At 59.3% G+C, this 53,556-nt stretch carries 49 protein-coding genes and 1 tRNA gene (1 of these 50 only partly in view); 21 read left to right on the top strand and 29 right to left on the bottom strand.

The window, feature by feature from the left end:
- Nucleotides 1-52 precede the first annotated feature (52 nt).
- Together ACM6G4_RS22505 and arcD (ACM6G4_RS22500) are read right to left on the bottom strand one after the other, a co-directional pair.
- Nucleotides 53-916, bottom strand: coding sequence for a DNA-3-methyladenine glycosylase family protein (locus ACM6G4_RS22505; protein ID WP_414914652.1), 864 nt, complete (start codon nt 914-916; stop codon nt 53-55).
- A complete protein-coding gene (gene arcD / locus ACM6G4_RS22500) occupies nt 913-2,340 on the bottom strand; it encodes an arginine-ornithine antiporter (RefSeq protein ID WP_414914651.1) in 1,428 nt (475 codons plus the stop codon). The genes ACM6G4_RS22505 and arcD (ACM6G4_RS22500) overlap by 4 nt, the downstream gene beginning before the upstream one ends.
- 440 nt (nt 2,341-2,780) lie before the next feature.
- Here arcD (ACM6G4_RS22500) and arcD (ACM6G4_RS22495) point away from each other — a divergent pair, with 440 nt between their 5' ends.
- The 12 genes from arcD (ACM6G4_RS22495) to ACM6G4_RS22440 all read left to right on the top strand — a co-directional run bounded on the left by arcD (ACM6G4_RS22495) (nt 2,781) and on the right by ACM6G4_RS22440 (nt 17,427).
- Nucleotides 2,781-4,208 (top strand): arginine-ornithine antiporter, encoded by a 1,428-nt coding sequence (arcD, locus tag ACM6G4_RS22495; RefSeq protein WP_056725997.1) that lies wholly within the window; start codon nt 2,781-2,783, stop codon nt 4,206-4,208.
- A 51-nt stretch (nt 4,209-4,259) separates the two neighbouring features.
- Nucleotides 4,260-5,516: an arginine deiminase gene (gene arcA, locus ACM6G4_RS22490; protein ID WP_056725998.1), complete on the top strand. Its 1,257-nt coding sequence runs from the start codon at nt 4,260-4,262 to the stop codon at nt 5,514-5,516.
- Between the two features lie 81 nt (nt 5,517-5,597).
- Nucleotides 5,598-6,608 carry an ornithine carbamoyltransferase gene (locus tag ACM6G4_RS22485; protein WP_056726000.1) on the top strand — a complete coding sequence of 337 codons (1,011 nt, stop codon included), beginning with the start codon at nt 5,598-5,600 and terminating at the stop codon, nt 6,606-6,608.
- A gap of 136 nt (nt 6,609-6,744) precedes the next feature.
- Nucleotides 6,745-7,674, top strand: coding sequence for a carbamate kinase (gene arcC / locus ACM6G4_RS22480; protein WP_046042230.1), 930 nt, complete (start codon nt 6,745-6,747; stop codon nt 7,672-7,674).
- Between the two features lie 63 nt (nt 7,675-7,737).
- On the top strand, nt 7,738-8,100 hold the full coding sequence (locus ACM6G4_RS22475) for a DUF5064 family protein (RefSeq protein WP_056726002.1): 363 nt from the start codon (nt 7,738-7,740) through the stop codon (nt 8,098-8,100).
- Between the two features lie 174 nt (nt 8,101-8,274).
- Nucleotides 8,275-9,783, top strand: coding sequence for a sigma-54-dependent transcriptional regulator (locus ACM6G4_RS22470; RefSeq protein WP_056726005.1), 1,509 nt, complete (start codon nt 8,275-8,277; stop codon nt 9,781-9,783).
- 456 nt (nt 9,784-10,239) lie between these two features.
- On the top strand, nt 10,240-10,623 hold the full coding sequence (gcvH, locus tag ACM6G4_RS22465) for a glycine cleavage system protein GcvH (protein WP_008047373.1): 384 nt from the start codon (nt 10,240-10,242) through the stop codon (nt 10,621-10,623).
- An 11-nt stretch (nt 10,624-10,634) separates the two neighbouring features.
- The gene (gcvP, locus tag ACM6G4_RS22460) at nt 10,635-13,502 is read left to right on the top strand and encodes an aminomethyl-transferring glycine dehydrogenase (RefSeq protein ID WP_409078379.1); all 2,868 of its coding nucleotides are present in this window, start codon (nt 10,635-10,637) and stop codon (nt 13,500-13,502) included.
- Nucleotides 13,503-13,689: 187 nt separating this feature from the next.
- Nucleotides 13,690-15,066, top strand: a complete 1,377-nt coding sequence (locus ACM6G4_RS22455) for an L-serine ammonia-lyase (RefSeq protein ID WP_414914650.1) — start codon at nt 13,690-13,692, stop codon at nt 15,064-15,066.
- 36 nt (nt 15,067-15,102) lie between these two features.
- Nucleotides 15,103-16,227 (top strand): glycine cleavage system aminomethyltransferase GcvT, encoded by a 1,125-nt coding sequence (gcvT, locus tag ACM6G4_RS22450; RefSeq protein ID WP_414914649.1) that lies wholly within the window; start codon nt 15,103-15,105, stop codon nt 16,225-16,227.
- A gap of 403 nt (nt 16,228-16,630) precedes the next feature.
- Nucleotides 16,631-16,843, top strand: coding sequence for a cold-shock protein (locus tag ACM6G4_RS22445; RefSeq protein WP_007977299.1), 213 nt, complete (start codon nt 16,631-16,633; stop codon nt 16,841-16,843).
- A 95-nt stretch (nt 16,844-16,938) separates the two neighbouring features.
- Entirely contained in the window at nt 16,939-17,427 is a 489-nt protein-coding gene (locus ACM6G4_RS22440) for an RDD family protein (RefSeq protein ID WP_414914648.1), read from the top strand.
- Between the two features lie 97 nt (nt 17,428-17,524).
- Here the strand turns inward: ACM6G4_RS22440 and nadA are convergent, their stop codons facing one another.
- The 18 genes from nadA to ACM6G4_RS22350 all read right to left on the bottom strand — a co-directional run bounded on the left by nadA (nt 17,525) and on the right by ACM6G4_RS22350 (nt 31,959).
- Nucleotides 17,525-18,583 (bottom strand): quinolinate synthase NadA, encoded by a 1,059-nt coding sequence (nadA, locus tag ACM6G4_RS22435; protein ID WP_056726017.1) that lies wholly within the window; start codon nt 18,581-18,583, stop codon nt 17,525-17,527.
- A 270-nt stretch (nt 18,584-18,853) separates the two neighbouring features.
- A tRNA-Lys gene (locus tag ACM6G4_RS22430) sits at nt 18,854-18,929 on the bottom strand.
- Between the two features lie 63 nt (nt 18,930-18,992).
- Nucleotides 18,993-19,685 (bottom strand): 7-cyano-7-deazaguanine synthase QueC, encoded by a 693-nt coding sequence (gene queC / locus ACM6G4_RS22425; RefSeq protein ID WP_056726031.1) that lies wholly within the window; start codon nt 19,683-19,685, stop codon nt 18,993-18,995.
- 1 nt (nt 19,686) lies between these two features.
- Nucleotides 19,687-20,334, bottom strand: coding sequence for a 7-carboxy-7-deazaguanine synthase QueE (queE, locus tag ACM6G4_RS22420; protein ID WP_150754451.1), 648 nt, complete (start codon nt 20,332-20,334; stop codon nt 19,687-19,689).
- 166 nt (nt 20,335-20,500) lie between these two features.
- The gene (gene ybgF, locus ACM6G4_RS22415) at nt 20,501-21,340 is read right to left on the bottom strand and encodes a tol-pal system protein YbgF (protein WP_414914647.1); all 840 of its coding nucleotides are present in this window, start codon (nt 21,338-21,340) and stop codon (nt 20,501-20,503) included.
- 6 nt (nt 21,341-21,346) lie between these two features.
- Nucleotides 21,347-21,844 (bottom strand): peptidoglycan-associated lipoprotein Pal, encoded by a 498-nt coding sequence (pal, locus tag ACM6G4_RS22410; protein ID WP_003178634.1) that lies wholly within the window; start codon nt 21,842-21,844, stop codon nt 21,347-21,349.
- Nucleotides 21,845-21,896: 52 nt separating this feature from the next.
- Nucleotides 21,897-23,177, bottom strand: a complete 1,281-nt coding sequence (tolB, locus tag ACM6G4_RS22405) for a Tol-Pal system beta propeller repeat protein TolB (protein ID WP_167362903.1) — start codon at nt 23,175-23,177, stop codon at nt 21,897-21,899.
- A 17-nt stretch (nt 23,178-23,194) separates the two neighbouring features.
- Nucleotides 23,195-24,274 carry a cell envelope integrity protein TolA gene (gene tolA / locus ACM6G4_RS22400; RefSeq protein WP_056726036.1) on the bottom strand — a complete coding sequence of 360 codons (1,080 nt, stop codon included), beginning with the start codon at nt 24,272-24,274 and terminating at the stop codon, nt 23,195-23,197.
- A complete protein-coding gene (gene tolR / locus ACM6G4_RS22395) occupies nt 24,274-24,726 on the bottom strand; it encodes a protein TolR (protein ID WP_162135951.1) in 453 nt (150 codons plus the stop codon). The genes tolA and tolR overlap by 1 nt, the downstream gene beginning before the upstream one ends.
- A 23-nt stretch (nt 24,727-24,749) precedes the next feature.
- Nucleotides 24,750-25,445 (bottom strand): protein TolQ, encoded by a 696-nt coding sequence (tolQ, locus tag ACM6G4_RS22390; RefSeq protein ID WP_007897030.1) that lies wholly within the window; start codon nt 25,443-25,445, stop codon nt 24,750-24,752.
- The gene (ybgC, locus tag ACM6G4_RS22385) at nt 25,435-25,902 is read right to left on the bottom strand and encodes a tol-pal system-associated acyl-CoA thioesterase (RefSeq protein WP_056726038.1); all 468 of its coding nucleotides are present in this window, start codon (nt 25,900-25,902) and stop codon (nt 25,435-25,437) included. Before ybgC ends, tolQ begins: the two co-directional genes overlap by 11 nt.
- Nucleotides 25,903-26,029: 127 nt before the next feature.
- Nucleotides 26,030-27,091 carry a Holliday junction branch migration DNA helicase RuvB gene (gene ruvB, locus ACM6G4_RS22380; RefSeq protein WP_056726040.1) on the bottom strand — a complete coding sequence of 354 codons (1,062 nt, stop codon included), beginning with the start codon at nt 27,089-27,091 and terminating at the stop codon, nt 26,030-26,032.
- Nucleotides 27,092-27,700, bottom strand: a complete 609-nt coding sequence (gene ruvA / locus ACM6G4_RS22375; RefSeq protein WP_008052450.1) for a Holliday junction branch migration protein RuvA — start codon at nt 27,698-27,700, stop codon at nt 27,092-27,094.
- Nucleotides 27,701-27,814: 114 nt separating this feature from the next.
- Nucleotides 27,815-28,339: a crossover junction endodeoxyribonuclease RuvC gene (gene ruvC, locus ACM6G4_RS22370; RefSeq protein WP_046042207.1), complete on the bottom strand. Its 525-nt coding sequence runs from the start codon at nt 28,337-28,339 to the stop codon at nt 27,815-27,817.
- Between the two features lie 154 nt (nt 28,340-28,493).
- Entirely contained in the window at nt 28,494-29,240 is a 747-nt protein-coding gene (locus tag ACM6G4_RS22365) for a YebC/PmpR family DNA-binding transcriptional regulator (RefSeq protein ID WP_056726044.1), read from the bottom strand.
- Nucleotides 29,241-29,368: 128 nt separating this feature from the next.
- Entirely contained in the window at nt 29,369-31,144 is a 1,776-nt protein-coding gene (gene aspS / locus ACM6G4_RS22360) for an aspartate--tRNA ligase (RefSeq protein ID WP_007977331.1), read from the bottom strand.
- Nucleotides 31,145-31,265: 121 nt separating this feature from the next.
- Entirely contained in the window at nt 31,266-31,487 is a 222-nt protein-coding gene (locus ACM6G4_RS22355) for an FmdB family zinc ribbon protein (RefSeq protein ID WP_056726046.1), read from the bottom strand.
- 136 nt (nt 31,488-31,623) lie between these two features.
- Nucleotides 31,624-31,959: a ribbon-helix-helix domain-containing protein gene (locus ACM6G4_RS22350; protein WP_082562985.1), complete on the bottom strand. Its 336-nt coding sequence runs from the start codon at nt 31,957-31,959 to the stop codon at nt 31,624-31,626.
- 538 nt (nt 31,960-32,497) lie between these two features.
- On the opposite strand from ACM6G4_RS22350, the gene ACM6G4_RS22345 reads away from it, so the two are divergent.
- The gene (locus tag ACM6G4_RS22345) at nt 32,498-33,100 is read left to right on the top strand and encodes a cold-shock protein (RefSeq protein WP_056726050.1); all 603 of its coding nucleotides are present in this window, start codon (nt 32,498-32,500) and stop codon (nt 33,098-33,100) included.
- A 64-nt stretch (nt 33,101-33,164) separates the two neighbouring features.
- Here the strand turns inward: ACM6G4_RS22345 and ACM6G4_RS22340 are convergent, their stop codons facing one another.
- Both ACM6G4_RS22340 and ACM6G4_RS22335 read right to left on the bottom strand, forming a co-directional pair.
- Entirely contained in the window at nt 33,165-33,371 is a 207-nt protein-coding gene (locus ACM6G4_RS22340) for a SlyX family protein (RefSeq protein ID WP_008052459.1), read from the bottom strand.
- A gap of 3 nt (nt 33,372-33,374) precedes the next feature.
- Nucleotides 33,375-33,800, bottom strand: a complete 426-nt coding sequence (locus ACM6G4_RS22335) for an HIT domain-containing protein (protein ID WP_056726053.1) — start codon at nt 33,798-33,800, stop codon at nt 33,375-33,377.
- A 909-nt stretch (nt 33,801-34,709) separates the two neighbouring features.
- On the opposite strand from ACM6G4_RS22335, the gene ACM6G4_RS22330 reads away from it, so the two are divergent.
- Nucleotides 34,710-36,038: an OprD family porin gene (locus tag ACM6G4_RS22330; RefSeq protein ID WP_414914646.1), complete on the top strand. Its 1,329-nt coding sequence runs from the start codon at nt 34,710-34,712 to the stop codon at nt 36,036-36,038.
- Nucleotides 36,039-36,178: 140 nt separating this feature from the next.
- On the opposite strand, the gene ACM6G4_RS22325 is transcribed toward ACM6G4_RS22330, so the two are convergent.
- Together ACM6G4_RS22325 and ACM6G4_RS22320 are read right to left on the bottom strand one after the other, a co-directional pair.
- Nucleotides 36,179-37,021: a mechanosensitive ion channel family protein gene (locus ACM6G4_RS22325; RefSeq protein ID WP_056726058.1), complete on the bottom strand. Its 843-nt coding sequence runs from the start codon at nt 37,019-37,021 to the stop codon at nt 36,179-36,181.
- A gap of 136 nt (nt 37,022-37,157) precedes the next feature.
- Nucleotides 37,158-37,643 carry a YajQ family cyclic di-GMP-binding protein gene (locus ACM6G4_RS22320; RefSeq protein WP_053155306.1) on the bottom strand — a complete coding sequence of 162 codons (486 nt, stop codon included), beginning with the start codon at nt 37,641-37,643 and terminating at the stop codon, nt 37,158-37,160.
- 135 nt (nt 37,644-37,778) lie between these two features.
- Between ACM6G4_RS22320 and ACM6G4_RS22315 the strand changes: the two genes are divergently transcribed.
- Genes ACM6G4_RS22315 through ACM6G4_RS22305 form a run of 3 tightly spaced genes read left to right on the top strand, consistent with a single transcriptional unit; the run spans nt 37,779 to nt 41,362 of the window.
- A complete protein-coding gene (locus ACM6G4_RS22315) occupies nt 37,779-38,696 on the top strand; it encodes a putative 2-dehydropantoate 2-reductase (RefSeq protein ID WP_414914645.1) in 918 nt (305 codons plus the stop codon).
- A gap of 45 nt (nt 38,697-38,741) precedes the next feature.
- Nucleotides 38,742-40,778 (top strand): HAMP domain-containing sensor histidine kinase, encoded by a 2,037-nt coding sequence (locus ACM6G4_RS22310; protein WP_056726062.1) that lies wholly within the window; start codon nt 38,742-38,744, stop codon nt 40,776-40,778.
- Between the two features lie 2 nt (nt 40,779-40,780).
- Nucleotides 40,781-41,362, top strand: a complete 582-nt coding sequence (locus tag ACM6G4_RS22305) for a cob(I)yrinic acid a,c-diamide adenosyltransferase (RefSeq protein WP_056726064.1) — start codon at nt 40,781-40,783, stop codon at nt 41,360-41,362.
- A 106-nt stretch (nt 41,363-41,468) separates the two neighbouring features.
- Here the strand turns inward: ACM6G4_RS22305 and ACM6G4_RS22300 are convergent, their stop codons facing one another.
- The 4 genes from ACM6G4_RS22300 to secA all read right to left on the bottom strand — a co-directional run bounded on the left by ACM6G4_RS22300 (nt 41,469) and on the right by secA (nt 47,298).
- Entirely contained in the window at nt 41,469-42,416 is a 948-nt protein-coding gene (locus ACM6G4_RS22300) for a Nudix family hydrolase (protein ID WP_223541139.1), read from the bottom strand.
- A gap of 2 nt (nt 42,417-42,418) precedes the next feature.
- Complete coding sequence (locus ACM6G4_RS22295) at nt 42,419-43,045, bottom strand: glutathione S-transferase family protein (RefSeq protein ID WP_223541140.1); 627 nt, start codon at nt 43,043-43,045, stop codon at nt 42,419-42,421.
- A gap of 179 nt (nt 43,046-43,224) precedes the next feature.
- The gene (argJ, locus tag ACM6G4_RS22290) at nt 43,225-44,442 is read right to left on the bottom strand and encodes a bifunctional glutamate N-acetyltransferase/amino-acid acetyltransferase ArgJ (RefSeq protein ID WP_414914644.1); all 1,218 of its coding nucleotides are present in this window, start codon (nt 44,440-44,442) and stop codon (nt 43,225-43,227) included.
- 120 nt (nt 44,443-44,562) lie between these two features.
- Nucleotides 44,563-47,298, bottom strand: a complete 2,736-nt coding sequence (secA, locus tag ACM6G4_RS22285; RefSeq protein ID WP_056726070.1) for a preprotein translocase subunit SecA — start codon at nt 47,296-47,298, stop codon at nt 44,563-44,565.
- A 307-nt stretch (nt 47,299-47,605) separates the two neighbouring features.
- Here secA and ACM6G4_RS22280 point away from each other — a divergent pair, with 307 nt between their 5' ends.
- Complete coding sequence (locus ACM6G4_RS22280) at nt 47,606-48,061, top strand: DUF721 domain-containing protein (protein ID WP_414914643.1); 456 nt, start codon at nt 47,606-47,608, stop codon at nt 48,059-48,061.
- A 93-nt stretch (nt 48,062-48,154) separates the two neighbouring features.
- On the opposite strand, the gene ACM6G4_RS22275 is transcribed toward ACM6G4_RS22280, so the two are convergent.
- Complete coding sequence (locus ACM6G4_RS22275; RefSeq protein ID WP_056726327.1) at nt 48,155-49,633, bottom strand: helicase HerA-like domain-containing protein; 1,479 nt, start codon at nt 49,631-49,633, stop codon at nt 48,155-48,157.
- 188 nt (nt 49,634-49,821) lie between these two features.
- On the opposite strand from ACM6G4_RS22275, the gene ACM6G4_RS22270 reads away from it, so the two are divergent.
- The 3 genes from ACM6G4_RS22270 to ACM6G4_RS22260 form a co-directional block, all read left to right on the top strand.
- The gene (locus ACM6G4_RS22270) at nt 49,822-51,711 is read left to right on the top strand and encodes a methyl-accepting chemotaxis protein (RefSeq protein ID WP_414914642.1); all 1,890 of its coding nucleotides are present in this window, start codon (nt 49,822-49,824) and stop codon (nt 51,709-51,711) included.
- Between the two features lie 243 nt (nt 51,712-51,954).
- Nucleotides 51,955-53,067, top strand: a complete 1,113-nt coding sequence (locus ACM6G4_RS22265; RefSeq protein WP_414914641.1) for a glycosyltransferase family 4 protein — start codon at nt 51,955-51,957, stop codon at nt 53,065-53,067.
- A protein-coding gene (locus tag ACM6G4_RS22260; RefSeq protein ID WP_414914640.1) for a DUF2334 domain-containing protein crosses the window boundary here: on the top strand, nt 53,060-53,556 show its 5' portion. Its footprint extends 280 nt past the window's final position; only the first 497 of its 777 coding nucleotides appear in the window; the start codon lies at nt 53,060-53,062; its stop codon lies beyond the right edge, outside the window. Before ACM6G4_RS22265 ends, ACM6G4_RS22260 begins: the two co-directional genes overlap by 8 nt.

Genomic DNA, 53,556 nt, shown 5'->3' with positions numbered 1-53,556 from the left:
GGCGGCGTTCCGACGATGGCGCCAGAAACAGCAACACAAAAACCAGATCAGCTCAGTCCACCCGACTCAAGGAAGTCCACAACACCTGCGCCGCATACCCTCGATAAGGCCGCCACCCTTCAGCCCGCAACAGCAACTGCTTCGCTGTCACCGGCCCACCCTCCAGTGCCGCCATCGCATTGATCAGCCCCACATCACCATTGGGAAACCCGTCCATCTCCCGCAACTGACGCAAGGCAATGTATTGCGCCGTCCAGTCACCAATCCCGTGCAAGGCCAGCAACCGCGCTATGCCCCCTTCCCGGCCGGGCTCAAACAATCGCGGATCATCGAGCAATGCCTGAGCCACCCCCGACAAGGTCCGGCCTCGGCTTTTCGGCATGCCCAGCGTCGCCAGATCTGCGTCTGCCAAAACCCTGGCCTGGGGAAAAACATGGGTCACTCCCGGCAATGCTGAATTTAACGGTGTGCCGTACCGCGCTACCAGTTTGCCCGCCAACCGGATCGCCGCCACCACCGTAATCTGCTGCCCCAGTACCGCGCGGATCGCCAGTTCCAGCCCATCCCACGCTCCCGGTACGCGCAGGCCCGGGCGTTCGGCAATCAACCGCGCCATCAGCGGATCAACCGCCAGGTGCCGGTGAATCGTGGACAGCTCGGCATCCAGGTCGAACATTCGCCGCACTCGCGCAACGATCTCGGGCACGGCACCAGCATCCGGAAAGTCCAGGGTCAGCTCAAGCGCATCGGATGCGGCAGGCTGGATCGAAAACGTACCGTGTACGCCATGCAAGTCGATGCTGCGCGAGTACACACCCTCGACCACCCTTTCCAGACCCACGATCGCCCGCGCCGACAAGAACCCCAGCAACGCCGGCCAGTCAAAGGGCGGCTGGTATTCCAGCAACACCCTCACAGGCTGAGCACCCCGCTGTACAATCCATAAGCCGCCAACCCCGCCCCCCCGATGACACAGGTGAAAATGCCTTTCTCGACCACCGTGAACAGCGGCTTGCCCTGCTCGTTACGAGCCTTGGCGAACAGGATCACACCCGGCGCATACAGCAACGCCGACAGCAGCAAATACTTCAGGCCGCCGGCATACAGCAGCCACACCGCGTAGCCCAGGGCGATGCCACCGATCAGCAGGTCCTTGATCCGTTCGGCGGGTGCCTGTTGGTAGGTTTCACCCCGTGCGCACAACAACACCGCATAGGCCGCCGACCACAGGTACGGCACCAGAATCATCGAGGACGCCAGATAAATCAGGCTGGTGTAGGTGCCGGCGGAAAACAGCGTGATCAGCAGGAACAACTGGATCATCGAGTTGGTCAGCCACATCGCATTGACCGGCACACGGTTGGCGTTTTCCTTGGTCAGGAATGCCGGCATGGTCTTGTCTTTCGCCGTGGCGAACAGGATTTCGGCGCACAGCAGCGCCCAGGACAACAAGGCCCCCAATAGCGAAATCGCCAGGCCAACGCTGATCAGCAACGCCCCCCAAGGGCCGACGATATGTTCAAGCACCGCCGCCAGCGAGGGGTTCTGCAGTTTCGCCAGTTGCGGCTGGGTCATGATCCCCAGCGACAGCACGTTCACCAGCACCAGCAGCGCCAATACCCCAATGAACCCGATCACCGTCGCGCGGCCCACGTCGGAGCGTTTCTCTGCCCGGGCCGAATAGACACTGGCGCCCTCGATACCGATGAACACGAACACGGTGACCAGCATCATGTGTCGAACCTGATCCATCACACTGCCGAATTCCGGGTTGTTGCGTCCCCAGATATCGAGGGTAAAGATGTCCGCCTTGAACGCCACGGCGGCGATCACAATGAACATGATCAGCGGCACGATCTTCGCCACCGTGGTCACCTGGTTGATGAACGCCGCCTCCTTGATCCCGCGCATCACCACAAAATGCACGGTCCAGAGCAGCACCGAAGCGCAGACGATGGCGATCGGCGTGTTGCCTTCACCAAAGACCGGAACGAAATAACCGAGGGTGCTGAACAGCAGCACGAAGTAGCCGACGTTGCCCAGCCAGGCGCTGATCCAGTAGCCCCAGGCCGAAGAAAAGCCCATGTAGTCGCCAAACCCGGCCTTGGCATAGGCGTACACCCCGGAGTCCAGTTCCGGCTTGCGATTGGCCAGGGTCTGGAACACGAACGCAAGGGTCAGCATGCCAACGGCGGTGATTGCCCAACCGATCAGGATCGCCCCGGCATCGGCCCTGGCCGCCATGTTTTGCGGCAGGGAAAAAATCCCGCCACCGATCATCGAACCCACCACCAACGCGATCAAGGCGCTCAGGCGAAGCTTGTTCGGTGATTGCGCCATCGTTGCATCTCCATTTTTCTGAGGGGCGACAACTGCCGCGAGATCGTCACATAACGGGCGTCAATTAAACTGTTGAAGAGTAATAACGTTTATTGGATAACGCCAACATAGGTCTTTTACTTGCACAAAACGGCTATTAGAGGCGCCGATATAATCATTTGTTGTATAGGTTTTTCCAATACATCAATTTTGTACAAAAAACCCGCGAGGAAAAGTTGCGATTTTTGAAAAACCAACTAGCGTCATAATTCGAAACAAATTCTAAAAGTACTTAAATAATCCACAAAAGGCTCTAGAACAAGCATTACAGACAGCCGCCCTGCAAATGATGGCACTTCGCTAAAAACTGGAAAAGCTCTCATTTTGTGATCTAAGTCAGCTGATTTGATATTCAACGGAATTAGTCTGTTGTTTCTCTTCTCCTGCATTGGAGTCATGCAATGTCTGAAGCTCCCGGAAAACTCAAACTCGGCGCGCTGGTCGCGTTAGTCGTGGGTTCGATGATTGGTGGCGGGATCTTTTCCCTGCCACAAAACATGGCCGCCAGCGCGGATGTCGGCGCCATTCTGATCGGTTGGGCGATCACTGCCGTTGGCATGCTCACCCTGGCGTTCGTGTTCCAGACCCTGGCCAATCGCAAACCCGATCTTGATGGCGGGGTCTACGCCTACGCCAAGGCCGGTTTCGGCGACTACATGGGCTTCTCGTCCGCCTGGGGGTACTGGATCAGTGCCTGGCTGGGCAACGTCGGTTACTTCGTCTTGTTGTTCAGCACGCTCGGCTATTTCTTTCCGCTATTTGGGGAGGGGAATACCCCTGCTGCCGTGATCGGTGCCTCGGTGCTGCTCTGGGCCGTGCATTTCCTCGTACTGCGAGGAATAAAGGAAGCAGCGTTCATCAACCTGGTGACCACCGTCGCCAAGATCGTGCCGCTGCTACTGTTCATGCTGATCGCCTTGTTCGCCTTCAAACTGGACATCTTCACCGCTGACATCTGGGGCCTGAAGAACCCGGACCTGGGCAGCGTGATGGACCAGGTGCGCAAGATGATGCTGGTCACCGTGTGGGTGTTCATCGGCATCGAAGGCGCGAGCATCTTTTCGGCCCGGGCGGAAAAACGCAGTGACGTGGGTAAAGCCACCGTGATCGGCTTCGTCACCGTGCTGCTGTTTTTGGTCCTGGTGAATGTGCTGTCGCTGGGGATCATGACCCAGCCGGAACTGGCCAAACTGCAGAACCCGTCAATGGCCGCCGTGCTGGAACACGTGGTCGGTCACTGGGGCGCGGTGCTGATCAGTGTCGGTTTGATCATCTCGTTGCTGGGGGCGCTGCTGTCGTGGGTGCTGCTGTGCGCGGAGATCATGTTCGCCGCCGCCAAGGACCACACCATGCCGGCGTTTTTGCGCAAGGAAAACGCCAACCATGTACCGGTCAATGCCCTGTGGCTGACCAACGCCATGGTCCAGGTTTTCCTGATCATCACGCTGTTCTCGGCCAGCACTTACCTGTCGCTGATCTACCTCGCCACCTCGATGATCCTGGTGCCGTACCTGTGGTCGGCGGCCTATGCGTTGCTGTTGGCGGTGCGTGGCGAAAGCTACGAAGGCGCGGCGGGCGAGCGGCAGAAGGATCTAATCATCGGTGCCGTGGCCCTGATCTACGCGATCTGGCTGCTGTACGCCGGCGGCACCAAATACCTGTTGCTGTCCGCCCTGCTCTACGCCCCCGGCGTGATCCTTTTTGCAAAGGCCAAGCTGGAAATCAACAAACCGGTTTTCACCAACGTCGAGAAGCTGATTTTCGCTGCGGTGGTCGTCGGCGCCGTGGTGGCGGCCTACGGCCTCTATGACGGCTTCCTGACCCTTTAACTCCTGTTTCTAGAAGCACAACCCTGTTTTGTCATCTGGAGGATCACTGTAATGACCACGGAAAAAGTTAAGTACGGCGTCCATTCCGAAGCCGGCAAACTGCGCAAAGTCATGGTTTGCTCCCCAGGCCTGGCCCATCAGCGGCTGACCCCGAACAACTGCGATGAACTGCTGTTCGACGATGTGCTGTGGGTGGCCCAGGCCAAGCGCGACCACTTCGACTTCGTTACCAAGATGCGCGAACGCAACGTCGATGTACTGGAAATGCACAACCTGCTGACCGACATCGTCGCCATTCCCGAAGCCCTGGACTGGATTCTGGAACGCAAGATCACCGCCAACTCGGTGGGCCTGGGCCTGATCAACGAAACCGCTTCGTGGCTGCGCAGCCTGGAGCCACGTCACATCGCCGAGTTCCTGATCGGCGGCGTATCGGGTGACGATTTGCCCACCAGTTTCGGCGGCAAGGCCATCGAGATGTTCCGCGACTTCCTCGGCCACTCCAGCTTCATCCTGCCGCCGCTGCCCAACACCCAGTTCACCCGCGATACCACCTGCTGGATCTACGGCGGCGTCACCCTCAACCCGATGTACTGGCCGGCGCGCCGTCAGGAAACCCTGCTGACCACCGCCATCTACAAGTTCCACCCCGAGTTCACCAACGCCGACTTCCAGATCTGGTACGGCGACCCGGACAAAGACCACGGCAACTCCACCCTTGAGGGTGGCGACGTGATGCCGATCGGCAACGGCGTGGTGTTGATCGGCATGGGAGAGCGTTCGTCGCGCCAGGCCATTGCCCAACTGGCGGTGAACCTGTTCAAAAACAAGGCGGTCGAGAAAGTGATCGTTGCCGGCCTGCCGAAATCCCGCGCGGCGATGCACCTGGACACCGTGTTCAGCTTCTGCGATCGCGACCTCGTCACGATCTTCCCGGAAGTGGTGAACCAGATTGTCGCCTTCACCCTGCGTCCCGATGAAAGCAAGGCCGGTGGCATCGACATCCGCCGAGAAGAAACCAACTTCCTCGACACCGTGGCCCAGGCCCTGAACCTCAAGGCGTTGCGCGTGGTGGAAACCGGCGGCAACAGTTTCGCCGCCGAACGCGAGCAATGGGACGACGGCAACAACGTAGTGGCCGTGGAACCGGGCGTGGTCATCGGCTACGACCGCAATACCTACACCAACACCCTGATGCGCAAGGCCGGTGTGGAAGTGATCACCATCAGCGCCGGCGAACTCGGCCGGGGACGGGGCGGCGGCCATTGCATGACCTGCCCGATCATCCGCGACCCGATTGACTACTAACCTATTACCTTGGCCCGCGCGGCCCTCTACCCAAGGGCATGCGCAGGCCAAGGGGATAACCGACACCTTAGGAGATCCAAAATGGCGTTCAATATCCATAACCGCAATCTGCTGAGCCTGGAACACCACACCCCTCGCGAATTGCGTTACCTGCTCGACCTGTCCCGCGACCTCAAGCGTGCCAAGTACACCGGCACCGAACAGCAGCATCTCAAGGGCAACAACATCGCGCTGATCTTCGAAAAAACCTCGACCCGCACCCGCTGCGCGTTCGAAGTTGCAGCCTATGACCAGGGCGCCAACGTCACCTACATCGACCCGAACTCCTCGCAGATCGGCCACAAGGAAAGCATGAAGGACACCGCCCGCGTACTCGGGCGCATGTACGACGCTATCGAGTACCGTGGCTTCAAACAGGAAATCGTCGAGGAGCTGGCCAAGTTCGCCGGCGTACCGGTGTTCAACGGCCTGACCGACGAGTATCACCCGACACAAATGATCGCCGACGTGCTGACCATGCGCGAGCACGCCGACAAGCCGATCCACGAGATCAGCTACGTCTACCTGGGCGACGCGCGCAACAACATGGGCAACTCCCTGCTGCTGATCGGCGCCAAGCTCGGCATGGACGTGCGCATCTGCGCGCCAAAAGCCCTGTGGCCGGCGGACGACCTGGTGGCTCGCTGCAAACAGTACGCCGAAGAAAGCGGCGCGCGCATCACCCTCACCGAAGACCCGAAAGCCGCGGTCAAGGGCGTGGACTTCATCCACACCGACGTCTGGGTGTCGATGGGCGAGCCGGTCGAAGCCTGGGCCGAGCGCATCCAGCAACTGCTGCCGTATCAGGTCAACGCCGAACTGATGAAAGCCACCGGCAATCCGCGCACCAAGTTCATGCACTGCCTGCCGGCGTTCCACAACAGCGACACCAAGATCGGCAAGCAGATTGCCGAGCAGTACCCGTTCCTGAACAACGGCATCGAAGTGACCGATGACGTGTTCGAGTCGCCGGCCTGCATCGCCTTCGAGCAAGCGGAAAACCGCATGCACACCATCAAGGCGATTCTGGTGTCGACGCTGGCGGATCTATAACGGCTGATCATGTCCTCTTGATCGCTCACTGACCCGTAGGAGCTGCCGAAGGCTGCGATCTTTTGATCTTTGAAGATCAGTAGCAAGATCAAAAGATCGCAGCCTTCGGCAGCTCCTACTCTAGAAGGACTGCACCATGCGTATCGTCGTTGCTCTGGGCGGTAATGCCCTGCTCCGCCGGGGCGAACCCATGACCGCTGACAACCAGCGCGCCAACATCCGGATCGCCACCGAACAGATCGCCAAGATCCATCCCGGCAACCAATTGGTCATCGCCCACGGCAATGGCCCTCAGGTCGGCCTGCTGTCTTTGCAGGCGGCGGCCTACACCTCGGTTTCGCCCTACCCGCTGGACGTGCTCGGTGCCGAAACCGAAGGCATGATCGGCTACATCATCGAACAGGAACTGGGCAACCTGCTGGACTTCGAAGTGCCCTTCGCGACCTTGCTGACCCAGGTCGAAGTCGATGCCAATGACCCGGCCTTCAAGAACCCCACCAAACCCATCGGCCCTGTCTATACCAAGGATGAGGCCGAAGCACTGGCCGCCGAGAAAGGCTGGGCCATTGCCCCGGACGGCGACAAATACCGTCGCGTGGTCGCCAGCCCGAAACCGAAGCGCATCTTCGAAATCCGCCCGATCAAATGGCTGCTGGAAAAAAGCAGCATCGTGATCTGCGCCGGCGGTGGCGGCATTCCGACCATGTATACCTCGCCCGGCAAACTCGAGGGCGTCGAAGCGGTCATCGACAAGGATCTGTGCTCGGCGCTGCTGGCCGAACAGCTTGAAGCCGATCTGCTGGTGATCGCCACCGACGTCAACGCCGCCTTCATCGACTTTGGCAAACCCACGCAGAAAGCCATCGCCCAGGCCCACCCCGACGAAATGGAAAAACTCGGCTTCGCCGCCGGCTCCATGGGACCGAAGGTGCAGGCAGCCTGCGAATTCGCACGCCATACTGGGAAAGTCGCAGTGATCGGTTCGCTCGCGGACATCGAAGCGATCGTCCAGGGCAAGGCCGGCACGCGCATCAGTACGGCGACACCGGGCATCAGCTATCAGTAAACGAAACTGCGGGGCAGGCCTGAGGCTTGCCCTGATTCAAGATCTTTTGAAGGAGAGTCAACAATGGCAACGTTCGAGCCGGGTCACCTGCACATCGAGCGACACGCGCTGAACAAGGATGACGTCAGCTACAACATCTGCATCGACTATGAAATCGCCCAGGATCCCAAGGAAGGCAAGGGGATGCAGTTCAAGATGCACGGCAACATCCAGGGCAAGGACATGAGCGAGACGTTCTTCCTGCCCAAGGACATGGCCTACAACTTCGCCAGCAACGTCACCAAGATTGCCGAGAAGCATGGCATCCCGAAAACCCATAGCAACATCGGTTCGATCCACAAACATTACGACGCAATGTTCGAAGACGTGCGGGTGCAGTTGAACATGAAATCGGGCGACCCGGTCAAACCCGAGCACCTGGAATAACGTTTGGAAGATCAAAAGATCGCAGCCTTCGGCAGCTCCTACAGGGGAATGCGTTCGGCGTAGGAGCTGCCGAAGGCTGCGATCTTTTCAAGCCATACCCCATCGACATTTCACCTGCCCCCTCCTCCAAGGCATACTTGCCACCCTTCGCACTGCAGACCCCAAGACCGCCCCATGCGTATCCACGTCAGCTTCATCGACCGCGTCGGTATCACCCAGGAAGTCCTGGCCCTGCTCGGCGGGCGCAATCTGAACCTGGATGCGGTGGAAATGGTCCCGCCCAATGTCTATATCGACGCCCCGACCCTGAGCCCGCAAGTCCTCGAGGAACTGCGCGATGCCCTGTTCAGCGTGCGTGGCGTGCAAGCGGTGACGGTGGTCGACATCCTGCCCGGCCAGCGCCGGCACTTGCAGCTCGACGCCTTGCTGGCAGCCATGACCGACCCGGTGCTGGCACTGGACAGCGACGGCAAGGTGCTGCTGGCCAACCCGGCCCTGATCGCCCTGTACGGTCGCGAACCGGACGGTGAAAGCGTGGGCGACCTGTTTGCCGACCCGGCGTTGCTCGACGCCCTGCTCGAACACGGCTTTCGCCTGCCGCTGCGGGAAATTACCGTCAACGGCCAGACCCTGTTGCTCGACGCCACGCCGATCACCGACGCCGGCGCCCTGCTGACCCTGTACCAACCGAACCGCATCGGCGAACGCCTTTCCGCGCTGCACCATGACCACGCCGAAGGTTTCGATGCCTTGCTCGGCGAGTCCCCGGTGATCCGCACCCTCAAGGCGCGCGCCCAGCGGGTGGCGGCCCTCGATGCACCGCTGCTGATCCAGGGCGAAACCGGCACCGGCAAGGAGCTGGTGGCCCGCGCCTGCCACGCCATCAGCGCCCGGCACAGCTCCCCCTTTCTGGCGTTGAACTGCGCGGCATTGCCAGAGAACCTCGCCGAAAGTGAACTGTTTGGCTACGCCCCCGGCGCCTTCACCGGCGCACAACGGGGTGGTAAGCCGGGGCTGATGGAACTGGCCAACCAGGGCACGGTGTTTCTCGACGAGATCGGCGAGATGTCGCCGTACTTGCAGGCCAAATTGCTGCGTTTCCTCAACGACGGCAGTTTTCGCCGGGTCGGCGGCGACCGTGAGGTCAAGGTCAACGTACGGATCCTCAGCGCCACCCACCGCGACCTGGAGAAGATGGTCAGCGAAGGGCTGTTCCGCGAAGACCTGTTCTACCGCCTCAACGTCCTCAACGTCGAAGTGCCGCCCCTGCGCGAGCGCGGCCAGGACATCCTGCTGCTGGCCCGCTACTTCATGCAGCAGGCCTGTGCGCAGATCCAGCGCCCGACCTGTCGCCTGGCGCCGGGCACTTACCCGGCGCTGCTGGGCAACCGCTGGCCGGGCAACGTGCGGCAATTGCAGAATGTGATCTTCCGCGCCGCGGCGATTTGCGAAAGCAGCCTGGTGGACATCGGCGACCTCGACATCGCCGGCACCTCGGTGGCCCGCCAGGGCGACCATGACGTCGACAGCCTGGAACAGGCCATGGACGAGTTCGAGAAAACCCTGCTGGAAAAACTCTACGCCAGCTATCCCTCGACCCGGCAACTCGCGACCCGCCTGCAAACTTCCCACACGGCGATTGCCCATCGGTTGCGCAAGTACGGGATTCCCAACAAGACTTGAAGCCTTGCGTCGACAGATGGTGGGCTGTGTACACCAACCTGTGTAGGAGCTGCCGCAGGCTGCGATCTTTTGACTTTGATCTTATGGTGCCTGCGACAAGATCGCAGCCTGCGGCAGCTCCTACGGAACGGATTGTCACTTCGAAAACTTCTTCACCTGTTTAAAAACGACCTCCACCTGTACTGAAAGCGCTACAGCGGAACGATATCGCTACACCCCTCTCCGATCACGGCTGTGCAAGGCTTTGATCCACCTCGGCTTTTATCATTGACATATGCCGTATCGATTTCGCTACAACGATTGATTTTCAGCCTTTGTCGAAACCACCTAAATCATTGATCAATAACAATAAAAACAACGTTGGCCGCGTTCTTGCTATGTACTCCCGCATAAACCGGGCATTGCCCAAGCATTCAATCGCGTCCACCAGACGAGTCTGGCCCCTTAGGAGTTTCCATGAGCGAGTTGCGTTTTACTGAAGATCACGAATGGCTGCGCACCGAAGCTGACGGCAGCGTCACGGTCGGCATCACCGCTTTCGCACAGAATGCCCTGGGCGACGTGGTTTTCGTTCAACTGCCTGAGCTGCAGTCCTACGACAAAGGCGCCGAAGCCGCCACCGTGGAATCGGTAAAGGCTGCCAGCGGCGTGTACATGCCGCTGGACGGCGAAGTGCTGGAAGTGAACCCGGCGCTGGACAGCAGCCCTGAACTGGTCAACGAAGATCCGCTGGGTGAAGGCTGGTTCTTCCGCTTCCAGCCAAGCGACGCCTCGGCAGTCGCCCAACTGCTGGATCAGGACGCCTACGACCGTCTTATCAAAGCCCAAGCCGAAGCCTGAGGAGCACTGACATGACCCAGATTAATCCTGCCGTTGTAAACATAAGTACCGCCAACGAATTCATCGCACGTCACATCGGCCCGCGCGCCGGTGACGAGCAAGCCATGCTCAACAGCCTCGGTTTCGACTCCCTGGAAGCCCTGAGCGCCAGCGTGATTCCCGACAGCATCAAGGGCACCAGTGTCCTCGGCCTGGAAGACGGCTTGAGCGAAGCCGATGCCCTGGCCTTGATCAAGTCCATCGCGACTAAAAACCAGTTGTTCAAGACCTTCATCGGCCAGGGTTACTACGGCACCCACACGCCGTCGCCGATCCTGCGCAACTTGCTGGAAAACCCGGCCTGGTACACCGCCTACACCCCGTATCAGCCAGAAATCTCCCAAGGCCGTCTCGAAGCGCTGCTGAACTTCCAGACGCTGATCAGCGACCTCACCGGCCTGCCGATCGCCAACGCCTCGTTGCTGGACGAAGCCACCGCCGCGGCCGAAGCCATGACCTTCTGCAAGCGCCTGAGCAAGAACAAGGGCAGCCACGCATTCTTCGCCTCCGTGCATTGCCACCCGCAAACCCTCGACGTACTGCGCACCCGTGCCGAGCCTTTGGGCATCGACGTGGTGGTTGGCGACGAGCGCGAACTGACTGACGTAACGCCATTCTTCGGCGCGCTGCTGCAATACCCGGCGAGCAACGGTGACGTGTTCGATTACCGCGAGCTGACCGAACGCTTCCACGCCGCCAACGCCCTCGTTGCCGTGGCTGCCGACCTGCTGGCCCTGACCGTGCTGACCGCACCGGGCGAATTCGGCGCCGATGTGGCTATCGGCAGCGCACAGCGCTTCGGCGTGCCACTGGGCTTCGGTGGCCCGCACGCGGCTTACTTCTCCACCAAGGACGCATTCAAGCGTGACATGCCGGGCCGACTTGTCGGTGTTTCCGTAGACCGTTTCGGCAACCCGGCCCTGCGCCTGGCCATGCAGACCCGCGAGCAACACATCCGTCGCGAGAAAGCCACGTCGAACATCTGCACCGCGCAAGTGCTGTTGGCCAACATCGCCAGCATGTACGCCGTGTACCACGGTCCGAAAGGCCTGACGCAGATCGCCAACCGCGTACATCACCTGACCGCAATCCTGGCCAAAGGCTTGAGCGCACTGGGCCTGAGCGTCGAGCAAGCGAGCTTCTTCGACACCCTGACCGTGAAGACCGGCGCGCAAACCACCGCCCTGCACGACAAGGCACACGCCCAGCGCATCAACCTGCGCGTGGTCGATGGCGAACGCCTGGGCCTGTCCCTGGACGAAACCACCACCCAGGCCGACGTTGAAACCCTGTGGAGCCTGCTGTCCGACGGCAAGGCCCTGCCGGACTTCGCCGCCCTCGCCGCCTCGGTCACCAGCACCATTCCGGCAGCGCTGGTGCGTCAGTCGCCGATCCTCAGCCACCCGGTGTTCAACCGCTATCACTCGGAAACCGAGCTGATGCGCTACCTGCGCAAACTGGCGGACAAGGACCTGGCGCTGGACCGCACCATGATCCCGCTGGGTTCGTGCACCATGAAACTCAACGCTGCCAGCGAAATGATCCCGGTAACCTGGGCCGAGTTCGGCGCCCTGCACCCGTTCGCCCCGGCCGAGCAAAGCGCCGGCTACCAGCAACTGACCGACGAACTGGAAGCAATGCTTTGCGCTGCAACCGGCTACGACTCGGTATCCTTGCAACCGAACGCCGGCTCCCAGGGTGAATACGCCGGTCTGCTGGCGATCCGTGCCTACCACCAGAGCCGTGGCGAAGACCGTCGCGACATCTGCCTGATCCCGTCGTCGGCCCACGGCACCAACCCGGCCACCGCACAGATGGCCGGCATGCGTGTCGTCGTCACCGCCTGCGATGCCCGTGGCAACGTCGACATCGAAGACCTGCGCGCCAAGGCGATCGAGCACCGCGAACATCTCGCCGCACTGATGATCACCTACCCGTCGACCCACGGCGTGTTCGAAGAAGGCATCCGCGAAATCTGTGGCATCGTTCATGACAACGGCGGCCAGGTGTACATCGACGGCGCCAACATGAACGCCATGGTCGGCCTCTGCGCCCCGGGTAAGTTCGGCGGCGACGTTTCGCACCTGAACCTGCACAAGACCTTCTGCATCCCCCACGGCGGTGGCGGCCCGGGCGTCGGCCCGATCGGTGTGAAATCGCACCTGGCGCCATTCCTGCCAGGCCACGCCCAGATGGAGCGCAAGGAAGGCGCCGTTTGCGCGGCACCGTTCGGCAGCGCGAGCATTCTGCCGATCACCTGGATGTACATTCGTATGATGGGTGGCGCGGGCCTCAAGCGTGCTTCGCAGCTGGCGATCCTCAATGCCAACTACATCTCCCGTCGCCTCGAAGAGCACTACCCGGTTCTGTACACCGGCAGCAATGGCCTGGTGGCGCACGAGTGCATCCTCGACCTGCGTCCACTGAAAGACAGCAGCGGCATCAGCGTCGATGACGTCGCCAAGCGCCTGATCGACTTCGGCTTCCACGCACCGACCATGTCGTTCCCGGTGGCCGGCACGTTGATGATCGAACCGACCGAAAGTGAATCCAAGGAAGAACTGGACCGCTTCTGCGACGCCATGATCCGCATCCGCGAAGAAATCCGCGCAGTGGAAAACGGCACCCTGGACAAGGACGACAACCCGCTGAAAAACGCGCCGCACACCGCCAAGGAGCTGGTGGGCGAGTGGTCGCACCCGTACAGCCGTGAGCAAGCGGTGTACCCGGTTGCGTCGCTGATCGAAGGCAAGTACTGGCCGCCGGTCGGTCGCGTCGACAACGTGTTTGGCGACCGCAACCTGGTCTGCGCTTGCCCGTCGATCGAAAGCTACGCTTAAACGAATGAGTGGGGCGGATTGATCCGCCCCACTCAAGAACACCGCAAACCTCCTGTAGGAGCTGCCGCAGGCTGCGATCTTTTGATCTTGATCTTGAAAAAACAGGATCAAAAGATCGCAGCCTGCGGCAGCTCCTACGCAAAGCATCTCCCGTGATACGCCTATAACAAGAAACCGGAGAACCACCATGTCGTTAAGCGTGTTCGACCTGTTCAAGATTGGCATCGGCCCCTCCAGCTCCCACACCGTCGGCCCGATGCGCGCCGCTGCGCGTTTCGTCGAAGGCTTGCGCCGTGAAGGGCTGCTGACGGCCACCACCTGTGTCAAAGTCGAGCTGTACGGCTCGCTCGGTGCCACCGGCAAAGGCCACGGCAGTGACAAGGCTGTGCTGCTGGGCCTGGAAGGCGAACACCCGGACACCGTGGATACAGAAACCGTCGCTGCGCGCCTGCAAGAGATTCGCAGCAACGGCCGCTTGAACCTGCTCGGTGAACACAGCATTGCGTTCAACGAGAAAGAACACCTGGCGATGATTCGCAAACCGTTGCCCTATCACCCCAACGGCATGATTTTTCGCGCCTTCGACGCAGCGGGCCTGCAGATCCGCAGCCGCGAGTACTACTCGGTCGGCGGCGGTTTTGTGGTCGATGAGGACGCCGCCGGCGCCGACCGCATCGTCGAAGACGCCACCCCCCTGACCTTTCCGTTCAAGAGTGCCAAGGATCTTCTCGGTCATTGCGTCAAATACGGGCTGTCGATCAGCCAGGTGATGCTGACCAACGAAAGCGCCTGGCGCCCGGAAGCGGAAACCCGCGCCGGCCTGCTGAAAATCTGGCAAGTGATGCAGGACTGCGTCGCCGCCGGATGCCGCAATGAAGGCATCCTGCCCGGCGGTTTGAAGGTCAAGCGCCGGGCCGCCGCGCTGCATCGGCAGTTGTGCAAGAACCCGGAATCGTCGTTGCGCGACCCGCTGTCGGTGCTCGATTGGGTCAACCTCTACGCCTTGGCGGTCAACGAGGAGAACGCCAACGGCGGGCGCGTCGTAACGGCGCCCACCAACGGTGCGGCGGGGATCATTCCAGCGGTATTGCACTACTACATGCGCTTTATCCCCGGCGCCAATGACGACGGCGTGGTGCGATTCCTGCTGACCGCCGCAGCCATCGGCATTCTGTATAAGGAAAACGCCTCCATCTCCGGCGCCGAAGTCGGCTGTCAGGGTGAAGTCGGCGTCGCCTGCTCGATGGCCGCCGGTGCCTTGTGCGAAGTGCTTGGCGGCACTGTGCAACAAGTGGAAAACGCCGCGGAAATCGGCATGGAACACAACCTCGGACTGACCTGCGACCCGATTGGCGGGCTGGTGCAAGTGCCTTGCATCGAGCGCAACGCCATGGGTTCGGTCAAGGCCATCAATGCCGTGCGCATGGCTCTGCGCGGCGACGGACAACACTTCGTCTCCCTCGACAAGGTCATCCGCACCATGCGCCAGACCGGCGCCGACATGAAAAGCAAATACAAGGAAACCGCCCGTGGCGGTTTGGCGGTCAACATTATCGAGTGCTGATGCGCGCTCATCTGCACCCTTCTTCAGGAGCTGAATATGTCCACCGAACAACTGTTGAAAACTCCGTTGCACGCACTGCACATTGAACTCGGCGCCCGCATGGTGCCCTTCGCCGGCTACGACATGCCCGTGCAGTACCCGCTGGGCGTGATGAAAGAACACCAGCACACCCGCGACCAGGCCGGGCTGTTCGATGTCTCGCACATGGGCCAGATCCGCCTGACCGGCGACAATGCCGCCAAAGCCCTGGAAAGCCTGGTGCCGGTGGACATCATCGACCTGCCAGTGGGCATGCAGCGTTACGCCATGTTCACTAACGAGACCGGCGGCATCCTCGACGACCTGATGGTCGCCAACCTGGGTAACGACGAACTGTTCCTGGTGGTCAACGCCGCCTGCAAGGATCAGGACCTGGCCCACCTTCGCAAGCACATCGGCGACCAGTGCAGCATCGAGCCGCTGTTCGAAGAGCGTGCCCTGCTCGCCCTGCAAGGCCCGGCGGCAGTCACTGTACTGGCGCGTCTGGCGCCGGAAGTGGCAAAGATGACCTTCATGCAGTTCGCCCGCGTGAAGCTGCTGGGCGTGGACTGCTTTGTCAGCCGTTCGGGTTACACCGGTGAAGACGGCTATGAAATTTCCGTACCCGCCGCCAACGCCGAAGCCCTGGCTCGTGCCCTGCTGGCCGAACCGGAAGTGGCCGCCATCGGCCTTGGCGCTCGTGACTCCCTGCGCCTGGAAGCCGGCCTGTGCCTGTACGGCCATGACATGAACACCGACACCACCCCGATCGAGGCAAGCCTGCTGTGGGCGATCTCCAAGCCACGTCGCGCTGATGGCGCACGGGCCGGCGGCTTCCCTGGCGCCGAAACCGTATTTGCCCAGCAACAGGCAGGCGTGAACCGCAAACGTGTAGGTCTGCTACCACAGGAACGTACACCCGTGCGTGAAGGCGCCGAGATCGTCAACGAAGCCGGCGACATCATCGGCAGCGTCTGCAGCGGTGGTTTCGGGCCGACCCTGGGTGGGCCGCTGGCCATGGGTTATGTCGACAGTGCCTACATCGCACTGGACACACCGGTCTGGGCAATCGTTCGTGGGAAAAAGGTGCCTTTGCTTGTAAGCAAAATGCCATTTGTTCCACAACGCTACTATCGTGGTTGATTGACTGTTCCTATAAGTAACGCGGTTGCGTTAACTGTGCACTAATGTGTAACGCAACCGCCATAAAATAGTGCAATGTTTGGCTCTAAGCTTCGATTATGAACTTTGCTTATAACGATCGAAAACAATTGAACGAGGTTAGAGAATAAGGCCCCACTAGTGGACTGACTTTGCCAGCAACCTGAGGAAATCCGGGGCCTTCACGGGGCTTGTTTTTTCTCCCGTAGTTGGCGTAGAGTTTGTTCACTGTGTTTGCATGGGTCGCTTGGAATCGTGACCTGGGCAGTAGCCTACAAGTTAGCTACATCCCGTTCGACGTCTTCTTACTCTCCTGCAACCAGCCCCAGTACTCTTTCATGAGAAGGAGACTGTCATTAATTTTTTGCGTCAAAGGAAATAAGAAATGTCCCAACGTCAGAGCGGTACCGTCAAGTGGTTTAACGACGAGAAAGGTTTTGGTTTTATCACTCCTGAAAGCGGTCCGGATCTGTTCGTGCATTTCCGCGCCATCCAGGGCAACGGCTTCAAAAGCCTGAAAGAAGGCCAGAAAGTGACTTTCATCGCTGTGCAGGGCCAGAAAGGCATGCAGGCTGACGAAGTACAAGCAGAAGCCTAATCTTCTGTAACGAAAAAGCCCCTGATGCTGACATCAGGGGCTTTTTTGTGTGCATAAATCCGTAAAATGGCTTCTTTTTTTGCCGAGAGCCTGCCATGTCGAAACACCTGCTTACCCCCCAGGGCGAGTTCCCCGCCGCTGGCCTGGGTCGTCGCCTGGCAGCCATGTTCTATGATTTCCTGCTGTGCACAGCCCTGCTGATCGTCACCAGCGGCATCTACAAGATGATCCAGATGGCGATCATCGGCGAAGAAAGGATGCGCATCCTGACCGAAGCCGGCGCCTTGGACGGCGACCCCCTGCTCTCCACAGTCCTGTTGTTTGTATTGTTCGGCTTCTTCGCCAAATTCTGGACCTGGTCCGGTCAGACCCTGGGCATGCAGGTCTGGTGCATCCGCGTGCAGAATGCCGATGGCTCGTCCATCAGCCTTTTGCAGGCGCTGCTGCGCTTTTTGGTGTCGATTGCTTCACTGCTGTGTGTTGGCCTGGGATTCTTCTGGTCGCTGTTCGACAAGCAGAAACGCAGCTGGCATGACATCTACTCCAATACCCGGCTCGTACGTATTCCAAAGAAACAAAAGTAACGCCCATAAAAAAGATCGCAGCCTGCGGCAGCTCCTACAAGGGAATGCAAAACCCTGTAGGAGCTGCCGAAGGCTGCGATCTTTTGCTTTCTGGCCTTTAAGCGTTACCGGCCAGCTTCATCCGTGCCGCCTGGGTGAAATCAAGCATGCGCTTGAGCGGGCGAATAGCTTGCGGAATCAGCGCCGGGTCGACAAAGATCTCGTTCGACCCTTCCTTCAACGCCCTGAGCGTGCGCTCAAGGGTGTTCATGGCCATCCACGGGCAATGCGCACAACTGCGGCATGCGGCGCCGTTACCCGCCGTTGGGGCCTCGATAAAGACCTTGTCCGGGCACAGCTGCTGCATCTTGTAGAAGATGCCACGGTCGGTCGCGACGATGAGTGTCTTGTTCGGCAGGCTCTGTGCCGCCGCGATCAACTGACTGGTGGAACCCACGGCGTCCGCCAATTCGATCACCGAGGTCGGCGACTCCGGGTGCACCAGAATCGCAGCATCCGGGTACAGCGCCTTCATGTCTTCAAGCTGCTTGGATTTGAACTCTTCGTGAACGATGCAGGCACCGTCCCATAGCAGCATGTCGGCACCGGTCTGGCGCTGGATGTAGGTCCCCAGGTGCTTGTCCGGGCCCCAGATGATGGTCTCGCCGTTGTCCATCAGGCTTTCGACGATTTCCAGCGCACAGCTTGAAGTCACCACCCAATCCGCTCGGGCCTTTACCGCAGCGGAAGTGTTGGCGTACACCACCACCGTGCGCTCCGGGTGTTGATCGCAGAACGCGGAAAATTCGTCCACCGGGCAACCCAGGTCGAGCGAACAGGTCGCTTCAAGCGTCGGCATCAGCACGCGTTTTTCCGGGTTGAGGATCTTGGCGGTTTCACCCATGAACTTCACGCCGGCGACGACCACGGTCTTGGCCGGATGGGCATTGCCGAAACGGGCCATTTCAAGCGAGTCGGAGACACAACCGCCCGTCTCTTCGGCCAGCGCCTGAATGACAGGGTCACAATAGAAGTGGGCCACCAGCACCGCGTCCTGAGCCTTGAGCTCGGCAGCGATGGCGGCACGGTAATAAGCCTCTTCATCGGCGGTCAGCGGCTTGGGCTGTTTGGCGTCGAGGTGGGCTTGAACCAGAAGGCGTTCGGAAATTTGCGTCATGTTCGCAAGACCTGCAGGCGCATTCGCGCGAAAGTCGAGTATACACCCGGCTCCGTACCCTTCAGGGTACCGCCGGGAAAGTGAGTATTCATCAGGCACGGACAGCGTTGAAGCTGCGCAAGGCTACAGAATATCCGACGGATGCAAAAGGTGATTCTGACCTGCGTGATGGGTAGCAGCCTGCAACGAAGCGGACAGGAATCGCAGGCAAAAAAAAACCCGGAAATCCTCACTTGCGTGGGCCTTCCGGATTTTCTAAACCGCCAAAAATGGTGGGTCGTGTGGGATTCGAACCTACGACCAATTGGTTAAAAGCCAACTGCTCTACCAACTGAGCTAACGACCCGCTGTGTGGTGGCGCGTATAATACTGATTTTTAAGGACTATTCAACACCTATTTTGAAATAAATCAAAAATAAGGGGTTGGATCGCTGATTCCGGCCGCCGCAAAGCCTTCTGCACGCAGTCGGCAGCTGTCGCACTTGCCACATGCACGACCGTTATCGTCGGCCTGATAGCAGGAAACGGTCAGTCCGTAGTTCACGCCAAGCTTCACGCCGGCCTGGACGATCTGCGCCTTGCTGAGGTTTTGCAGCGGTGCCTGGATGCGGAAGCCATTGCCTTCCACGCCGGCTTTGGTTGCCAGGTTGGCCATGCGCTCGAACGACTCGATGAACTCGGGACGGCAGTCTGGGTAACCGGAGTAATCCACCGCATTGACGCCGATGAAGATGTCCCGTGCGCCGAGCACTTCTGCCCAGCCCAGGGCCAGGGACAGGAACACCGTGTTACGCGCAGGCACGTAAGTCACCGGAATGCCCTCACCCAACTCTTCCGGAATATCGATGCTGCGGTCAGTCAGCGCCGAGCCACCCATGCCGTTCAGGTTCAGGCCGATCACCTTGTGCTCGACCACACCCAAGTCCCGTGCCACACGCTCGGCGGCGTACAGTTCGGCGTGAGAGCGCTGACCGTAGTCGAAGCTCATGGTGTAGCAGCTATAGCCTTCGGCACGAGCCATGGCCACGACGGTCGCCGAATCCAGGCCACCGGACAGCAGGATGACCGCACGTTTTTCAGCAGTATTGAGTTGTTCAGTCATTTCAGCGCCCCGGCTCGTCATTCCATAGATATTTATGCAGCTGCAGTTGCAAACGCACTGGCAGGTTGTCCGCCACCACCCAATCCGCCAGATCCCGGGCATTGAGATCATGGTGACTTGGGGAGAACAGGACTTCACCGGCACGCAGGTTGAGACCGTACTGGATCAGCTTGGAAACGGACCAGTCATAGTCCTCTCGCGAGCAGATGACAAACTTCACCTGATCGTTGGGCGTGAGCAGCTCAATGTTTTCATAGCGATTGCGGTGTGCTTCCTTCGAACCCGGGGTTTTCAGGTCGACAACGCGACTGACCCGGGAATCTACTGCCGAGATATCGATGGAGCCACTGGTTTCCAGTGACACTTCGTAACCGGCGTCACACAAGCGCTTGAGCAAGGGAATGGCGTTTGGCTGTGCCAGGGGCTCGCCGCCCGTGACGCAGACATAACGCGGGCGAAACCCTGCAACCTGCTCGAGGATGTCGTCGAGGGTGCGAATGGTTCCGCCGGTGAACGCGTAGGCGCTGTCGCAGTATTGGCAACGCAGGGGGCAACCGGTCAGGCGCACAAAAACAGTGGGCAGGCCGGCAGTCCGCGTTTCACCCTGCAACGAGTAGAAAACTTCGGTGATTCTCAATGTGTCTTGCATAGTCGCCACGGGCGTAACAGCTAAACAGGCTGTCCGCCTCCGTCAGGCACTTGAAGGAACCCCGGCAAAGCGCAGGCCCCTAAAAGCGTGTTTCATAAAAAGGGCGTGAATTCTAACGAAAAAACCCGCGACAAGCGCGGGTTTCTTTGAAACGGGTCAAGCAGGCTTACATTTTTTGCAGATCGCGCTGGGCCAGCTGAGCGGCGGAAGTGCCCGGATATTGGGACACCACCTGCTGCAGAATGCCTTTGACCCGGTCGGTATGACCCAGGCGACGCTCTACATCAGCAAGCTTGTACAGCGAGTCCGGCACTTTGGCGTGCTTGGGATACAGCTGCGAAACCTTGGCAAATGCCTGACCCGCGCCATGCAGATCGCCTTTGGCCAGGTTCACTTCGCCCAACCAGTATTGGGCGTTGCCCGCGTACTGGCTGTTCGGGTATTTGCGCAGGAAAGCGGCAAAAGCCTGGCTGGCCTTGTCGAAATCCTTCGCCTTGATCAGGTCGAAGGCCGCATCGTAATAGAGCTTTTCCTTCGCCGGATCCGCCGGCTCGCTACCCGCGGCAGGTGCTTGAGCGGCGGCTGCGCCTGCTGCCGCACCTGCTGCTGCACCAGCGGCATTCATATCACCACCGGTGGAAGAATTTTCAGGAGTCGCGGCTGGTGCAACGCCGGTTCCTATGCGCCGATCAAGATCCTGGTATCGCTCCAGGTTTTCCTGCTTCATGCGCGCTACATCATTTTGCAGAACCTCGATCGCACCTTGCTGGCGCTCGATCTGTTGCTGCATTGATTGCAGTTGGTTGAACAGCTCGCCCTGTGCCGAGACAGGGGCCGAAACCCCTCCCCCGGCATAGGCGCCGTTCGTACCGTAACCTGCAGGCGGATAACTGCTCCCGCTAGTGTTATAGCCGGAGTCATTATCGACCACAGGAACCGCAGCCCACACCGCTAGCGGCGCGAGGCTGAGAGCCAGGACAGTTACAGCACGACGGCACGTTCGCATGACGAATTACTTACGCAGTTCGACGCGACGGTTTTGAGCCCAGGACTGCTCGTCGTTGCCGGTAGCAACTGGACGCTCTTCGCCGTAGGAAACCAGTTCCAGCTGAGCTGGGGAAACACCTTGCAGTACCAGGTAGCGCTGAACGGCTTTCGCACGACGCTCGCCCAGTGCCATGTTGTACTCACGAGTACCACGTTCGTCGGTGTTGCCTTCCAGAACAACGCGAGCGCCGTTTGCTTTCAGGTCTTTGGCGTGAACGTCCAGAGCGCGCATGGCTTCTGGCTTCAGGTCCGAACTGTCGTATTCGAAGTAGAAAGTGGTGATAGCGCGCAGTGCAGCTTCTTCGCTCAGGGAGCCGTCAACTGCACCAGTGTTTGCGCCGTAACCAGCGTTTGGATCTACCGCGCCTTCACCGGCATTGTCGCCGCCTTTGGACGAGCAACCTACAGCTACAGCCATGGCCAGTGCCAGCGCAGCAAATTTACCAAACTTCAGCATTTCCATCGTGAAACTCCTAATGAACCCCAGTGTGTTAAGTACAACGTATAGCGCCGCGTCAGTTCAGGTAAGGGGACCAGGAAGGTTCTCTGACTTCGCCTTGTGCGGTAGGAAGCGGGAGCCTTACGCGTCCATTGATGGACACGAGCATCAAGACTCCCCGGCCCTGCTGGCGGGTGGCGTAGATTACCATGGTGCCGTTGGGCGCGACAGTAGGCGACTCGTCCAGAGTGCTATCAGTGAGGATTTTTACACTACCTCGCTGCAAATCCTGGGCTGCCACCTTGAAATTGGTGAAACCATCCTGACGGTGAATCATGACAAGCGTCTTTTCATCGGCTGACAGTTTAGGGTTGGCATTGTAGTTACCGACGAAAGTCACGCGTTCGGCACCGCCACCACCGGCACTGGTCTTGTAGATCTGCGGTTTGCCGCCGCGGTCGGACGTGAAGTAGATAGTCGAGCCATCCTTGCCCCAGAACGGTTCGGTGTTGATGCCGGGACCGTTGGTAACGCGGCTGATCTGACGCGAACCCAGGTTCATCACATAGATGTCCGGGTTGCCGTCTTTGGACAGCACGAATGCCAGGCGATTGCCATCCGGCGACCAGGCTGGCGCACCGTTCAGGCCTTCGAAGTTGGTGATCTGCTCACGACGACCGGTGTCGATGTTCTGCATGAAGATGCGTGGGCGCTTCTGCTCGAAGGAGACATAAGCGATGCGCTTGCCATCCGGTGCGAAACGCGGCGACAGGATCGGCTCGCGCGACTGCAGCAGGGTCACGGCGCGAGCACCGTCATAGTCCGAACGTTGCAGAGTGTAGCGAGTGTTGTTCTCGGAGAAACGCTCGGCCGTTACGTACAGCAGGCGAGTCGAGAAGGCACCCTTGATACCCGTGAGTTTTTCGAACGACTGGTCGGAGATGTAGTGCGCCATGTCGCGCAGCTGATCGACGCCGCCGGACACGCTGCCGGTCAGCACTTGCTGCTCGGTGGCCACGTTGAACAGTGCGTATTGCACCTGCAGGCGACCGCCCGCCGGCACAATGCTGCCGACCATGACGTACTGGGCACCCAGGGCCTTGAAGTCACGGAAGATGATTTCGCTGGCCTGGCTCGGCTGGCTGATCATGTTCTGCTTTGGAAGCGGCGAGTAGTAACCCGAGTTGCGCAGGTCATTACCGATGATTTCCGCCATGTCGTCCGGCAGCACGCTACCGCCCTGGAAGCCGAACGGCACGACTGCGATCGGGGTCGCCCGATCGCTGCCGCTGGTAACCAGAATGTTTTTCTCATCTGCCATCGCCATCCCTGCCATGCAGCAGATAACGACCAGCATTCCTCGAAGAAGGTTTCTCACAAGGCTAGATCCTCAGGTGTGAATGTCATCTTGAATGAACGATACGGAGCGAAATCACTCGGCTTCATTCCCTGCATTTCTGTCAAACGTCCAATATTCTTCACTGCTGCAACAGCCGATGCGTCAAACGGACCGTCGCCACTGGACTTGGAGACGCTGACCGAAGTCACCGTACCGTCCGGCAACATGCCGATTTGCAACACGACCGTCATGCCTTTGCGTGCCGAAGGTGGACGAGCCCAGCCTTCCGCTGCACGCGCACGAATCAGGTCATCGAAACTGCCGGCGACTTCGTCGCCCTGCTCATCGGCCAAGGCCTGCTGACGCTGCGGCGTGTCGGAAAGCAAATCTGCCAGGGCCTGGGCCTTTTTGTCTTCGGCGGATTTACGCGCCGCATCCTGCGATTTCTTCTTCGCAGCATCGGCGGCAGCTTTCTTCTTCGCTTCCTCGGCGACTTTCTTCTTCGCCTCTTCAGCTTCAGCTTTCTTCTTGGCGTCTTCCGCGGCTTTCTTCTTCGCGTCTTCGACGATCTTTTTCTTGGCTTCTTCAGCGGCCGCTTTCTTGGCCTCTTCTTCCGCGGCTTTCTTGGCTTCTTCTTCGGCTTTCTTCTTGGCTATATCAGCCAATTGTTTCTCTTCTGCCTTCTTGGCTTCCGCGGTTTTCTTCGCATCGTCGGCTTTCTTGGCTTCGTCAGCCTTTTTCGCCTCGTCCGCTTTCTTCGCCTCGTCGGCCTTCTTGGCTTCTTCGGCCTTTTGAGCCGCCTCTTCTTTCTTTTGTTCCGCAGCCTTCACCGCTTCCTGCTCGACCTTTTTCTGTTCCATCTGCTCGACTTCGGTCTGACGCGCAGCGGATTTCTGCGCTTCACCGGCAATCTTCTGATTGGTCTGGGTGGTCGCCCGACTTTTCGATTTCAGCTGGTACAAGGTCGCCTGGACAATCGGCTTGGCAGGCGGCAGTTCCGGGGTAAAGGCAAAACTGACGAACAGCATGCCGAACACCAGCACGTGCAAGCCAATCGCCCAGACACTAGGCCAGAAGTAGCTTTCCGAGGCGGACGGCTCTCGCTGTTGCTGCATCAGGGCGCCTCGGTAATCAAGCCAACATTACCGACCCCGGCTTTCTGCAACCCGCCCATCGCGCCCATGACGGAGCCGTAATCGACGGATTTGTCGCCGCGAATGAAGACCTGGGTACGCTTGCCGCCTTCGTTGCCGACACGAATGATCTTGGTCACCGCGTCAGTCATCTGCGGCAGGGTCATGGCCCGATCCTGCTGCTTTTCGGTGTCGACTTCGCTGCCAAGGTTCCAGTAGTAGGTCTTGTCGGATTTGATGGAAATGGTCAGGACCTGGGTGTTGTTGTCCTGCGGCAAGGCTTCACTGGAAACCTTGGGCAGATCAACTTTCACGCCCTGATTGAGCATCGGAGCGGTCACCATGAAGATGACCAGCAGCACCAACATCACGTCGATGTAAGGCACCACGTTCATCTCGGCGACCGGCTTGCGCTTTTTGCGAGCTCGAGCGATTAAAGCCATTGGAAATTACCTGCTTATTCTTCGCTGGTGTGCACTTTGCGGTGCAGGATCGCCTGGAACTCGTCGGCGAAGGTGTAGTAGCGGCCCAGCAGGGTTTCGCTGCGAGCAGCAAAACGGTTGTAAGCGATAACGGCTGGAATGGCAGCGAACAGACCGATCGCGGTGGCGATCAGTGCTTCGGCGATACCCGGGGCCACAGTGGCCAGGGTCGCTTGCTGGGCGGTGGCCAGGCCACGGAAGGAGTTCATGATCCCCCAGACGGTACCGAACAGACCGATGTACGGGCTGACGGAACCAACGGTGGCCAGGAAAGGCAGGCTCTGCTCGAGCTTTTCTTCTTCGCGGGAAATGGCAACGCGCATGGCACGGGCCACACCTTCCATGACCGCTTCCGGGTCAACGCCTGACTGCTGGCGCAGACGGGAGAATTCCTTGAAACCGGCACGGAAGATTTGCTCGACACCCGAATCAGGGTCCGGATTGCTGCCGGCCTGACGGTACAGCTTGGACAGGTCGATACCCGACCAGAAGCGCTCTTCAAAGCTCTCCAGGGCACGTCGACCGGCGCGCAGCAGGTTGCTGCGCTGAAAGATCATGATCCACGAGGTCACCGATGCGGCTACCAGGATCAGCATTACCAGTTGCACCACGATACTGGCATTGCTGACCAGGCTCCACATGGAGGAATGGTCGACGACGTTAGCTTCCACGCTTTATCTCCTGCTTTGAGTGTGTACCCGCGCCGCTCACGTCGGCAAAGGCCGCTCGTAGAGCTTCGGGAATGGCCCGGGGTTTCAAACTTTCAGTGCGCACACAGGCCACCAGAAACTGCCCTTCGCAGAGCAGTGCATTATCCGTTGCCCGCCTGACCTGCTGTTTGAAGCGCAGGCTGGCACGGTTCAATTCGATTACCTCGGCGCTTACCAGCAGTTCGTCATCCAGTCGCGCCGGCGCGTGGTAGCGCGCTTCGCTGGAATGCACGACGAACAACAGGTCCTCCCCGACAAGCTGCGATTGGGCAAAGCCCAGATCTCGTAGCCGCTCGGTTCGAGCCCGTTCCATAAACTTGAGGTAATTAACGTAATACACGATGCCGCCCGCATCGGTGTCCTCGTAATAAACGCGACAACGATGTGCGAAAGGCTCAAGCCCGTTTTGCGCGCGCATACTCTAGTGCTTACTCCTCAGGTTGCCAATCCGGCATGGCAACTGTTTTTCATTGTTCTGCGGCTTTCTCGTGAAAGTACGGTCCTGGGACCCTACATTGCCCGAAAAAATCAGCACGCAATGTTAATTAATCGTCAGCGGCATTGAGAAACTCGTCTACCACGGGCATTTCGCCCAATCGTGACGGAATGTTTAAACCGAAATGCAGGTAAGCATGCCGCGTCACCACCCGCCCCCGAGGCGTACGCATGATGTAACCCTGCTGGATCAGGTAAGGCTCCAGCACGTCTTCGATGGTGTGACGCTCTTCGCTGATGGCTGCGGCCAGGCTGTCGACCCCTACTGGCCCGCCGTCGAATTTCTCGATCATGGTCAGCAACAGACGCCGGTCCTGGTGATCGAAGCCACGCTCGTCGACGTCCAGCAGGTTCAGCGCCAGGTCGGCAATCGGCTTGGTGATATGCCCCTTGGCGCGAACTTCGGCGAAATCACGCACCCGGCGCAGCAGCCTGTTGGCGATGCGCGGCGTGCCACGGGCACGGCGGGCGATTTCGAAGGCGCCTTCCGGGTCCAGCGGCAAACCGAGGATGCTCGCCGAACGACTGACAATCGTCGACAGGTCGGCGGTATTGTAGAACTCAAGACGCTGAACGATGCCGAAACGGTCACGCAACGGGTTGGTGAGCATCCCCGCCCGCGTCGTTGCGCCGACCAGGGTGAACGGTGGCAGGTCCAGCTTGATCGAACGCGCGGCCGGCCCCTCACCGATCATGATGTCGAGCTGGAAATCCTCCATGGCCGGGTACAGCACCTCTTCGACGATGGGCGACAGGCGATGGATTTCGTCGATAAACAGCACATCGTGAGGTTCAAGGTTGGTCAACAACGCCGCCAGGTCACCAGGGCGCTCCAGCACCGGCCCCGAGGTGCTCTTGATCGACACCCCCATTTCCTGGGCGATGATGTTGGCGAGGGTGGTCTTGCCCAGGCCGGGCGGCCCGAAGATCAGCGTGTGATCCAGGGATTCGTTACGACCGCGAGCGGCCTGAATGAACAACTCCATCTGCTCGCGAACGGTCGGCTGGCCAATGTATTCGGCCAGGCTGACCGGGCGAATGGCGCGGTCCTGGACTTCTTCGCGCTCACGCGGGCTGTGCGTGGCAGCGATCAGACGATCAGCTTCAATCACTTAGATCATTCCCTTCAAGGCGCGACGGATCATGTCTTCACTGCTCAAATCTTTCTCCTTGATCGCAGACACCGCCTTGCTCGCTTCCTGGGGTTTGTAGCCCAGGGAAATCAAGGCGCTGACGGCGTCAGTCTCGGCAGTGTTCACCGGGGCCGGTCCATCCGGCTGGTTCGGCACCAGGGCGAACATGGCCGGTACGGTTTCCCAGGCCTTGAAGCGATCCTTGAGTTCCACCAGCAAGCGTTCGGCGGTTTTCTTGCCGACGCCCGGGACCTTTGTCAGCGCCGAAGTGTCCTGGGACTGTACGCAACGAACCAGTTCGTCGACTTCCAGGCTCGACATCAACGCCAGTGCCAGTTTCGGCCCGACGCCGTTGAGGCGGATCAATTCGCGAAAAAAGTCGCGCTCACGCTTGCCGACAAAACCATAGAGTAACTGTGCGTCTTCGCGCACGACCAAATGGGTATGCAAGGTTAGCGGCTCACCGACCGACGGCAAGCGGTAAAGGGTCGTCATGGGCACTTCAAGTTCATAGCCCAGGCCATTTACATCCAGAATCAGATGAGGAGGCTGCTTCTCAGCCAGGGTGCCGCGCAAACGTCCAATCACGTTACAAATCCTTGAGCGTTGGCCAGCTCTTGGCCAGCGACTGATAGAGCAAGGGAGCATCGCCGACAACCCAGGCGGAACGCCCTCACTCCATGAAAATGATTACTGATGCTATCAGAGACGCAGGCGCCCGCCACGACTGCGTGCAGCTCCCAGCCCATGGGGCAGCAGACTGGAACGGGTGTGAGCGTGGCAGATGGCAATGGCCAGGGCGTCCGAGGCATCGATCTGGGGTTTGCTGGTCAATTTCAGCATGTGCATGACCATCATCTGCACTTGCTCTTTATTAGCAGCACCAGTGCCAACCACCGCTTGTTTGACCTGGGTTGCGGAGTACTCGGCAATTTCCAGGTTTTCCTCGGCGCCTGCCACAATCGCTGCGCCACGGGCCTGCCCCAGTTTCAGGGCGGAATCGGCGTTACGGGCCATGAACACCTTTTCGATCCCCATGGTCACCGGATGGTACGTCTGAATGATCTCCCGCACCCCGCGATAGACAATCTGCAGTCGCTCATGCAGCTCGCCGGCACCGGTGCGGATACAACCGGAGGCGACGTACTCACAGCCGCGACCGGTATCACGAACCACACCGTAACCGGTGATGCGCGAACCGGGGTCGATACCAAGAATTAAAGTCATAACGCCTGCAGAAAGAGATCGCGGTTAACGGAGGATAACCGTGTAGGAGCTGCCAAAGGCTGCGATCATTTAAATAAAAAGCCAAAAATCAAAAGATCGCAGGCTTCGCCAGCTCCTACAGAGGCTGGTGAAAACTGCGATCTTTATCGATGCCTCAACCGAGCTGCGCGGCCACCGACTCCGGAATTTCCGCGTTAGAGTAGACGTTTTGCACGTCGTCCAGATCTTCGAGCATGTCGATCAGCTTGAGGACTTTCTCGGCGCCTTCCAGATCGAGTTCGGCGCTGGTGGTCGGCAACATGACGATTTCCGCGTCGTCACCTTTGAAACCCGCCGCTTCCAGTGCGTTACGCACGGAATAGAACCCGGCAAACGAGGTGAACACATCGATCGAACCGTCTTCGTTGGTCACCACGTCATCGGCGTCGGCTTCCATGGCGGCTTCCATCAGTGCGTCTTCGTCAACGCCGGCAGCGAAGGAGATCTGCCCCTTGCGCTCGAACAGATAGGCCACCGAACCGTCAGTCCCCAGGTTGCCGCCACATTTGCTGAACGCGTGACGAACAGCGGCTGCAGTGCGATTACGGTTGTCGGTCATGCATTCGACCATCACCGCGACACCACCCGGACCATAACCTTCGTAGGTCAGCTCGACCATGTCGTCGGTATCGGCGGCACCGGCACCACGGGCAACTGCCCGGTCGATGATGTCGCGACTCATGTTCGCGCCAAGAGCCTTGTCCAACGCCAGGCGCAGACGCGGATTGGAACCTGGATCACCGCCACCCTGGCGAGCAGCAACGGTCAGCTCACGAATCCACTTGGTGAAAATCTTGCCTTTTTTGGCATCCTGACGTTCTTTGCGGTGCTTGATGTTCGCCCACTTGGAATGACCTGCCATAACTCGCTCCGAATTCTCTTTGAAACATTGCCCGCTACGCCGCATTGCGCCGGCCGGCAAACAAAAATCTTGAACAGCTCTATCTATACAGAAAGGGCGCATCCACAGATGCGCCCTTCAGGTCAGCCTTACTCGGCCTTAGGCGTTTCGCGCAGACGAATATGCAATTCGCGCAATGCCTTGGCATCCACCTGGCCCGGCGCCTGGGTCATGACATCTGCCGCGCTCTGGGTTTTCGGGAAGGCGATCACTTCACGGATCGACTGGGCGCCGGTCATCAGCATCACCAGACGGTCCAGACCGAAGGCCAGGCCACCGTGCGGCGGCGCGCCGTACTTCAGGGCGTCGAGCAGGAAGCCGAATTTCTCCTCCTGCTCCACTTCGTTGATGCCCAGCAGGCGGAAGACCGCTTGTTGCATCTCTTTGCGGTGGATACGAATCGAACCGCCACCCAGCTCGGTGCCGTTCAACACCATGTCGTAGGCACGGGACAAAGCGCCCGCCGGGTTGGCTTCCAGCTCCGCCGGGGAGCACTTCGGCGCGGTGAACGGGTGGTGCAAGGCGCTGAAGCTGCCGTCGTCGTTCTCTTCGAACATCGGGAAGTCAACGACCCACATCGGAGCCCATTCGCAGGTCAGCAGGCTCAGGTCGTGGCCGAGCTTGATGCGCAATGCGCCCAACGCTTCGCTGACGATCTTGGCCTTGTCGGCGCCGAAGAACACGATATCGCCATCAACTGCACCAACACGATCCAGGATCACGTTGAGGTTGGCTTCAGGGATGTTCTTCACGATCGGCGATTGCAGACCGTCAACGCCATTGGCGCGCTCGTTGACCTTGATGTACGCCAGGCCCTTGGCACCGTAGATGCCGACAAACTTGGTGTAGTCGTCGATCTGCTTGCGCGGCATGCTCGCGCCGCCAGGCACGCGCAGGGCGGCGATGCGGCATTTCGGGTCGTTGGCCGGGCCGCTGAACACCTTGAAGTCGACTTCCTTGAGCTGATCGGCAACGTCCACCAGTTCCAGCGGGTTACGCAGGTCTGGCTTGTCGGAACCGTAACGGCGCATGGCTTCTTCGAAGGTCATGTGCGGGAACTCGCCGAACTCCAGGCCCAGCACTTCCTTGAACAGGTTGCGGATCATTTGCTCGGTCAGGCCCATGATCTCTTTTTCATCGAGGAAGCTGGTCTCGATGTCGATCTGGGTGAATTCCGGCTGGCGGTCGGCCCGCAGGTCTTCGTCACGGAAGCACTTGGCGATCTGGTAGTAACGGTCGAAGCCGGCCACCATCAGCAGCTGTTTGAACAGCTGTGGCGATTGCGGCAAGGCAAAGAATGAACCTGCGTGAGTACGGCTCGGCACCAGGTAGTCGCGCGCGCCTTCCGGGGTGGCACGGGTCAGGATCGGCGTCTCGACGTCGAGGAAGCCGTTCTCGTCCAGGAAGCGGCGGATGCTGGTGGTCATGCGTGAACGCAGACGCAGCTTCTCGGCCATTTCCGGGCGACGCAGGTCGAGGAAGCGATAGCGCAGGCGGGTTTCTTCACCGACGTCGGAGAACTCGTTCAGCGGGAACGGCGGGGTTTCCGATTCGTTCAGCACTTCCAGCTCGTAACCCAAGACTTCGATCATGCCCGACGCCATGTTGGCGTTGGTCGCCCCGGCCGGACGCAGGCGAACCTTGCCGGTGATCTTCACGACGTACTCGCTGCGCACGCGATCGGCAGCAGCGAAGGTTTCAGCGCGATCCGGATCGAACACGACCTGGGCCAGACCATCACGATCACGGATATCGAGGAAAATCACCCCACCGTGGTCACGGCGACGGTGGACCCATCCGCAAAGGGTAATTTCCTGGCCGTCCAGGCTTTCGTTCAGTTGGCCGCAATAATGGCTGCGCATCATGGTCGTGGTTTCACTTCTCGTAATTCGAAATTCGGTTGGAGGCCTTGGGCACATCCACTATGGGATGATGCAAGAGCCCACGCGTGTCGTTCAACTCAGGTCACAACTCAGGGGCCGGGCCTTAGTCAGCTTTGTCGCCGCCGGCCAGGTTCTTCTTGGAACCGGTCTTGAAATCGGTTTCGTACCAACCCGTGCCGCTGAGGCGGAAGCCCGGCATGGACAGCAACTTTTTAAGCTCTGGCGCCTGACAGACAGGGCAGTCGACCAGCGGTGCATCGCTGATCTTTTGAATGGCTTCCAACTGATGACCACAGGAAGCACATTGATAATCGTACATCGGCATGGAGGTTGTCTCGGCGATCAGATTGCTACCGCACACGCAGGGTTTTGCGGCAAAGAGCGGGATTATATCCATTAAATGCGGCCTGTGCAGCCGTAAGACTGCACGGACCGACACTCTGCTGTTTTCGCCGTCCAGACTAGGCCATGGCGATGCCCCCCCCTTCCTTGAGACTGTGTACGACGCAGACAACCCGCACCAATCCACTGAAGTTCCTTACCCCGCCATGACGCAAGTGAACTTCGCGATCCACATGAGACAACAGGTTATTGACCGAGCAACCATTGACCCGGGCCATCGCCCCCAAAATATCCCAATAAACCTGCTCGAGCCGCAAACAGGTGGCGAAGCCATTCAATCGTACGGAGCGGGAGAAGGGCTGGGCCAGCCCCATATCGAACTCGCGAACAAACGGATCAACCCTTACATCCTTGTGCGAACCGTATCGCCCCTCTTCTTGCCTTTCATAAACCATAACGCTGACACTCCTTTGCCATCTGGTTTCTTTAAAGCGCAACTGTGTGTCGACTTATAAAAACTCAGGTGCAAAGGTATTTTCCAGCCGACTTTATGACCCTCGACGTAGGATAAGCCAACAACTTTTGGCAGACCCTGGAGAGCGTCCTACTCCAGACATTTTCCCACGCAACGAAGCGATGCGCCCTTCAGAAACACCCTATGGAATGGTCCAGCAAAGAAGATCGCGGAGCATCCACGCCGCTTTTCATGCACCGGCATCCGCGAGGTCAGCAAGTCGGTCGCAGGAAGGTACCGCTACCCCGTAACTTGGGGCAACCTGCGTCAATTCGCCCCGAAAAGAGCCGCCGGACGCCCTGATTTGAGTAGCCTGCGGCTTTGCTGTTAAATAGACAGTGTGTCGCCAGTGCCTATTTTTTCCGGGCACGGCGCATAGGCTGATACCGGGTACGTGTCCAACGCCTCTTTATTATCTTGAAGCGAACCGTGCGCCATCAGCTCTTCCTTGTGAGCTGTCTTAACGTGAGTTAATCAAAATGTTGAAAATCGTCCATCTGTTGATAGGCGCAGCGGCCTTGCTGCTGTCCTTCATCCCTAGCCTGCAATCCGAAGCCTTACCTTACCTGCAACAACCCGACGCACTGTACCTGGCCTTTTTCGGCCTGCTCAACCTTACGCTTGCACCAGTCATCCCTTACTGGAACAAAGGCCCGCGTCACCAACTGCAAAACCTGGTCAGCGCCCTGCTGGTGCTGAGCGTGGTCCTGCAAACCCTGACGCTGATCGCACCGATGCCCGTCATCGCCGGTCAACCCGCCGTACTGTTCAGCCTGGTCGCAACCCTGATCGCCGTTGCCCTGCACCTCGGCATCAGCTTTTACAAGTCGTCACCAGCCGCCGCCTCGCCAAGCTACGACATGAGCAACCGTGATACCGGCACCGTCAAGTGGTTCAACACATCCAAAGGCTTCGGCTTCATCTCCCGCGACTCCGGCGACGATATCTTCGTCCACTTCCGGGCCATTCGCGGTGAAGGCCACCGTGTCCTGGTCGAAGGCCAGCGCGTGGAGTTCTCCGTCATGAATCGTGACAAAGGCCTGCAAGCCGAAGATGTGATCGCCGCACTGCCGCGCCGCTGACTCAAGGCTAAAAAAAACCGCGCACAGCCGAGCTGTCCGCGGTTTTTTCATGCCTGTGACTTGCTTAATAGTGCGGCGGAGGCGCTTCTTCTTCGAATGACTCGAACTGTCCGACCATTTCCTCCTGTCGCTTGAGCAGCGCGGCCATTTGCAACTGCAGGCGCTCCACCACCCGCTGCTGCGCCACCAGCACATCGTTCAACGCCTGGATGGTGTCATCCTGAAACGCCAGACGGCTTTCAAGCTCGGTAACGCGTTCTTCCAGGCTCATGATTCAGCCCTCCAGAAACGTAAAATCATCTGTCAATATCAAGCGCAAACGCTCGCGAATCGCGGCGATCTGCTCCGAACCGTAAGGTTTTGCCGGATGTTTACCCCAAACCGGCGCCGGCCAGGCGGCATCTTCGCGCTTACGCACGATTACATGCATGTGCAACTGACTGACGACATTGCCCAGCGCCGCCACATTCAACTTGTCCGCATCGAACGCGTCCTTGAGTCCTTGCGACAGCGCAGTGGTTTCCTGCCAAAGCTGTTGCTGGTCTGCGACATCCAACTGAAATATCTCGCTGATAGCCTCACGACGAGGTACCAGGATGAACCAGGGATAGTTCGAATCGTTGGACAGCAACAACCGGCAGAGCGGAAAGTCCCCGATCGGTAACGTGTCTTGTTGAAGTCGTGGATCTAAAGCGAACACTGCGCGTACTCCCGCCGGGGCATCATTTTTCAGCTTAGCGCCCATCCTGACCGGACAGCGCACCAAGCGACCGGATGGCAGCATACCTGTGAACGACGCAGGCTTCACGGCGAACCTTGCCTCGAGGCCACGAGCGCCAGCAAAAACTGATAGCCGCCCCCGGACAGGACTATTTTTTCCACCGTGCACCATTACAGAACCGAACGACAGGCAAAACACGCCGAAATGACTGAGCAACAAGGAAAAGTTCGCTTCAGCCAAGGGCTCGAAAGAGGTGAATTCAATACAAGGCTAAAATTTTTTGCACCAAAACCGCACAGTGGGTCTACGCTGGGTGCTTCGACATCCGCCATTTACTCAGTGGCGGGGTGAACCGGTAACATTTCCGGTTGCCAGGCTGTCGACCAGAAGGGTGCAACATGATGTAAGGCAAGGCGTCAAGCCCAAACCGAAAGCGCTTGAACCCCCCGGTTTCATGAGGTTTTTACAGCACTTGGCAGTCAATTAGAAAAAAAGCGTAACAAAACACGATTTTGTGCACGCTTGTTGCATTCATACCCAATATCGCCGGAGTGGCACCCGCGGGAAGCGGAGCCCCTCAGGCAAAAAAAATAGTGGCAAGGTAGCCCGATGGAGATTCAAACGTTTCACCAGGACTCTTTTTAGCGACGACAAGGCGCAGAAAACAGCATTAAAGTTGTCCGCCCTGTTGCGTCGGAGCTGGAAATTTGCGACATCTACCATGCTGTTTGCGACAGGGTCGTAAAGAAGGCGAAAGGTTAGATGCGCAAGTATCGCCAACATTGTCGGCGTGATATAAGTTTGCGCCGACACAAAAAGAAAGAGCCGCCCAGATAATAAAACAGGTGGGACGGCAGTACTCTTCTAAAACCAAAGGAGCAAATCACGATGCGCGTGATGAAGTGGAGCATGATCGCACTGGCAGTTGCAGCAGCCGCCAGTACCCAATTGGCTACGGCCGCCCCTTTCGTAAGTGACCAGGCTGAAGCCAAAGGTATTGTTGAAGACAGCACGCTGAACTTGCTGGTTCGCAACTACTACTTCAACCGTGATAACAAAGATGGCCGCAACGACCAGAAAGACTGGACCCAAGGCATCTGGGGCAATTTCAGCTCCGGTTACACCCAAGGCCTGATCGGTGTTGGTGTTGATGCATTCGGTTACCTGGCAATCAAACTGGACGGCGGTGATGGCACCGGCGGCACCGGCAACATGAGCCGCGACGCCGATGGCGAAGTCAATGACAGCCAGGGCAAAGCAGGCGGCGCAGTTAAATTCCGCGTATCCAAGACCGAGCTGAAAGTCGGCGACATGCAGCCAAGCACTGCTCCAGTGTTTGCAGTTGGCGGTTCCCGCATCCTTCCTCAAACTGCCAGCGGCATCCAGCTGCAGAGCAGCGAAGTCAAAGACCTTGACCTCGAAGCCGGTCACTTCTACTCGGCGACCAGCCAGGACCGCAACGCCCGTGACGGCGGCCTGTATGCAACCTACGCTGGCGTAGAAGCCAACAGCATCGACTACTTCGGTGGTAAATACGGCATCACCGACAACCTGTCGGCATCGCTGTATGGCGCCAAGCTGGAAGACATCTGGAACCAGTACTACGCCAACCTGAACTACACCATTCCGCTGGGTGGCGATGAGTCGCTGAACCTGGACGGTAACATCTACAACACCAAAGATACCGGTGACGCCAAAGCGGGCGAGATCAGCAACACCGCTTACTCCCTGGCAGCCGCTTTCTCGTTCATGAAAGCACACACCATCACCCTGGCCTTCCAGAAGGTTAACGGTGACACTCCGTTCGACTACATCGGCGTGGGCAAGAACAACCGCGGCGGCGACTCGATCTTCCTCGCCAACTCCATCCAGTACTCTGACTTCAACGCCCCTGGCGAGAAGTCTGCCCAGGTTCGTTACGACCTGAAAATGGCTGAGTACGGCGTTCCAGGTCTGAGCTTCATGACCCGTTACGTTAAAGGTTGGGACATCGACGGCACCAAAACTCCTGTAGGCAGCCCTTACGCTGGCCTGTACGGCGAAGACGGCAAGCACAACGAAACCAACTTCGAAGCCAAGTACGTTGTTCAGACTGGCCCGGCAAAAGACCTGTCCTTCCGTATTCGTCAAGCATGGCACTTCGCTAACGCTGACGAAGGTGAAGGCGACGTGAAAGAATTCCGCTTCATCGTCGACTACCCGCTGTCGGTTTTGTAATCGCATCCAGTTAGTTTGCGGTAACAAAAAAAAGGCCCATCTTCGGATGGGCCTTTTTTGTTGTCCATGCAAACTGTTCAATTATTGAACAATCGCTATCCATGCCCGACCGAAAAGTCAGCCGTGTATGGCAAGACCGGTCACTGCACCGCAGATTCCTGAACCACACGAATAACCCGCTGTGGAAATGGAATATCGATACCGGCCTCTCGCAGACGATCCCGGGATAGTTCGTTGAACATGAACATCACGTCCCAGTAATCGGCAGTCTTTACCCAGACACGAAGCGAAAGTGTGATCGCACTGTCACCCAGGGTAGAAACAACGGCCTGTGGTTCCGGATCTGCCAATACTCGCGGGTCCTTGGCCAATTCCAGCAAAACTTCACGGGCTTTCTGCAGGTCCGCTTCATAATCAACGCCTACATCAAACACGACCTTGCGGGTCGGCTGACGGTTTGTGTTGGTGATGATGCCATTCGACAGATTGCCGTTAGGTACGATGATGGTCTTGTTGTCACCAGTACGCAGCACGGTATGGAAAATCTGGATGCTGTCGACAGTACCGGCGATACCCTGAGCCTCGATCCAGTCACCGATGCGAAACGGACGGAACAGCAAAATCAGCACGCCACCGGCGAAGTTCGCCAGGCTGCCCTGCAAGGCCAGGCCAATGGCCAGGCCTGCCGCACCAATCGCTGCCACAAACGAAGTGGTTTCCACACCGATCATCGAGGCCACGCTGACGATCAGCAGAATCTTGAGAATGATATTCGCCAGGCTGCTGATAAAGCCTTGCAGCGCCAGATCGGCATTACGCAATGCAATCAGGCCGCCGAGCTTTTTCGTGACCTTGTTGATCAACCACCAGCCGATGGCCAGGGTGATAACCGCCAGCAGTACACGGCTGCCGTACTCCATGATCATCGGGATCCAGGTTTGGGATACCTTGACCAGATTGTCTACCTCGGCATTTAAGTCCATCTACACTCTCCTGTTTTCCGGCTACCCGGCATGCGTAAAAAAAGCGGCAGAAAGACCGAACCGAGACGGGCTCAATCGTTTCTGCCGCTGCTTGGCCTCCGACGTCGCAAACGCCAAGAGGTTCCCGGTTCGAGGCTCAGTCGCGGAAGTTGTTGAACTGCAGCGGCATACCGAATTCCTTGGCCCGCAGCGCTGCAATGGCTTCTTGCAGGTCATCACGCTTTTTGCCGGTGATGCGAACCTGCTCACCCTGAATGGCCGCCTGGACCTTGAGCTTGGCGTCTTTGACATGAGCGACGATTTTCTTCGCCAGCTCCTTGTCAATGCCTTCCTTGAGGACGGCTTCCTGCTTCATCAGCTTGCCCGACGCGAACGCGTCCTTGACTTCAAGGCACTGCACGTCGATTTTGCGCTTGACCAGCGCCAGCTTGAGGATCTCAATCATCGCTTCGAGCTGAAAATCCGCTTCGGCGGTCAGGTTGACGGTCAGGTCTTTTTCCTTGAACTCGAAGCTGCCTTTGCCTTTCAGGTCATAACGACGATCGAGTTCCTTGACGGCGTTCTCGACCGCGTTGGTGACTTCGTGTTTGTCCAGTTCGGATACCACGTCGAACGACGGCATGTAATCTCTCCAAAATTAAAGGCGCACTGATGGAGCACGCCTGGCTTGCGGTTAAAATCCGCGCTGATTATAACGGGTCTTTCCCATCATTCACTGCGAGCTGCCGATGCACGCCTTAAACAGAGCAAAAAGCTGATGTCCACCACCTGGCATGTACTGGGCGCCGGCAGCCTCGGCACTTTATGGGCGACACGCCTGACACGGGCTGGAATGCCGGTCCGGCTGATCCTGCGGGACACCGCGAGACTGCAGGCCTATGAGGTGGCCGGTGGATTGACACTGGTGGAACACGGCGAGGCGCAACACTATGCCGTGCCCGCAGAGACAGCCGACAACCCCCAACCGATCCACCGCCTGCTGGTGGCGTGTAAAGCCTACGATACCGAAAGTGCGGTGGCTCGATTGGCGCCACGCCTGGCCCCAGGCGCCGAACTGATCCTGCTGCAAAATGGCCTGGGCAGCCAGGACGCGGTCGCCGCCCAGGTTCCCCAGGCACGCTGCATCTATGCCTCGAGCACCGAAGGCGCCTTCCGCGATGGTGATTGGCGCGTGGTGTTTGCCGGACATGGCTTCACCTGGCTGGGGGATGCGAGCCATCCGATGGCACCGATCTGGCTCGATGACCTGAGCGCTGCCGGCATCCCCCACGAGTGGAGCACCGAGATCCTGACCCGGCTGTGGCGCAAACTCGCCCTCAACTGTGCGATCAATCCGCTGACGGTGCTACACGATTGCCGTAATGGCGGCTTGCAGCAACATCAATGTGAGGTCGCCACCCTGTGCGGTGAACTGGTGGAGTTGCTCGAGCGTTGTGGTCAGCCGGCAGCGGCCGAAAACCTGCAGCAGGAAGTCGAACGGGTGATTCACGCCACCGCCGCCAACTACTCCTCGATGCATCAGGACGTCACGAGCCAGCGCCGCACGGAAATCAGCTACCTGCTCGGTTATGCCTGCAAAGTGGCCGGGCGCCATCAACTGAACCTGCCTCACCTCAATCAACTTGAGGCAAGGTTGATCGCTCGCCTGCAACGCCTTGGATTGCCCAGCGACTGAGCAGCGGCTACGCTGGCCACTTGTTCCTTGTCTGCGATGAATCCGATGCCATTGCGCCAGCGCCTTGAAAACCTGCCCGTCGGCCAGAAACTGCTGGCCGCCCTGCTGGTACTGATGGTCACCGTCCTGCTGGTTGCCAACCTGACCTTTATCAGCGCCGCCTACTACATCTCCCAGGAAAGCATGGCGCCCCAGGCCCTGCAGACCATCGGCCGGCTGGTATCCAACCCGAGCCTGGCCTCCGAAGCCCTGGCGTCCCCCCAAAGCGCCGAGCGCCTGCTGAATGAACTCAACAGCTATTCGCCCTTGCGCGCGGCAGCCCTGTATGACGGAAAGGGTGAGCGACTGGCGCAATTGCAGCATGGCGACAACCTGGAGCTACCGAAGCGTTTCCGGCATATCGAAGACTGGCAGGCCACCGAGTTTCGTACCAACCAAGTCATCCCCCTGCCCCGCACTGGCGCGGCACCAGGACACCTGCTGTTGGTAGCTTCGAGCGAACTGCCAGTGGCGTTCTACACCGGGACCCTGACGGCCAGCCTGGGGATTCTGATCTTCAGCGTATTGCTGTGGCTGATCATTGCCCGCCAGATCAAGCGCCTGATTACCCGGCCGATCCACCAGCTCGAAGAGTTGTCCCGGCAGGTCACCCGCGAAGAGAACTACGCACTGCGTGCTTCGCGCGGAAACCACGATGAAATCGGCAGCCTCGCCGAAGCGTTCAACACCATGCTCTCGCGGATCGAGGCCAGGGAGCAGCAACTCAAGCGGGCCAGGGACGACTCCCAGGCAGCCTATGACCAGGCCCAGGGTCTGGCGGAAGAAACCCGCCATACCAACCGCAAACTGGAGCTCGAAGTCCAGGTGCGCAGCAAGATCGAGAAAAAGCTCACCGGTTTCCAGAACTACCTCAACAGCATCATCGACTCCATGCCATCGGCACTGATCGCCCTCGACGAACAACTCTACGTGACGCAATGGAACCAGGAGGCCAGCGCCCTGTCCGGCACGCGCCTCGATGAAGCCCTGAACCAGCCTATCTTCCTCGCCTTCGAACCGCTCAAGCCGTTCCTGCCGCAACTCAAGCAAACGGTCGAGCAGCATACGGTGGCCAAGATCGAGCGTGTCACCTGGCTCAAGGATGACGAGCCCCGCCACTACGCCCTGACTTTCTATCCATTGATGGGCGGTGCCGGGCGTGGCGTGGTGATCCGGATCGACGACATCACCCAGCGCCTGTCCCTGGAAGAGATGATGGTGCAGTCGGAGAAAATGCTGTCGGTGGGTGGCCTGGCCGCCGGCATGGCCCACGAGATCAACAACCCGCTGGGCGCAATCCTGCACAACGTGCAAAACATTCGCCGACGCCTGTCGTCCGATTTGCCGAAGAACCTCGAAGTGGCCGAACAGGCCGGCATCGAACTGGCGACGGTCAACCAGTACCTGAAAATCCGCGAAGTGCCACAGTTACTCGACGGCATCCAGCAGGCCGGTGCCCGGGCGGCGAAAATCGTCACCCACATGCTCAGCTTCAGCCGTCGTAGCACCCGCCAGATGGCCCCGTGCGATCTGCCTGCCCTGATCGACCAGGCGGTAGAGATCGCCGGTAACGACTTCGACCTGGCGATCGGCTTCGACTTCAAGGGCCAGGCCATCATTCGCCAGTTCGATCCGGCCCTGGGACCGGTCCCCGGCACCGCCAACGAACTGGAGCAAGTGCTGCTCAACCTGTTGAAGAACGCCGCACAAGCCATCCATCAGCGTGAAGACGACAGCGAACCGGGGCGGATCATTCTGCGCACCAGGCTGAATCCGCCATGGGCGGAAATCCAGGTCGAGGACAACGGGATCGGCATGAGCGAAAACGTGCGCAAACGGACCTTCGAGCCGTTCTTCACCACCAAGGAAATCGGCCAGGGCACCGGGCTTGGCCTGTCGGTGTCGTACTTCATCATCACCAATAACCACAAGGGGCAGATGGAAGTGCAATCGACTCTTGGCCAAGGCACCTGCTTCACCTTGCGCCTGCCCCTGGCGAGTACCCCACCTGTCTCGCAAGAACTCAATCTGCTATCGAGGTAACCATGGGCTTTCGTTTGTCGAAGATTTACACCCGCACTGGCGACAAAGGCGAGACCGGGCTGGGCGACGGTCGTCGCGTACCCAAGGATCACCCGCGGATCGAGGCCATTGGCGAAGTCGATACGCTGAACAGTCAGGTGGGCGTGTTGCTGGCCGGGCTGGCGGCGCAAACGGGTGAGTTTCCAGGCTTGAACGAAGTGATCGAGGTATTGGCCCCCTGCCAGCATCGGTTATTTGATCTGGGTGGCGAACTGGCGATGCCGGTGTACCAGGCGTTGAATGCAGCGGAAATCGAACGACTGGAAGCGGCGATCGATGTGTGGAATGAAGAGTTGGGGCCCCTGGAAAACTTCATCTTGCCCGGTGGCTCGACGCTGATTGCCCAGGCTCATGTCTGCCGTAGCCTGGCGCGCAGCGCAGAGCGGCGCTGTCAGCAGCTCAATGCGATTGAGCCGCTAGCCGGGGTTGGCCTGGCGTACATCAATCGGTTGTCGGATTTGTTGTTTGTGATGGCGCGGCTGATTGCCAAGCGTCAGGGAGTGGCGGAGATTCTTTGGCAGCCTGCGGCGAAACCTGAGGTTTAGCCGGCGCCTGCCAAGCCCTCATCGCGAGCAAGCTCGCTCCCACAGGTTTTGTGATCGCCGCAAATCCACTATGGGAGCGAGCTTGCTCGCGATGAGGCCATTTGCATCACTGGGAATCAGGCCAAAACGCCCGTATTCCCGCCACACCCTGCGCACCCGTCGCCCAGGCTTTCTCGACCTCAGCCGGGCCAACCCCACCAAGCAGGAACACCGGCTTGCTGAAGCCCTCGATCAAGCTCGACGCCTGCTCCCAACCCAACGGCTCGGCGCCAGGGTGAGTCTGGGTCGGCTGTACCGGCGACAGGGTCACGAAGTCCACCCCCATCTGCTCGGCCAGCGCCAGCTCTTCAGCGTTATGGCACGACGCCGCCAGCCAGCGCGATGCCGGTAGCGGTCGGCCAGCCGCTGCGTATTTGCGCAGCTGCGCCGAGGTAATGTGCCAACCGGCGGACGGGAAGTCGCCCAGCCATTCGAACGGCCCCTTGATCATCAATTGCGCCTTGCCGGCACACAGCCCCACCGCATCCACGGCCAGGTCCCGGTATTTCGGGTCGTAACCGTTCGGTGCGCGCAACTGGATCAGCTTGATGCCGCCAGCAATGGCCTTCTGGATGCCGCGCAGCAACGCCGGGGTTTCCAGGTCTTCCGGGGTAATCAGGTACTGAGCGGGCAATTTCGCGGCCGCGACGATCGGCTGATTGGCCGCCGGAAACTCGTAATCCGACAGATCCCGGGGCGACACCCAGGCCAGCGGTTGGCCTTCGGCGCCGTGGGGCTCGCCGGTAAACGCCGAGACTTCCCAGACATCCAGCAACACCTGCTTGTCCGGGTAATCGTGCCGGACCTGAATGAGCGGGCGCGCCGCGCCGACCACGATGCCCAGTTCCTCATGAAGTTCGCGGGCCAGTGCGGTTTCGACCGACTCGTCGGCCTCGACCTTGCCCCCGGGAAATTCCCACAAGCCACCCTGGTGCTGTGAATCCGCACGACGGGCGATCAGGATTTGGCCACTGCCATCACGGATGACGGCGGCGGCGACATGGACTCGTTTCACCTTTACGACTCCTCCAGTCCGGCCTTCTGCCAGGCTTTGAACGCTGGCCATTGGTAGAGGGTTTCAACATAGGCTTCGTCAGCCGCGGACAGTTTCACCCGATAGGTGCGCAGGCGCACGGCGATGGGTGCAAAAAACGCGTCGGCCAACGTGATGCGGCCAAACAGGTACGGACCGCTCTCGGTCGCAGCGGCACGACACTCGGCCCACAACGCAGACATGCGTTCGATGTCCGCCTGGACATCGGCCGGGACCGGCGATAGCGCTGCGTCATGGCTCAGGTCGAACGGCATGTTGCCGCGCATGGCGAAAAAGCCACTGTGCATCTGCGCGCACGCCGAACGCGCCTGGGCACGGGCGGCAATGTCTTTGGGCCACAGGTTCGCGTCGGGAAACTGTTCTGCCAGGTATTCGGCAATCGCCAGGGAGTCGGCGATGGTGCCGTGTCCGGTTTTCAGCAGCGGGACTTTACAGGTTGGCGAATGCTTGAGCAGACGCTCACGGGTGTCCGGCTGGTTCAGCTTGATCAGTTCTTCGGTGTAGGAAGCGCCAGTCAGATCGAGGGCCAGGGCGCCACGCAGGGACCAGGAGGAATGCAGTTTGTCGCCGATGATCAGGTGCAGGCTCATGTTCGGGGTGCCTTCTCGTCAGGGTAACAAGCCAGAATATCTAGCGTCTGGTCGTCAGCCTTCGCGAGCAAGCCCGCTCCCACAGTTGATCGGGCAGTACGCACACTTTGTGTTCACTGAAGATCTCTTGTGGGAGCGGGCTTGCTCGCGAATGGGACGACTCGGTCTTGAACCGTGTATTAAGTACGGTACTCGGCGTTGATCTTCACGTATTCGTGGGACAGGTCGGTGGTCCAGATGGTTTCGCTGCAATCGCCACGACCCAACTCGATACGGATGGTGATTTCTTCCTGCTGCATCACCGCCGCGCCCTGGGCTTCGGTGTAGGTCGCCGCGCGCGCGCCACGGCTGGCGATGCACACGTCGCCGAGGAACACGTCGATCTTGCTCACGTCCAGGTTCGGCACTCCGGCACGGCCTACAGCCGCCAGGATACGGCCCCAGTTCGGGTCGGAAGCGAACAACGCGGTCTTGATCAGCGGCGAATGAGCCACGGTGTAACCGACGTCCAGGCACTCCTGGTGATTGCCGCCACCGTTGACTTCAACAGTGACGAACTTGGTCGCGCCTTCACCGTCGCGAACGATGGCCTGGGCCACGTCCATGCACACTTCGAACACCGCTTGCTTGAGCTTGGCGAACAGTTCGCCTTCGGCACGGGTGATTTCCGGCAGTGCCGCCTGACCGGTGGCAATCAGCATGCAGCAGTCGTTGGTCGAGGTATCGCCATCGATGGTGATGCGGTTGAACGACTTGTTGGCGCCATCGAGCATCAGGTTTTGCAGCACATCGCGGGAGACTTTGGCGTCGGTGGCGATGTAGCCGAGCATGGTCGCCATGTTCGGGCGAATCATGCCGGCGCCTTTGCTGATGCCGGTTACGGTGATGGTCACGCCGTCGTGCTGGAACTGACGACTGGCACCTTTTGGCAGGGTGTCGGTGGTCATGATGCCGGTGGCGGCGGCTTCCCAGTTATGGATCGACAGGTCGTCGAGGGCCGCTTGCAGCGCGCCTTCGATTTTCTCGACCGGCAACGGCTCGCCGATCACACCGGTGGAATACGGCAGCACCTGGCTGGCCTCGACACCGGTCAGTTCGGCCAGCTTGGCGCAAGTGCGCTCGGCGGCGGCCAGGCCTGGCTCGCCGGTACCGGCGTTGGCATTGCCGGTGTTGGTCAGCAGGTAACGCACAGGGCCTTGCACGCGTTGCTTGGCCAGGATCACCGGCGCGGCGCAAAAGGCGTTCAGGGTGAACACGCCAGCAACCGTGGAGCCTTCAACACAGCGCATGACCACAACATCCTTGCGCCCCGGGCGCTTGATGCCGGCCGAGGCGATACCGAGTTCAAAACCGGCAACCGGGTGCAACGTTGGCAAAGGACCAAGACCAACAGCCATGAATGCGCTCCTTTATAAATGATGTCAGCACCGTTTCAGCAGAACGGTGGTTCGAATGGTAAAACGCCGCGACGGCAGAAGCCGGTCGCGGCGCGGGTATTTCAGCGTTTGAAACGGGTTTTACTGGATCTGCCCGTGGCAATGCTTGAACTTCTTGCCCGAACCGCAGTAGCACAACTCGTTGCGACCCAGTTTCTGCTCGTTGCGAACCGGCGCGGCCGCGAGGGCAACATCGACCTCTTCGCCCAACACTTCCGGCTGTTCAAGGCCTGGCGCCTCTTCATGCAGGAACTGCATGCGAGCGGCCAATGCCTCGGCTTCCTGACGCAGGCGCTGCTCTTCTTCGATCGGATCTTCGCGGCGAACCTGAACGTGGGACAGCACACGGATCGAATCGCGCTTGATCGAATCCAGCAATTCGGAGAACAGGGTGAACGACTCGCGCTTGTATTCCTGCTTCGGGTTCTTCTGGGCATAACCACGCAAGTGGATACCGTGACGCAGGTGATCCATGGTCGACAGGTGGTCTTTCCACAGGTCGTCCAGCACGCGCAGAACGATTTGCTTCTCGAAGCTGCGCAGCGCTTCGGCGCCCGCCTGGTCTTCTTTCTCGTTGTACGCCGCGATCAGTTCCTGCATCAGTTTCTCGCGCAGGGTTTCTTCGTACAGGTGATCGTCTTCGTCGAGCCATTGCTGGATCGGCAGCGTGACACCGAAATCGCTCTGCAATGCAGCTTCCAGACCAGCCACGTCCCACTGTTCAGGCAACGACTGCGGAGGAATGTGCGCACTGACGGTGGCGTCGAGCACGTCCTGACGGAAGTCAGCGATGGTCTCACCGATGTTGTCGGCGGCCAGCAACGTGTTACGCATGTGATAGATCACTTTACGCTGTTCGTTGTTGACGTCGTCGAACTCGAGCAGCTGCTTGCGAATGTCGAAGTTGCGGCCTTCAACCTTGCGCTGGGCCTTTTCGATGGCGTTGGTCACCATGCGGTGCTCGATCGCTTCGCCAGGCTGCATGCCCAGGGCCTTCATGAAGTTCTTCACCCGGTCAGAGGCGAAGATGCGCATCAGGCTGTCTTCCAGCGACAGGTAGAAACGGCTGGAACCGGCGTCACCCTGACGACCGGCACGACCACGCAGCTGGTTGTCGATACGGCGCGATTCGTGACGCTCGGAGGCAATCACCTGCAAACCGCCCGATTCGAGCACTTGCTGGTGACGCTTCTGCCAGTCGGCCTTGATCTGGGCAATCTGCTCAGGGGTCGGGTTTTCCAGGGAAGCCACTTCCACTTCCCAGTTACCGCCCAACAGGATGTCGGTACCACGACCGGCCATGTTGGTGGCGATGGTCAGTGCGCCCGGACGACCGGCCTGGGCAATGATCTCGGCTTCCTTTTCGTGGAACTTGGCGTTCAGGACCTTGTGTTCGATGCCTTCCTTCACGAGCAGGCTGGACATGTGCTCGGAGGTTTCGATGGTGGCGGTACCGACCAGAACCGGACGGCCCGCGGCCATGCTTTCCTTGATGTCGGCCACGATTGCCGCGTATTTCTCGTCGGCGGTCAGGAACACCAGGTCGTTGTAGTCTTTACGGGCCAGCGGCTTGTTCGGTGGAATCACCATGACCTGCAGGCCATAGATCTGGTGGAACTCGAACGCTTCGGTGTCGGCCGTACCGGTCATGCCGGACAGCTTGTTGTACAGACGGAAGTAGTTCTGGAAGGTGGTCGACGCCAGTGTCTGGCTTTCGGCCTGGATGTTCAGGTTTTCCTTGGCTTCGATGGCCTGGTGCAGGCCTTCGGACAAGCGGCGGCCCGGCATGGTCCGGCCGGTGTGCTCGTCGACCAGTACGACCTGACCGTCCTGCACGATGTATTCGACGTTGCGATGGAACAGCTTGTGCGCGCGCAGGCCGGCGTAGACGTGAGTCAGCAGGCTCAGGTTGTGCGCCGAGTACAGGCTCTCGCCTTCAGCCAGCAGGCCGATGCGGGTCAGCGTTTCTTCGACGTACTGGTGACCGGCTTCGTTGAGTTCGACCTGACGGGTCTTCTCGTCGACGGTGTAGTGACCGGCCTGGGTGACCTCGCCTTCGACTTCTTCAACGTGCAGCTTGAGCTGCGGGATCAGCTTGTTGACCTCTATGTACAGCTTGGAGCTGTCTTCGGCCTGACCGGAGATGATCAGCGGCGTACGGGCTTCGTCGATGAGGATGGAGTCGACTTCGTCGATCACGGCAAAATTGAGTTCGCGCTGGAATTTTTCTTCCATGCTGAACGCCATGTTGTCGCGCAGGTAATCGAAACCGAATTCGTTGTTGGTGCCGTAGGTGATGTCGGCGGCGTAGGCAGCGCGCTTCTCTTCCGGCGGCTGGAACGGCGTGACAACGCCGACCGTCAGGCCGAGGAATTCATACAGCGGGCGCATCCAGTTGGCGTCACGGCGGGCCAGGTAGTCGTTCACCGTCACAACGTGCACGCCGTTGCCGGACAGCGCGTTGAGGTAAACGCCCAGTGTTGCCACCAGGGTCTTGCCTTCACCGGTACGCATTTCCGCGATCATGCCTTCATGCAAGGTCATGCCGCCGATCAGCTGGACATCGAAGTGGCGCATGCCCATGACACGCTTGCCGGCTTCGCGGGCGACCGCAAAGGCTTCTGGCAGCAGATTGTCGAGGGATTCCCCTTTGGCGATGCGGGCCTTGAATTCGCTTGTCTTGGCACGCAATTGATCGTCCGAAAGGGCCACCATTTGCTCTTCGAAGGCATTGACGAGTTGCACCGTCTTGAGCATGCGCTTGACTTCACGCTCGTTCTTGCTTCCAAAAAGTTTCTTTAACAAAGGCGCAAACATATCGGCAGGATCTTCCACACTAAAGGGATGGAGGGCGGCCCCGTGAGTCGCCCGTGCAGCCCTCATGGCCGCATGCGAACGAGCATTCTACCCGGAAACGATGGAGAGGAAAGTGGCGATATTCCACGATGCTGGCACAGCGCTTTGACGGGGCTCACATAAAATAAGGGCGTTTTGCTCAACTTCAAGCCGTTCAAGACAGAAGTTAGTTGTTGATTTAATGGGTAAAGCGCCCACAAAAGCAATGGGCGGGTGCATCCGGCGCTTTCTGCTACCATGGCGCCTCTGTTACTTCAGGTGTCTGATCATGGCATTTCGCCCACTTACGGCCAAAGTACCTGCCGTTCTACTACGCGAAGCCAAGCCGCTGAAGGCCATTCTCGGCCACGCTCAACGCCTGGGTCACCTGCAACGCTTGCTCGAAAGCCAATTGCAACCCGCCGCTCGCGAGCATTGCCACGTGGCTTCCTGGCGCGAAGGCAGTTTGTTGCTGATTGTCACCGACGGTCATTGGGCAACCCGCCTGCGCTACCAGCAGAAGCGCCTGCAACGGCAACTGCAAATGTTCGACGAGTTTGCCAATCTGACCCGGATCCTGTTCAAAGTTCAACCGCCGACCGTTCAGCAAGGTGCGGCCGGGCATACCATGGACTTGTCCAACGACGCGGCAGCGACCATTCAGGCCACGGCCGACGGGATCAGCGACCCGAATCTGCGGGCAGCGCTGGAGCGACTGGCGGCGCATGCCAAAACCAAAGGTTAAAGACAAGATCAAAAGATCGCAGCCTCCGGCAGCTCCTACATTTAAATTTGCGAGCAACCCGTAGGAGCTGCCGAAGGCTGCGATCCTTTGCTTTCAGCGGCGTTTTTTGCTGCCCAGCAACGAGCCCATCAAGCCGCGCACCAACTGTCGGCCAATCTGGTTCGCCGCCTGTTGCATCGCCGATTTCAGCGCCTTCCCAGCCGCTGTGCCGAGGAACTCTCCGGCCTGTTCGGTGAAACTCGGTTCCTGTTTGCCCTGCTCCGCTTCGGGCTCTGGTGCCAGTCCCTTGCGTCCCACCAGCACCTCATAGGCTGATTCGCGATCGATCGGTTGGTCATAACGCCCTTTGAACGGTGAGCCTGCGATCAACATCGTGCGCTCGGTTTCAGTCAAAGGCCCGATCCGCGATTGCGGTGGAGCCACCAACACCCGCTGGACCATTTCCGGCGTGCCCTTTTCCTGCAGGGTGCCGACCAGCGCCTCACCGATCCCGAGCTCGGTCAACACCGACAACGCGTCGAACGCAGGATTCGGCCGGAATCCTTCGGCCACCGCGCGCAGGGACTTCTGCTCCTTGGCCGTGAACGCACGCAGACCGTGCTGGACGCGCAAACCCAGCTGCGCCAGCACATCATCCGGCAGGTCACCCGGCGACTGGGTGACGAAATACACGCCCACGCCTTTCGAACGAATCAGCCTTACAACCTGTTCCAGACGATCACGCAATGCCTGGGGCGTACCGTTGAACAACAAGTGAGCTTCGTCGAAGAACAATGCCAGCAAGGGTTTTTCGGCATCGCCACGCTCCGGCAGTTGCTCGAACAGTTCGGCCAACAGCCACAGCAGGAACGTCGCATAGACTTTCGGCGCCTCATGCACCAGGCGGCTGGCGTCCAGCAAATGAATGCGCCCACGGCCATCCGCCGTGGGTTGCAGGATGTCTTCGAGTTGCAGCGCCGGCTCGCCGAACAGGGCTTCGGCGCCCTGTTGCTCCAGGGTCGCCAGACGTCGCAGCAATGCCTGGCTGGAGCCGGTGGTCATCAATGCCGCATCGTCGCCCAGCAACTGGGGGTTGTCCCGCAGGTGATTGAGCAACGCCTTCAGGTCCTTGAGATCGAGCAACAACAGGCCTTCGCGGTCCGCCACCTTGAACGCGGCGTAGAGTGCCGATTGCTGACTGTCGGTCAACTCCAGCAGGCTGCCCAGCAGCAGCGGCCCCATTTCACTCAAGGTTGTGCGTAAAGGATGACCGGACTGACCGTGTATGTCCCACAACGTCACCGGATAAGCCTGAGGCTTGTGGTTGAGCCAGGGCATCCCGGCAATCCGCTCAGCGATCTTGCCCTGGGGGTTGCCGGCGGCGCCAAGGCCGCACAGGTCACCCTTGATGTCGGCGGCGAACACCGCTACGCCGGCATTGCTGAAGGCTTCGGCCATTCGTTGCAAAGTGACGGTCTTGCCGGTGCCGGTCGCGCCCGCGATCAATCCGTGGCGGTTCGCCAGGCGCATGGCCTGGGCAATCGGCTGCCCTTCGAGATCTGCGCCGATAACGAGTTGCAATGAGTCAGGCATTTGGTCACCCATGATTAATCTTTGGTCCTGCACGGCCGATAGAGATAACGACAAAGCAGTCAGACACGATCTGGTCGGAAATTTCCCTAAGGAGAGTCGGAAAATTCACTTGCTTTCAACCTTGCCCGTCGTGCGTCCCTTTATAAAAGCACGCGCTGGACATTAAGACCTTAGCGGAACCCCAAGCCATGAACAAAAATCTGCGTTTCAGCCATAAAATCCTGCTTGCCGCCGCCCTCATTGTGATTGCCGCCTTCGCCTCATTCACGCTGTACAACGACTATTTGCAGCGCAATGCCATTCGCGAAAACCTGGAAAATTATCTGCAGGAAATGGGCGCGGTAACCGCCAACAATATCCAGACCTGGTTGAACGGGCGCAGCCTGTTGATTGAAAACCTGTCACAAACTGTTGCGCTCAACCCCGATGCCGACAACGTTTCCAGCCTGCTTGTACAAAAAGCCGTGACCTCGACCTTCATGGGCGCCTACCTCGGCAACAAGGATGGCTCGTTCATCATTCGCCCGGACAGCAAGATGCCCGATGGCTATGATCCACGTGCACGCCCTTGGTACAAAAGCGCGCAAGGCAGCAGCGGTTCGGCATTGACCGAGCCTTATATTGATCTGGCTTCCGGCCAACTGGTGATCTCCATTGTCGACAGCGTCATCAAGGACGGCCAGAACATCGGCGTGGTCGGTGGCGACCTGAGCCTGCAAGTGATCGCCGACAGCCTTGGCACGCTGGATTTCGACGGCATGGGTTATGCCTTCCTGGTCAGCTCCGATGGCAAGATCCTCGTACATCCCGACAAAGCGCTGGCGATGAAGGCGCTCAAGGATGTCTACCCGCAAGACACGCCGGCTATCAGCAGCGCAATGAGCGAAATCCAGGTCGATGGCAAAACCCGCATCGTGACCTTCACCCCGATCAAAGGCTTGTCATCGGTCAACTGGTACATCGGTGTGTCGGTCGACAAAGAAAAAGCCTACTCGATGCTCAGCGAATTCCGCGCCTCGGCTGTGGTTGCGACCATTATTGCCGTGGCCATCATCATCGCCCTGCTCGGCATGCTGATTCGCATCCTGATCCAGCCGCTGCACGTCATGACCCGTGCCATGGCCGACATCGCCGACGGCGAAGGCGACCTGACCAAGCGCCTGACCATCCAGAACAATGACGAATTCGGCACACTCGGCACCGCGTTCAACCGTTTCGTCGAGCGCATTCACGGCTCGATCCGCGAAGTGTCCTCAGCCACCGGGCAAGTCAACGAAGTGGCATTGCGCGTAGTGGCCGCTTCCAACTCGTCGATGTTCAACTCCGACCAGCAAGCCTCGCGCACCAGCAGCGTCGCGGCCGCGATCAACCAGCTCGGTGCCGCCGCCCAGGAAATTGCCCGTAACGCCGCTCAGGCTTCGAGCCAGGCCAGCGATGCCCGCAACCTGGCCGAAGACGGCCAGCAAGTGGTGGAGCGCAGCATCGCGGCGATGAATCAACTGTCGAGCATGCTCAGTGCATCGAGCTCCAACATCGAATCGCTGAACAGCAAAACGGTGAACATCGGGCAGATTCTCGAAGTGATCACCAGCATTTCCCAGCAAACCAATTTGCTGGCACTCAACGCCGCCATTGAAGCCGCCCGCGCCGGTGAAGCCGGTCGTGGATTTGCCGTGGTGGCGGACGAAGTGCGCAACCTGGCACATCGCACACAGGAATCGGCGCAACAGGTGCAAACCATGATCGAGGAGTTGCAGGTCGGCGCCCGGGAATCGGTCAGCACCATGAGCGACAGCCAGCGCCACAGTCAGGACAGCGTGGAAATCGCCAACCTCGCGGGCGAACGCCTGAACAGCGTGACGCTGCGTATCGGTGAAATCGACGGCATGAACCAGTCGGTGGCTACCGCGACGGAGGAACAGACCGCCGTGGTGGAGTCGATCAACGTCGACATCACCGAGATCAACACACTGAACCAGGAAGGCGTGGAGAACCTGCAATCGACATTGCGCGCGTGCTCGGACCTTGAGCAGCAGGCGGCACGGTTGAAGCAGTTGGTAGGCAGTTTCCGTATCTGATGCAGCAACCCCATGTGGCGAGGGAGCTTGCTCCCGCTGGGCCGCGAAGCGCCCCCAAAATCGGTATCCAAGGTGTGTCAACAAAAACACATCGGCTGATTTGACGACTGCTTCGCAGCCGTGCGGGAGCAAGCTCCCTCGCCACAACAGCCTTCATCCAGCGCCTTGCAACAAACCCCGACCGAACATCTATCCTTCATATAGGTCAACCAAAGGAGTAACAGGACCGGAGGATCGTTCATCGTGCATATCGCGGACATCACCATGTTCTACGCCCCCGCCAGTGGAGGCGTGCGCACTTATCTGGATGCAAAGCATCGTCGCCTGGGCATCAAGCCAGGCATTCGCCACAGTTTGCTGATCCCCGGATCGTCCTTGGGCGAGCAGGATGGCATCTTCACGGTTCCCGCCCCTGCCCTGCCCTTCGGCAAGGGTTATCGCTTTCCTCTGCGTCTGGCGCCCTGGCGCAATGTGCTGCAAGACTTGCAACCCGATCTGATCGAAGTCGGCGACCCCTATCTCACCGCATGGGCGGCGCTGGATGCGCGGCGCCAACTCGATGTGCCGGTCATCGGCTTCTATCACTCGGACCTGCCGCTGCTGGTCAGCAACCGCATGGGAAGCTGGGTGACCAACAACGTCGAGGCCTATGTCAGCAAGCTCTATGGCAACTTCGACCGGGTCCTGGCGCCCAGCCGGGTCATGGCCGACAAGCTCATCGGGCTTGGGGTCAGGAATGTCTTCGTGCAGCCGCTCGGCGTCGACCTGCAAACCTTCAATCCCGATGCCAGAGACCCCGGGCTGCGGGCCGAGCTGGGCCTGGACGAAAACACCCGCCTCTTGATCTTCGCCGGGCGCGGGTCCAAGGAAAAAAACCTGCCGGTGCTGCTCGACTGCATGAAACGCCTGGGCCGACGCTATCACCTGTTGCTGGTTGGCTCGTCGATGCCCACGGCCGTGCCGTCCAACGTGACGGTGATCGACGAGTTCTGCCCGGCGGCGCAGGTGGCCCGCCTGATGGCCAGCGCCGACGCATTGCTCCACGCCGGCGATCAGGAAACCTTCGGCCTGGTCATTCTGGAGGCCATGGCCAGCGGAATTCCAGTGGTAGCCGTGGCGGCCGGGGCCTTCGAGGAAATCGTCACCGAGGACTGCGGCCTGCTCTGTGCGCCGAACAATCCCGCCGCGATGGCCACCGCCGTTCGAGAACTGTTCGGCTCGGGCAGCGTAACCCTGGGCCGGCAAGCGCGATTGCATGTCGAACGGCATTACGCCTGGGATACGGTGGTCAACAGCCTGCTGCGCCACTACCACGCCGTGCTCGGCAGCCAATGGCCGCAGGCAGCCAATGGTTGAGTCCATGAACTGTCCCGCTTTACTGCTGGTACTGCACGACGTGGCACCGCCCACCTGGGCCGATTACCAGCCGTTCGTCGAAACCGTCGACGCCTTGGGTGACGTGCCGATCACCTGGCTGGTGGTCCCGGATTTGCACAAACACAACAATCTGGACGCCCATCCGCAATTTTGTCGCCAGCTCAGTGCCAGGGTCGCCCGGGGCGACGAACTGGCACTGCATGGCTATTTCCATTGTGACGACGGGCCGATGACCATCAATCCCCGCGACTGGTTCATGCGTCGGGTCTACACCCACGAAGGCGAGTTTTACCGTTTGTCGCAGGAAGACGCCCTCGCCCGGTTGCGTTCGGGTATCGATATGTTCCACCGCCATGACTGGCCGCTCGAGGGGTTCGTCGCCCCGGCCTGGCTGATGAGCCAGGGCACTCGCCAGGCGTTGCGCCAATTGCCGTTGAGTTACACCAGCGACTCGCAACATTTATACCG

Origin of the sequence: Pseudomonas sp. IT-P258, from assembly GCF_949767825.1 — a bacterium.
In the GTDB taxonomy this organism is placed as follows: Bacteria; Pseudomonadota; Gammaproteobacteria; order Pseudomonadales; family Pseudomonadaceae; genus Aquipseudomonas; species Aquipseudomonas monachiensis.
Note: the sequence above shows the minus strand (reverse complement) of the source record. Positions and strands in the feature narration are given on the sequence as shown.

What these genes read in the sequence shown, in the direction of transcription:
- ACM6G4_RS22310 (WP_056726062.1), top strand. Translation starts at nt 38,742, where the DNA reads ATGCCATTGCGCCAGCGCCTTGAAAACCTGCCCGTCGGCCAGAAACTG.
- ACM6G4_RS22485 (WP_056726000.1), top strand. Translation starts at nt 5,598, where the DNA reads ATGGCGTTCAATATCCATAACCGCAATCTGCTGAGCCTGGAACACCAC.
- arcC (WP_046042230.1), top strand. Translation starts at nt 6,745, where the DNA reads ATGCGTATCGTCGTTGCTCTGGGCGGTAATGCCCTGCTCCGCCGGGGC.
- argJ (WP_414914644.1), bottom strand. Translation starts at nt 44,442, where the DNA reads ATGGCTGTTGGTCTTGGTCCTTTGCCAACGTTGCACCCGGTTGCCGGT.
- ACM6G4_RS22275 (WP_056726327.1), bottom strand. Translation starts at nt 49,633, where the DNA reads ATGCCTGACTCATTGCAACTCGTTATCGGCGCAGATCTCGAAGGGCAG.
- gcvP (WP_409078379.1), top strand. Translation starts at nt 10,635, where the DNA reads ATGACCCAGATTAATCCTGCCGTTGTAAACATAAGTACCGCCAACGAA.
- ACM6G4_RS22330 (WP_414914646.1), top strand. Translation starts at nt 34,710, where the DNA reads ATGCGCGTGATGAAGTGGAGCATGATCGCACTGGCAGTTGCAGCAGCC.
- gcvT (WP_414914649.1), top strand. Translation starts at nt 15,103, where the DNA reads ATGTCCACCGAACAACTGTTGAAAACTCCGTTGCACGCACTGCACATT.
- ACM6G4_RS22325 (WP_056726058.1), bottom strand. Translation starts at nt 37,021, where the DNA reads ATGGACTTAAATGCCGAGGTAGACAATCTGGTCAAGGTATCCCAAACC.
- arcD (WP_056725997.1), top strand. Translation starts at nt 2,781, where the DNA reads ATGTCTGAAGCTCCCGGAAAACTCAAACTCGGCGCGCTGGTCGCGTTA.
- queE (WP_150754451.1), bottom strand. Translation starts at nt 20,334, where the DNA reads ATGCAAGACACATTGAGAATCACCGAAGTTTTCTACTCGTTGCAGGGT.
- ybgF (WP_414914647.1), bottom strand. Translation starts at nt 21,340, where the DNA reads ATGCGAACGTGCCGTCGTGCTGTAACTGTCCTGGCTCTCAGCCTCGCG.
- ACM6G4_RS22470 (WP_056726005.1), top strand. Translation starts at nt 8,275, where the DNA reads ATGCGTATCCACGTCAGCTTCATCGACCGCGTCGGTATCACCCAGGAA.
- arcA (WP_056725998.1), top strand. Translation starts at nt 4,260, where the DNA reads ATGACCACGGAAAAAGTTAAGTACGGCGTCCATTCCGAAGCCGGCAAA.
- ruvC (WP_046042207.1), bottom strand. Translation starts at nt 28,339, where the DNA reads ATGACTTTAATTCTTGGTATCGACCCCGGTTCGCGCATCACCGGTTAC.
- ACM6G4_RS22455 (WP_414914650.1), top strand. Translation starts at nt 13,690, where the DNA reads ATGTCGTTAAGCGTGTTCGACCTGTTCAAGATTGGCATCGGCCCCTCC.
- ACM6G4_RS22475 (WP_056726002.1), top strand. Translation starts at nt 7,738, where the DNA reads ATGGCAACGTTCGAGCCGGGTCACCTGCACATCGAGCGACACGCGCTG.
- tolB (WP_167362903.1), bottom strand. Translation starts at nt 23,177, where the DNA reads ATGCTGGTCGTTATCTGCTGCATGGCAGGGATGGCGATGGCAGATGAG.
- ACM6G4_RS22315 (WP_414914645.1), top strand. Translation starts at nt 37,779, where the DNA reads ATGTCCACCACCTGGCATGTACTGGGCGCCGGCAGCCTCGGCACTTTA.
- aspS (WP_007977331.1), bottom strand. Translation starts at nt 31,144, where the DNA reads ATGATGCGCAGCCATTATTGCGGCCAACTGAACGAAAGCCTGGACGGC.
- ACM6G4_RS22355 (WP_056726046.1), bottom strand. Translation starts at nt 31,487, where the DNA reads ATGCCGATGTACGATTATCAATGTGCTTCCTGTGGTCATCAGTTGGAA.
- ACM6G4_RS22340 (WP_008052459.1), bottom strand. Translation starts at nt 33,371, where the DNA reads ATGAGCCTGGAAGAACGCGTTACCGAGCTTGAAAGCCGTCTGGCGTTT.
- ACM6G4_RS22440 (WP_414914648.1), top strand. Translation starts at nt 16,939, where the DNA reads ATGTCGAAACACCTGCTTACCCCCCAGGGCGAGTTCCCCGCCGCTGGC.
- secA (WP_056726070.1), bottom strand. Translation starts at nt 47,298, where the DNA reads ATGTTTGCGCCTTTGTTAAAGAAACTTTTTGGAAGCAAGAACGAGCGT.
- gcvH (WP_008047373.1), top strand. Translation starts at nt 10,240, where the DNA reads ATGAGCGAGTTGCGTTTTACTGAAGATCACGAATGGCTGCGCACCGAA.
- queC (WP_056726031.1), bottom strand. Translation starts at nt 19,685, where the DNA reads ATGACTGAACAACTCAATACTGCTGAAAAACGTGCGGTCATCCTGCTG.
- ACM6G4_RS22365 (WP_056726044.1), bottom strand. Translation starts at nt 29,240, where the DNA reads ATGGCAGGTCATTCCAAGTGGGCGAACATCAAGCACCGCAAAGAACGT.
- pal (WP_003178634.1), bottom strand. Translation starts at nt 21,844, where the DNA reads ATGGAAATGCTGAAGTTTGGTAAATTTGCTGCGCTGGCACTGGCCATG.
- nadA (WP_056726017.1), bottom strand. Translation starts at nt 18,583, where the DNA reads ATGACGCAAATTTCCGAACGCCTTCTGGTTCAAGCCCACCTCGACGCC.
- ACM6G4_RS22320 (WP_053155306.1), bottom strand. Translation starts at nt 37,643, where the DNA reads ATGCCGTCGTTCGACGTGGTATCCGAACTGGACAAACACGAAGTCACC.
- ybgC (WP_056726038.1), bottom strand. Translation starts at nt 25,902, where the DNA reads ATGCGCGCGCAAAACGGGCTTGAGCCTTTCGCACATCGTTGTCGCGTT.
- ACM6G4_RS22305 (WP_056726064.1), top strand. Translation starts at nt 40,781, where the DNA reads ATGGGCTTTCGTTTGTCGAAGATTTACACCCGCACTGGCGACAAAGGC.
- tolA (WP_056726036.1), bottom strand. Translation starts at nt 24,274, where the DNA reads ATGCAGCAACAGCGAGAGCCGTCCGCCTCGGAAAGCTACTTCTGGCCT.
- ACM6G4_RS22270 (WP_414914642.1), top strand. Translation starts at nt 49,822, where the DNA reads ATGAACAAAAATCTGCGTTTCAGCCATAAAATCCTGCTTGCCGCCGCC.
- ACM6G4_RS22350 (WP_082562985.1), bottom strand. Translation starts at nt 31,959, where the DNA reads ATGGTTTATGAAAGGCAAGAAGAGGGGCGATACGGTTCGCACAAGGAT.
- ACM6G4_RS22280 (WP_414914643.1), top strand. Translation starts at nt 47,606, where the DNA reads ATGGCATTTCGCCCACTTACGGCCAAAGTACCTGCCGTTCTACTACGC.
- arcD (WP_414914651.1), bottom strand. Translation starts at nt 2,340, where the DNA reads ATGGCGCAATCACCGAACAAGCTTCGCCTGAGCGCCTTGATCGCGTTG.
- ACM6G4_RS22445 (WP_007977299.1), top strand. Translation starts at nt 16,631, where the DNA reads ATGTCCCAACGTCAGAGCGGTACCGTCAAGTGGTTTAACGACGAGAAA.
- ACM6G4_RS22295 (WP_223541140.1), bottom strand. Translation starts at nt 43,045, where the DNA reads ATGAGCCTGCACCTGATCATCGGCGACAAACTGCATTCCTCCTGGTCC.
- ACM6G4_RS22345 (WP_056726050.1), top strand. Translation starts at nt 32,498, where the DNA reads ATGTTGAAAATCGTCCATCTGTTGATAGGCGCAGCGGCCTTGCTGCTG.